Origin of the sequence: Glycomyces arizonensis DSM 44726 (assembly GCF_000482705.1) — a bacterium.
GTDB classification, from domain to species: domain Bacteria; phylum Actinomycetota; class Actinomycetes; order Mycobacteriales; family Micromonosporaceae; genus Glycomyces; species Glycomyces arizonensis.
The window spans coordinates 1-57,671 of record NZ_AXWO01000007.1 but is presented as its reverse complement, the minus strand read 5'-3'; the positions used below and the strand labels follow the sequence as shown (position 1 = coordinate 57,671).

General features: G+C 69.6%; 47 protein-coding genes. 29 read left to right on the top strand and 18 right to left on the bottom strand.

The features are described 5' to 3' along the window. Positions 1-209 precede the first annotated feature (209 nt). From H613_RS0108245 to H613_RS0108225, 5 genes are all read left to right on the top strand, one after another. Positions 210-647: a hypothetical protein gene (locus H613_RS0108245; protein ID WP_051393109.1), complete on the top strand. Its 438-nt coding sequence runs from the start codon at positions 210-212 to the stop codon at positions 645-647. A gap of 5 nt (positions 648-652) precedes the next feature. After that, positions 653-1,255, top strand: a complete 603-nt coding sequence (locus tag H613_RS25315) for a DUF1707 SHOCT-like domain-containing protein (RefSeq protein ID WP_084546465.1) — start codon at positions 653-655, stop codon at positions 1,253-1,255. A gap of 325 nt (positions 1,256-1,580) precedes the next feature. After that, positions 1,581-4,646, top strand: coding sequence for a S8 family serine peptidase (locus H613_RS32880; protein ID WP_084546464.1), 3,066 nt, complete (start codon positions 1,581-1,583; stop codon positions 4,644-4,646). A gap of 255 nt (positions 4,647-4,901) precedes the next feature. Beyond that, complete coding sequence (locus tag H613_RS31670) at positions 4,902-6,392, top strand: RICIN domain-containing protein (protein WP_084546463.1); 1,491 nt, start codon at positions 4,902-4,904, stop codon at positions 6,390-6,392. Positions 6,393-6,616: 224 nt separating this feature from the next. Further along, positions 6,617-8,095: a family 43 glycosylhydrolase gene (locus H613_RS0108225; RefSeq protein WP_211234751.1), complete on the top strand. Its 1,479-nt coding sequence runs from the start codon at positions 6,617-6,619 to the stop codon at positions 8,093-8,095. A 148-nt stretch (positions 8,096-8,243) separates the two neighbouring features. Here H613_RS0108225 and H613_RS0108220 read toward each other — a convergent pair whose 3' ends face one another. Beyond that, the gene (locus tag H613_RS0108220; RefSeq protein ID WP_026923419.1) at positions 8,244-8,966 is read right to left on the bottom strand and encodes a winged helix-turn-helix domain-containing protein; all 723 of its coding nucleotides are present in this window, start codon (positions 8,964-8,966) and stop codon (positions 8,244-8,246) included. Between the two features lie 259 nt (positions 8,967-9,225). Between H613_RS0108220 and H613_RS31335 the strand changes: the two genes are divergently transcribed. From H613_RS31335 to H613_RS0108195, 4 genes are all read left to right on the top strand, one after another. Continuing rightward, positions 9,226-10,380: a hypothetical protein gene (locus H613_RS31335; protein WP_169731967.1), complete on the top strand. Its 1,155-nt coding sequence runs from the start codon at positions 9,226-9,228 to the stop codon at positions 10,378-10,380. Positions 10,381-10,391: 11 nt separating this feature from the next. Beyond that, a complete protein-coding gene (locus tag H613_RS31330; protein ID WP_026923416.1) occupies positions 10,392-11,138 on the top strand; it encodes an LmeA family phospholipid-binding protein in 747 nt (248 codons plus the stop codon). A 412-nt stretch (positions 11,139-11,550) separates the two neighbouring features. Next, positions 11,551-12,402 carry a sulfurtransferase gene (locus H613_RS0108200; protein ID WP_026923415.1) on the top strand — a complete coding sequence of 284 codons (852 nt, stop codon included), beginning with the start codon at positions 11,551-11,553 and terminating at the stop codon, positions 12,400-12,402. A 27-nt stretch (positions 12,403-12,429) separates the two neighbouring features. Beyond that, positions 12,430-12,768 (top strand): DUF1416 domain-containing protein, encoded by a 339-nt coding sequence (locus tag H613_RS0108195; protein ID WP_026923414.1) that lies wholly within the window; start codon positions 12,430-12,432, stop codon positions 12,766-12,768. A 180-nt stretch (positions 12,769-12,948) separates the two neighbouring features. Here the strand turns inward: H613_RS0108195 and H613_RS0108185 are convergent, their stop codons facing one another. The 3 genes from H613_RS0108185 to sigJ all read right to left on the bottom strand — a co-directional run bounded on the left by H613_RS0108185 (position 12,949) and on the right by sigJ (position 14,996). Further along, positions 12,949-13,440, bottom strand: a complete 492-nt coding sequence (locus H613_RS0108185) for a carboxymuconolactone decarboxylase family protein (RefSeq protein WP_026923413.1) — start codon at positions 13,438-13,440, stop codon at positions 12,949-12,951. 117 nt (positions 13,441-13,557) lie between these two features. Next, complete coding sequence (locus H613_RS0108180) at positions 13,558-14,034, bottom strand: carboxymuconolactone decarboxylase family protein (RefSeq protein WP_026923412.1); 477 nt, start codon at positions 14,032-14,034, stop codon at positions 13,558-13,560. A gap of 26 nt (positions 14,035-14,060) precedes the next feature. Then, positions 14,061-14,996 carry an RNA polymerase sigma factor SigJ gene (gene sigJ, locus H613_RS0108175; protein WP_211234750.1) on the bottom strand — a complete coding sequence of 312 codons (936 nt, stop codon included), beginning with the start codon at positions 14,994-14,996 and terminating at the stop codon, positions 14,061-14,063. A 90-nt stretch (positions 14,997-15,086) separates the two neighbouring features. Between sigJ and H613_RS0108170 the strand changes: the two genes are divergently transcribed. Then, a complete protein-coding gene (locus tag H613_RS0108170) occupies positions 15,087-15,725 on the top strand; it encodes a hypothetical protein (RefSeq protein ID WP_026923410.1) in 639 nt (212 codons plus the stop codon). A 95-nt stretch (positions 15,726-15,820) separates the two neighbouring features. On the opposite strand, the gene H613_RS0108165 is transcribed toward H613_RS0108170, so the two are convergent. Continuing rightward, positions 15,821-16,963 (bottom strand): NADH-quinone oxidoreductase subunit D, encoded by a 1,143-nt coding sequence (locus H613_RS0108165; RefSeq protein ID WP_026923409.1) that lies wholly within the window; start codon positions 16,961-16,963, stop codon positions 15,821-15,823. A gap of 104 nt (positions 16,964-17,067) precedes the next feature. Here H613_RS0108165 and H613_RS29075 point away from each other — a divergent pair, with 104 nt between their 5' ends. Continuing rightward, entirely contained in the window at positions 17,068-17,511 is a 444-nt protein-coding gene (locus tag H613_RS29075) for a DUF1707 SHOCT-like domain-containing protein (RefSeq protein WP_051393106.1), read from the top strand. Between the two features lie 350 nt (positions 17,512-17,861). Here H613_RS29075 and H613_RS0108155 read toward each other — a convergent pair whose 3' ends face one another. Together H613_RS0108155 and H613_RS0108150 are read right to left on the bottom strand one after the other, a co-directional pair. Beyond that, positions 17,862-18,380, bottom strand: coding sequence for an SUKH-4 family immunity protein (locus H613_RS0108155; RefSeq protein WP_026923408.1), 519 nt, complete (start codon positions 18,378-18,380; stop codon positions 17,862-17,864). A 253-nt stretch (positions 18,381-18,633) separates the two neighbouring features. Beyond that, positions 18,634-19,593 (bottom strand): glycoside hydrolase family protein, encoded by a 960-nt coding sequence (locus tag H613_RS0108150; protein ID WP_026923407.1) that lies wholly within the window; start codon positions 19,591-19,593, stop codon positions 18,634-18,636. Between the two features lie 281 nt (positions 19,594-19,874). On the opposite strand from H613_RS0108150, the gene H613_RS0108145 reads away from it, so the two are divergent. From H613_RS0108145 to H613_RS0108135, 3 genes are read left to right on the top strand one after another with little or no spacing between them, the layout of a single operon-like run. Continuing rightward, the gene (locus tag H613_RS0108145; protein WP_026923406.1) at positions 19,875-20,618 is read left to right on the top strand and encodes a LamB/YcsF family protein; all 744 of its coding nucleotides are present in this window, start codon (positions 19,875-19,877) and stop codon (positions 20,616-20,618) included. Then, positions 20,615-21,274, top strand: coding sequence for a 5-oxoprolinase subunit B family protein (locus H613_RS0108140; protein ID WP_051393105.1), 660 nt, complete (start codon positions 20,615-20,617; stop codon positions 21,272-21,274). The genes H613_RS0108145 and H613_RS0108140 overlap by 4 nt, the downstream gene beginning before the upstream one ends. Before the next feature lie 37 nt (positions 21,275-21,311). Next, positions 21,312-22,202, top strand: coding sequence for a 5-oxoprolinase subunit C family protein (locus H613_RS0108135; RefSeq protein WP_026923404.1), 891 nt, complete (start codon positions 21,312-21,314; stop codon positions 22,200-22,202). Positions 22,203-22,365: 163 nt separating this feature from the next. Here the strand turns inward: H613_RS0108135 and H613_RS25295 are convergent, their stop codons facing one another. The 4 genes from H613_RS25295 to H613_RS25290 all read right to left on the bottom strand — a co-directional run bounded on the left by H613_RS25295 (position 22,366) and on the right by H613_RS25290 (position 27,118). Then, positions 22,366-23,145 carry a class I SAM-dependent methyltransferase gene (locus H613_RS25295; protein ID WP_051393104.1) on the bottom strand — a complete coding sequence of 260 codons (780 nt, stop codon included), beginning with the start codon at positions 23,143-23,145 and terminating at the stop codon, positions 22,366-22,368. Positions 23,146-23,425: 280 nt separating this feature from the next. Beyond that, on the bottom strand, positions 23,426-24,601 hold the full coding sequence (locus tag H613_RS0108125; RefSeq protein ID WP_026923403.1) for a trans-sulfuration enzyme family protein: 1,176 nt from the start codon (positions 24,599-24,601) through the stop codon (positions 23,426-23,428). Between the two features lie 46 nt (positions 24,602-24,647). Next, positions 24,648-25,055, bottom strand: a complete 408-nt coding sequence (locus H613_RS0108120; protein ID WP_026923402.1) for a YkvA family protein — start codon at positions 25,053-25,055, stop codon at positions 24,648-24,650. Between the two features lie 8 nt (positions 25,056-25,063). Then, positions 25,064-27,118, bottom strand: a complete 2,055-nt coding sequence (locus H613_RS25290; protein WP_156925900.1) for a bifunctional copper resistance protein CopD/cytochrome c oxidase assembly protein — start codon at positions 27,116-27,118, stop codon at positions 25,064-25,066. A 131-nt stretch (positions 27,119-27,249) separates the two neighbouring features. On the opposite strand from H613_RS25290, the gene H613_RS0108110 reads away from it, so the two are divergent. Next, positions 27,250-28,395 (top strand): DUF5925 domain-containing protein, encoded by a 1,146-nt coding sequence (locus tag H613_RS0108110; protein ID WP_084546458.1) that lies wholly within the window; start codon positions 27,250-27,252, stop codon positions 28,393-28,395. A 158-nt stretch (positions 28,396-28,553) separates the two neighbouring features. Here the strand turns inward: H613_RS0108110 and H613_RS0108105 are convergent, their stop codons facing one another. Beyond that, positions 28,554-30,029, bottom strand: coding sequence for an outer membrane protein assembly factor BamB family protein (locus tag H613_RS0108105; RefSeq protein ID WP_026923400.1), 1,476 nt, complete (start codon positions 30,027-30,029; stop codon positions 28,554-28,556). Positions 30,030-30,149: 120 nt separating this feature from the next. On the opposite strand from H613_RS0108105, the gene H613_RS0108100 reads away from it, so the two are divergent. The 4 genes from H613_RS0108100 to H613_RS0108085 all read left to right on the top strand — a co-directional run bounded on the left by H613_RS0108100 (position 30,150) and on the right by H613_RS0108085 (position 34,873). Next, positions 30,150-31,205, top strand: coding sequence for a hypothetical protein (locus tag H613_RS0108100; protein ID WP_026923399.1), 1,056 nt, complete (start codon positions 30,150-30,152; stop codon positions 31,203-31,205). A 17-nt stretch (positions 31,206-31,222) separates the two neighbouring features. Continuing rightward, complete coding sequence (locus H613_RS0108095; protein WP_026923398.1) at positions 31,223-32,272, top strand: hypothetical protein; 1,050 nt, start codon at positions 31,223-31,225, stop codon at positions 32,270-32,272. 207 nt (positions 32,273-32,479) lie between these two features. Continuing rightward, positions 32,480-34,150, top strand: a complete 1,671-nt coding sequence (locus H613_RS25285; protein WP_051393102.1) for a collagen-binding domain-containing protein — start codon at positions 32,480-32,482, stop codon at positions 34,148-34,150. Between the two features lie 60 nt (positions 34,151-34,210). Next, on the top strand, positions 34,211-34,873 hold the full coding sequence (locus tag H613_RS0108085) for a pentapeptide repeat-containing protein (RefSeq protein ID WP_026923397.1): 663 nt from the start codon (positions 34,211-34,213) through the stop codon (positions 34,871-34,873). Positions 34,874-34,879: 6 nt separating this feature from the next. On the opposite strand, the gene H613_RS25280 is transcribed toward H613_RS0108085, so the two are convergent. Next, entirely contained in the window at positions 34,880-36,553 is a 1,674-nt protein-coding gene (locus H613_RS25280) for an ABC transporter permease family protein (protein ID WP_035737064.1), read from the bottom strand. A gap of 873 nt (positions 36,554-37,426) precedes the next feature. Here H613_RS25280 and H613_RS31325 point away from each other — a divergent pair. After that, positions 37,427-37,750 (top strand): DUF3817 domain-containing protein, encoded by a 324-nt coding sequence (locus tag H613_RS31325; RefSeq protein WP_051393101.1) that lies wholly within the window; start codon positions 37,427-37,429, stop codon positions 37,748-37,750. Between the two features lie 40 nt (positions 37,751-37,790). On the opposite strand, the gene H613_RS0108070 is transcribed toward H613_RS31325, so the two are convergent. Beyond that, entirely contained in the window at positions 37,791-38,453 is a 663-nt protein-coding gene (locus H613_RS0108070; RefSeq protein WP_026923396.1) for a hypothetical protein, read from the bottom strand. Between the two features lie 125 nt (positions 38,454-38,578). Next, positions 38,579-38,950, bottom strand: coding sequence for a DUF6069 family protein (locus H613_RS0108065; RefSeq protein WP_035737061.1), 372 nt, complete (start codon positions 38,948-38,950; stop codon positions 38,579-38,581). Between the two features lie 173 nt (positions 38,951-39,123). On the opposite strand from H613_RS0108065, the gene H613_RS0108060 reads away from it, so the two are divergent. From H613_RS0108060 to H613_RS0108050, 3 genes are all read left to right on the top strand, one after another. Next, positions 39,124-40,230 (top strand): sensor histidine kinase, encoded by a 1,107-nt coding sequence (locus H613_RS0108060; RefSeq protein ID WP_026923394.1) that lies wholly within the window; start codon positions 39,124-39,126, stop codon positions 40,228-40,230. After that, positions 40,218-40,871: a response regulator gene (locus H613_RS0108055; RefSeq protein ID WP_026923393.1), complete on the top strand. Its 654-nt coding sequence runs from the start codon at positions 40,218-40,220 to the stop codon at positions 40,869-40,871. Before H613_RS0108060 ends, H613_RS0108055 begins: the two co-directional genes overlap by 13 nt. 284 nt (positions 40,872-41,155) lie before the next feature. Continuing rightward, positions 41,156-43,129: a tetratricopeptide repeat protein gene (locus H613_RS0108050; protein WP_026923392.1), complete on the top strand. Its 1,974-nt coding sequence runs from the start codon at positions 41,156-41,158 to the stop codon at positions 43,127-43,129. Here the strand turns inward: H613_RS0108050 and H613_RS29070 are convergent. Together H613_RS29070 and H613_RS25265 are read right to left on the bottom strand one after the other, a co-directional pair. Next, entirely contained in the window at positions 43,028-44,674 is a 1,647-nt protein-coding gene (locus tag H613_RS29070; protein WP_051393100.1) for a hypothetical protein, read from the bottom strand. The genes H613_RS0108050 and H613_RS29070 overlap by 102 nt on opposite strands. A gap of 192 nt (positions 44,675-44,866) precedes the next feature. Then, on the bottom strand, positions 44,867-48,787 hold the full coding sequence (locus H613_RS25265; RefSeq protein WP_051393099.1) for a glycoside hydrolase domain-containing protein: 3,921 nt from the start codon (positions 48,785-48,787) through the stop codon (positions 44,867-44,869). 419 nt (positions 48,788-49,206) lie between these two features. Here H613_RS25265 and H613_RS0108035 point away from each other — a divergent pair, with 419 nt between their 5' ends. Genes H613_RS0108035 through H613_RS25255 form a run of 6 tightly spaced genes read left to right on the top strand, consistent with a single transcriptional unit; the run spans position 49,207 to position 55,567 of the window. Further along, positions 49,207-50,505 (top strand): ABC transporter substrate-binding protein, encoded by a 1,299-nt coding sequence (locus tag H613_RS0108035; protein ID WP_026923391.1) that lies wholly within the window; start codon positions 49,207-49,209, stop codon positions 50,503-50,505. Next, positions 50,487-51,428 (top strand): carbohydrate ABC transporter permease, encoded by a 942-nt coding sequence (locus H613_RS0108030; protein WP_211234748.1) that lies wholly within the window; start codon positions 50,487-50,489, stop codon positions 51,426-51,428. Before H613_RS0108035 ends, H613_RS0108030 begins: the two co-directional genes overlap by 19 nt. 2 nt (positions 51,429-51,430) lie before the next feature. Next, the gene (locus H613_RS0108025; protein ID WP_026923389.1) at positions 51,431-52,240 is read left to right on the top strand and encodes a carbohydrate ABC transporter permease; all 810 of its coding nucleotides are present in this window, start codon (positions 51,431-51,433) and stop codon (positions 52,238-52,240) included. A gap of 58 nt (positions 52,241-52,298) precedes the next feature. Next, positions 52,299-53,339 carry a LacI family DNA-binding transcriptional regulator gene (locus H613_RS0108020; protein ID WP_035737057.1) on the top strand — a complete coding sequence of 347 codons (1,041 nt, stop codon included), beginning with the start codon at positions 52,299-52,301 and terminating at the stop codon, positions 53,337-53,339. 54 nt (positions 53,340-53,393) lie between these two features. Then, complete coding sequence (locus H613_RS25260; RefSeq protein ID WP_051393098.1) at positions 53,394-54,635, top strand: AGE family epimerase/isomerase; 1,242 nt, start codon at positions 53,394-53,396, stop codon at positions 54,633-54,635. After that, positions 54,632-55,567 (top strand): ROK family protein, encoded by a 936-nt coding sequence (locus H613_RS25255; protein ID WP_084546454.1) that lies wholly within the window; start codon positions 54,632-54,634, stop codon positions 55,565-55,567. The genes H613_RS25260 and H613_RS25255 overlap by 4 nt, the downstream gene beginning before the upstream one ends. 591 nt (positions 55,568-56,158) lie before the next feature. Here H613_RS25255 and H613_RS0108005 read toward each other — a convergent pair. Next, the coding region (locus H613_RS0108005) for an ISL3 family transposase (protein ID WP_026923387.1) at positions 56,159-57,671 on the bottom strand (1,513 nt) is incomplete at its 5' end.

The following is a 57,671-nucleotide window of genomic DNA, read 5'->3' as shown; positions in this document are numbered from 1 at the left end:
TGGGGCGCCTCGCCGTCCGGATCGTCACTCGGCCGTGTCGCACGCCATCGAATACGAGTGAGGAGGTTTTCGCCGGATCACGATACGATCGGGGCGAGCATTGTTCGAGTCCCCGACGCGGCTCTGGTGAAGGCGGCACTGTTGCAGGCGGCGCGGTCGATACCCGATCGCCTCCGCGCCGCGAGTGGGGCAGTCTGGCGGGAGTATACGTGTCGGAAGCGTCTTTCACCGGCTTCGCGCACCCGGCGCTCCCCACCGTGGACGAGATCCGGGCCTGGGCGCTCGACCCCTCCTCCCTCGCCCCCGAGGGCCGCCACTGGGACCTGACGCTGGCCACCGACGAGCTCGCCGACGCCTGGCTGGATCTCGCGGGCGACGCGACCTGCCCGAAGCGCTCCTTCGCCCTGCACGTCCTCTACATCTACTCGGGCGACGCGGTGCGCACGAAGTTCCGCGTCCACTCCCGCAAACGCGTCGACAAGCTGCTCGACAAGGCGCAGGAGAGCCGGGACCAGTATGTTGGACTGTGGGTCGCCAACACCAAGGCGCTCATCCGCCAGCCGGACCTGTTCGACTACGACGAGTGGTGCAACGGCGGACTGGTGCGCAGGCCCCGACGACTCAGCCCCGGTCCGACGAGAAGGTGACGTCCATGTCCACGCCCGATCCGAGTATGCGCGTCTCGAACGCCGAGCGCGAGGCGATCATCGCCAAGCTGCACATCGCCACCGAAGAGGGTCGCCTCGAACTCGACGAGTTCGCCGAGCGCTCCCGCGACGCCTACGCCGCCAAGACCTACGGCGAACTCGAGCGCCTCCTCAACGACCTGCCCGACACCACCGGCGAGCTGGCCGTGCCCCACATCGCCACCTCGGCCGCCCGGAACGCGGCCGACACCCCCGCCGAGCTCAACCTGTCGCCCAAGGCGTCCTCGATGCAGCGCAAGGGCGAATGGCTGGTGCCCCGGCGCATCAAACTCCAACCCAAGGCCGGCTCGGTCAAGCTCGATTTCAGGCACGCGATCATCGGCACGCGCGAGGTCGACATCGCCATCGACGCCGGCGCCTCGTCGGTCGAAATCATCCTCCCGGCGGGCGCCTACGCCGAGGCCGAGATCGACCTCTTCGCCAGCAGCTCCGACAACCGCTGCGAGTACAAAGGAATGAACGGATTGCGGTTCAACGTGACGGGCAAGGCGAAGGCCAGTTCGGTCAAGATCCGCTTCGAGCGCCGCTTCCTGTGGTGGCGCTGGTAATCGCCCGCCGCGCTGCAGGGGGCGCCGAGTTCCGCCCGCCACCGCCTGAGCGCGCCGCTCACCGTGCCGCCCGCGCCGCCGCCGATCCAGCGTTCGTGCCGGACACGAACGTGGCAGCCCGCCGCGTCACCTGCGGCGCCGTTCCCACGCGGCCGCACGCACTGCCGACCGACCATCCAATGTCACGGACATGTAACAGTATCGATCTGGCACCGATTTCTCCTCATACGAGGGTTTACAGCGAGTCACGCTCACAATAGGCTCGCTTCCGTGCGCCGTTCCCAACCCTACGCGGCGCTCACCCCCTTTGAGAGGAGCTCATCGAATGGGATCTTCGTCCCCCCATGCCTCCGGAAGGCGCGCAACGACGCGCGCCAGAACCGGAGCCAGGATCACGCTGGCGGCCGCGTCCGTTCCAGTAGTGGTCGCCGGGCTCGTCACCGCGGCCGCCCCCGCCTCGGCCGAGCCTCCCGCGCTCCCTGAAGTCACTCCCCAGTACTCCAAGGAAGCCCCGGCCCAGGACGTCGAGTACACCGACGGCTACTACATGGTCCAGCTCGCCGAGGAGCCCGTCGCCACCTATGAGGGCGGCCAGGAGGGCCTCGATGCCACCGCGCCCGACGAGGGCGAGACCATCGACTTCGAATCCGCCGAGGTCGAGGAGTACCAGGACTACCTCGACGGCGAGCGCAGCGACGTCCTCGACGAGTTCGGCATCGATCCCGTCGCCGAGTACGACACCGTGTTCTCCGGCTTCGCCGCCGAGCTGACGGCCGAGGAGGCCGAGGAACTCGCCGACAGCGACCAGGTCGTCTCCGTCGTCCCGGACAAGGTCTACCAGCTCGACACCGCCACCACTCCCGAATTCCTGGGCCTCGACGGCCGGTGGGGCGCCTGGAACACCCAGTTCGGCGACCCCGAGCACGCCGGTGAGGGCGTCATCGTCGGCATCCTGGACACGGGCATCTGGCCCGAGAACCCGTCCCTGCAGCCGCTTCCCGAGCCGCGCCCGGACCAGGAGATCATCGACGCCAAGTGGAACGGCGAATGCGTCGAGGGCGAGGACGAGGACCCCTCGAAGAACATCGCCTGCAACAACAAGCTGATCGGCGCCCGCTGGTTCGACGCGCGCGGCATCTCGGCCAACGGTTACGCCTCGCCTCGCGACGAGCACGGCCACGGCACCCACACCGCCACGACCGCCGCGGGCAACTACAACACCGAAGTGATCATGGACGGCGACGAGTTCGGCACGGTCTCGGGCATGGCCCCGGCCGCGCGCATCGCCGCCTACAAGGTCTGCTGGGACGGCTGCGCCGGCGCCGACCTCGTCGCGGGCATCGAAGCGGCCGTGGCCGACGGCGTGGACGTCATCAACTTCTCCATCGGCAGCCTCGGCACCCCGGAGTTCGTCGACGCGGTCTCGATCGCGTTCTTCAACGCCGCCGCCTCGGGCGTCTTCGTCGCCGCCTCGGCGGGCAACGAGGGCCCCGGCTCCACCGTGGACCACCAGGAGCCCTGGGTCACCACCGTCGCCGCCTCGACGCACGACATGACCTACCGCTCGGACTTCACCTTCGGTGACACGACGGTGCAGGTCGGCGCCATCAACGGCTCCGCCGAGTTCCCGGTCAAGCTGGCCGCCGACGCCGCGCTCGCCGATGCCGACCCGGCCGCGGCCGAGGGCTGCGCCCCGGGCACACTCGACCCGGCCGAGGTCGAGGGCTTCGCGATCGTCTGCAAGAGGGGGAACCTGTTCACCGACATGGCGACCGAGGTCGCCGCGGGCGGCGGCGCGGCGCTGATCGTGCGCGACGTCGAGGACCTCGGCGAAGGCTCCGTGGTCACCTCGCAGCCGGTGCCGACCATCCACATCGGCTACAACGCCGGGCTGGAACTGGTCGACTGGGTCAACTCCACCGACGACCCGACCGCCTCGGTCACCGTCTCGGAGCGGCAGCGGCAGGACGCGCCGGAGATGGCCGCGTTCTCCTCGGCCGGACCGGCCCTCTCGGCCGGGCAGAACCTGCTCAAGCCCGACATCACCGCGCCCGGCGTGGAGATCCTCGCGGGCGTGACCCCCGAGCACTACCGCGGCAACGACTACGGCGCCATGCAGGGCACGTCGATGGCGAGTCCGCACATCGCCGGCATGGCGGCGCTGCTGCTGTCGGCCAACCCCGACTGGTCGCCCATGGCCGCCAAGTCGGCCATGATGACCACGGCGTACCAGCGCGACAGCAACTGGGATCCGATCCAGCGCGGCGGCGAGGACGCCACCCCGTTCGACTTCGGGGCCGGTCACGTCGACGGCGCCTCGATGTTCGAGCCCGGCCTGGTCTACGAATCGACTCCCGATCAGTGGATCCAGTACATCTGCGGGACCGCCGAGGCCGCCAAGATCGGCGACTCCTGCGACACCTACGGCTCGATCGAGCCCTCGCAGCTGAACTACCCGTCGATCACGGTCGCCGAACTGACCGGCATCGACACCGTCACCCGCACCGTCACGAACGTGTCGGACGAGTACAGCTTCTACAAGGCCAGCATCGACGCGCCGGAGGGCACGAAGGTCAGGGTCGACAAGAGGTTCCTGTGGCTGGCGCCGGGCGATTCGGCGACCTACACCCTCACGATCGAGCGCACCGACGGCGCGTACGGCGAGTGGGCGTGGGGCGACATCACCTGGAAGGAGCTCGGCTCCTGGTGGCACCGCAGCGAGGTCCGCTCCCCGATCGTGATCAAGCCCGCCCAGGTGGGCGTCGACGACGAGGTGAACCTCTCCGGTGCCTCGGGTGAGACGACCCTGACGGGCACGTCGGGCTTCGACGGGACGCTCGGCACCTCGGTGTCCGGCCTGGTGGCCTCGGAGGTCTCGACGGCCACGCTGACCGACCCCGACAGCTCGGACTTCCCGGCGGACGACCCGGTCGAGAGCTCGCACACCGCTTCGTTCGAGTTCACGACGCCGGCGGACGCGTCCCTGATCCGCTACGCGACCTTCGACGCCGACCACCCGGCCGGGACCGACATCGACCTGTTCGTCTATCTCAAGGGAGACGACGGTTCGCTGACCCTGGTCGACTACTCGGCCTCGGGCGGCACGAACGAGGTCGTGACCCTGCCGGGCGGCTACACCTTCGTGGTGTTCGTCGACCTGTGGGCCGGGGAGGCCAGTGTGGACGTGCAGTTGCACGCCTGGACGGTGCCGAGCACGGACGAGGGCAACCTGACGGTCGACCCGACCGAGCAGACGGTGAGCCTGGGCGGTGAGTTCGACCTGGACCTGGCGTGGTCGGGCCTGACAGCCGGCTCGCGTTACATGGGCACGGTGAACTTCAGCGCCGAAGGCGAACAGATCGACTCGACGATCCTGAACGTCACCGCCTGAACCGACTGATCGACCGAAGCGCCCGCCGCAACGAAGCGGCGGGCGCTTCGCTGTCTCATGGAGAAGCCACCACAGGGAATCTTATACCCTATAATTTATAACCTTTTTTCTATAGGCTATAGAATATAACGAACAGGGGCGAGTTCGCCCCTCCCGACATTCGGCACAATTAAGATTCCGAAAATGTTTCCGCTCACACAATGTTTCCGCTAACATCGAAGTATCTCTATCCCTCACTGAGAAGGTGATCTTCACATGAGAAAACGACGAGCAGGTCTGCTCGCCGGGCTCGCCGCCGCGATCCTCGCGGCCGCCGGCCTGACATTCTTCAACTCGGCCTCCAGTGGCGCCGCCGTCAATCCCGGTACCTGGTACGTCATCACCAGTGCTCATTCGGGTCTGGCGCTTGACATCCAGGATGCTTCCACCGAGCCCGGCGCGATCCTCACGCAGTGGAACCGCACCGACGCCCAGAACCAGCAATTCCGCTTCCTCGACTCCGGAAGCGGCTACTACCGCATCCAAGTCCGGCACTCCGGCATGGTGCTGGACGTATGGGAATGGAACGCCGACGACGGCGCCACCATCGCCCAATACACCGACCTCGGCGGCACCAACCAACAATGGACCGTCGAAGAACACACCGACGGCACCTACAGCTTCATCAACCGCTTCTCCGGCAAAGCCCTCGACCTCTGGGAATGGTCCACCACCGCAGGCGACCGCATCTCGCAGTACACCTACAGCGGCGGCGCCAACCAACGATGGCACCTCAACCCCGTCGACGACAACGGCGGCGGTGACGGCGACGAAGGCGGCGAGGGCGAAGGCTGCGCCACCCCGCCCGGCTCCCTCTCCGGCGATCTCGGCGCACACGACCCGGCACTGTACGCCCCCTGCGGCGACGGCGACTGGTTCGTCTACGCCACCGGCGACTCGCGCGGCGGCGGCACTCCCACCGTCCGGCGCTCCACCGACGGCGGCAACTCCTGGCAGTTCGCCGGCACCATGTGGAACTCGAAGCCCGGCTGGGTCACCGGCGCCGTTCCCGGCGTCTCGAACATGTGGGCCCCCGACATCCATTACGACGCGGGGCAGAACCTCTACTACGCCTATTACTCGGCGTCCACGTTCGGCAGCCAGCGCTCGGTCATCGGCGTGGCGACCAGTCCCACGCTCGACCCGAACGATTCGAACTACGGCTGGACCGACCGCGGGCAGGTATGGGAGTCGAACTCCGGCGACCCGTACAACGCCATCGACCCCAACCTCGTCGTCGACCAGTCGGGCCGCCACTGGATGGTCTTCGGCTCCTGGTGGGACGGCATCTTCATCCTCGAACTCGACTGGCCCTCGGGCAAGGTCGCGTCGGGGGCGAATCCCATCCACCTCGCGAGCCACGGTGGCGGCATCGAGGGCGCGGCGATGACCTACCACGACGGGTATTACTACCTGTTCACCTCGTGGGACCGCTGCTGCGCGGGCACCGACTCGACCTACAAGATCACGGTCGGCCGCTCCACCTCCCCGACCGGTCCGTTCGTCGACCGCAACGGGACGCGCCTGACCGACGGCGGCGGCACCGTGCTGCTGTCGTCCTTCCCCGGATACGTCGCCGCGGGAGGCGAGTCGATCTCGAACGGCCTGATCGCCTACCACGCCTACGACACGGGTGGCGGCTTCGATCTGCGCATCGAGCAGATCGAGTGGAACTCGGCGGGATGGCCACTCCTCAACGGCAGTTGAGGATCGAGAGCACAGCCCCAACGGCAGTTGGGGACCGACAACGCGGCCGTAACAGCGGTTGAGCAGCCGCGGCACGCTCGGCGGCAGCCGAGCGGCGCCGCGACCGCTTCAGCGGCAGTTGAGGGATGAACCCTCAACCCGCACGGCCTCACCCTCAGGGGCGCTCCGAGCTGACCGGGGCGCCCCATCTCGCAACCCGGCAACCACTCCCTCTGGAGTTCAACATGATCACATCCATACCCCGACGCGGGCGCGTCATGATCGCGCTCGCCCTCACCGCCGCCCTGGCCGCCTTCGGGCTCGTCGCCGCCTCACACGCCCCGGCACAGGCCGCGGTGAACACCGGCCAGTGGTACGTCATCACCAGTGCGCATTCGGGTCTGGCGCTCGACATCCAGGATGCCTCCACCGAGCCCGGCGCGATCCTCACGCAGTGGAACCGCACCGACGCCCAGAACCAGCAGTTCCGCTTCCTCGACTCCGGAAGCGGCTACTACCGCATCCAAGTCCGGCACTCCGGCATGGTGCTGGACGTATGGGAATGGAACGCCGACGACGGCGCCACCATCGCCCAATACACCGACCTCGGCGGCACCAACCAACAATGGACCGTCGAAGAACACACCGACGGCACCTACAGCTTCATCAACCGCTTCTCCGGCAAAGCCCTCGACCTCTGGGAATGGTCCACCACCGCGGGAAGCAGAGTCTCCCAATACACCTACAGCGGTGCGGCCGTGCAGAAATGGCGTCTCAACGCCGTCGGCGACGCCGACCAGAGCGGCCTGGCCAACCCCATCCGGGACAACGGCGCCGACCCGTGGCTCGAGTACTGGGACGGCTACTACTACCTGTCCACCACCACCTGGGACTCGACGGTCATCATGCGCCGCGCCACCACCCTGGCCGGGCTGAAGACCGCCTCCGACACCGTCGTGTGGAACGACTCGGGGGCCTCAAACCGCTGCTGCAGCCATTGGGCGCCTGAGTTCCACCGCATCGACGGCACCTGGTACCTGATGTACACCTCGGGGAACTCGCAGACCAACTTCGACGGCCAGAAGCTCCACGTGCTCAGGTCCACCGGATCCACCCCCATGGGACCCTACGAGTTCATGGGCACGCCGCTGCCGAATCAGTGGAACATCGACGGCACGTACCTGGAGCTGAACGGCCGGCTGTATCTGATGTGGAGCGAATGGGTGGGACCGGACCAGTCGATCCGGATCGCCGAGATGTCGAACCCGTGGACGGTGACCGGATCGCATTACACGATCTCGCGGCCCACCTACAGCTGGGAGACCGTCGGCTCCCGCGTCAACGAGGCCCCGGCCGTCCTCCAGCACGACGGGCGGACGTTCGTGACCTTCTCGGCCTCCTCGTGCAACACGCCCGACTACAAGCTGGGGCTGCTGGAGCTCACCGGTTCGAACCCGCTGTCGGCCTCGTCGTGGACCAAGACCTCCACGCCGGTGTTCCAGCAGGGCAACGGCGTCTACGGGACGGGCCACAACGGCTTCTTCACCTCGCCGGACGGCACCGAGCACTGGCTGGTCTACCACGGGAACACGTCCCCGAGCCAGGGATGCGGTTCGACACGGCAGACCCGGGTGCAGCCGTTCACGTTCAACTCGGACGGCACGCCGAACTTCGGCTCGCCGGTCGCGAACGGCGTGACGATCCCGGCTCCGTCGGGGGAATGACCGGCGGCGCCGTGACCATCGCTCGGTCCGGGGTGATTCCCGCTCTGCCTGGGGAATGACCGCCATATAACACGACCGGAGTCGTAAGCTTATAGGCTATAATATCCTTATAGGGTATAGCCTATAAGTTTGCGGCTCCGGTCGCGTGTCACGCGTCGACGCGTTCGGGTTCGGGCTCGTGGTCGCGGAGGCTCTCAGGCGGCGGGGCGACGAACTTGTAGCCCACCTGCCGCACCGTGCCGATCATGGACTCGTACTCACTGCCGAGCTTGGCGCGCAGCCGCCGCACGTGGACGTCGACGGTGCGGGTGCCTCCGAAGTAGTCGTACCCCCACACCTCCCGCAGCAGCTGCTCGCGGGTGAAGACCCGACCGGGGTGCTGGGCGAGGAACCGGAGCAGCTCGAACTCCTTATAGGTGAGGTCCAGGGGGCGGCCCTTGAGCTTGGCGGCGTACGTGTCGGGGTCGACGCTGAGGTCCCCGGCGCGGATGACGGCCGGACCGGCGGCGGTGGCGGCGCTCGGCTTCCCGGTGGCCAGGCGCAGCCGCGCCTCGACCTCGGCGGGCCCCGCCCCCGCGAGCAGGAAGTCGTCGACGCCCCAGTCGGCCTGGAGCGCGGCCAGGGCCGCCTCGGTGACGATGCCGAACAGCGGGACGGTGAGGCCCGTGGCCTGGAGGACACGGCAGGTGGCGCGGGCGTCGGCCAGATCGGCCCGGGCGTCGACCATCACCGCGTCGGGACTGGGTCCGCTCAGCAGCGCCCGGACGTCGCGTCCGGCGTACCGTGCGTGGTGCGGCAGCAGCTCAAGCGAGGGCAGGATCGACTCAGGGGACTCCGGCACCGGGTGAGAAGTGAGGATCAGTATTTCCACAGCAGTCCTCCGCTGTTCTTGAGCACAAGCAGCCTACGCTTCCCGACGTCGACGGCGGGCGGCATTACAGACGGTAGGTGGAGTCTGGGGTAAGTGTAAACGCTCACCTGCCGGAAGGCCAGCTTCACCTGCTCGACACCTCACTATGCGGGACCGCGCCCGTGAGCGGGGAGCGACGCGCCGTTCACCCGATCGACATCCGCCCGGCACGGGTGCGAAGGTGAACGGTGCACAGAGGCATTGCCGTAGGCTGTCCATCGTGTCGTACAGCCGACCAGACGAGACCTGGGGCTACGAGCCCCGCGAGGCCGCTCCGCCCCCCGACGGGCCCGCGTGGGGCGGCCAGGAGCCGCCCGCCGAGCCGCACCGACCGGCGCGCCGTCGCAGGCCGCTCCTTCCCCGTTCCACCCGCAGGCGAGAAGCACCGTCCGAGCCTTCGGACACCGGCCCCTACCCGCAAGCGGACGGCCACGAAGGCGCCCAGCACGACCGGGCCCGTCATGGCCGGGCCCATGACGACCACGCCCGCCACGGCGGCGATCAGGGCCCCGGCCATGACGACGGCGCAGGCCATGAGGTCGGGGACCACACGATGCCCCCGCCCAGCCCCCAGCTCCTCCACCGGCTCCCGCCGCTGGCGGTCACGTTCGTCATCAGCGCGGGCATCATCCTCGGCGCGCAGCTCGAGCGCCCCGCCTACGCCGCCGGCATCGCCGTCCTCCAACTCGCGATGCTGGTCTGCGCCTCCTGGACGCGACGCGTCGACGGCGTCTGGGTGACCCTCGCCGTCGGCACCGCGCTCGCCCTCGGCGCCGACTGGGCCGCCGTCGCCTGGACTCCCGTCTCCCTGCTGCCGGTCACCGTGCTGCTCGCCGTCGCCTTCCAGGCCGGCGCCTTCGCTCAGCTGCTGCGCCGCGACCACGCGGGCATCATCGAGAGCGCCGGGTTCACGATGATCCTGTGCATCGCCGTGTGCGGCTACACCTGCTACATAGCCCTGTCGCGCCTCGGCTCGGCCCCGCCGGCCATGTACTCGGCGGTCGTCGCCGCCGGCACCGCGATCCTCGCCGCCCGCGCCGTCGACCTCGTCATGCCCGACCCGCGCATCAACCGCCAGGTGACGCGCGGCGCCTTCGGCATCGTCATCGGCACCATGTGCGGCACCGCCTCGGCCGCCTACGCAGGGCTCGTCATCGAGGGCCCCGAGCCGAGCCACGCCGCGATCGGCGGCCTGCTCGTCGCCCTCACGGCCGTCCTGACGGACCTGGCCTGCGGCTACCTGTCCGCCTCTCGCCGCATCGACGGCGCGGGCACCGCCCCGCACCCCGTGATCGAGATTGCCGGACCACTCCTCGCGTTCGCCCTAGTGGGGCCGGTCGTGTATCTGTTGAGTGCCTACTACATCATCGACTGAGTGGAGCCCCCGTGGGCAAGATCCTCCGCCGCCTCCTCATCACCCTGGTCATCGTCGTCGCCCTTGTGGCCCTTGGTGACCGCGTGGCCAACGCGGTGGCGGAGAACCGCGTCGCCGACCAGGTCGCCGACACCGCCGCCGAGCACGGGGCCTACTCCGACCAGCACCCCGACGTCACCGTCCACGGCTGGCCGTTCGTCACCCAGGCCTGGTCCGGCGACTTCGAGCGGATCGACATCGAACTGCGCGACGTCGGCGCCGAAGGACTCACCTTCCCCACTCTCGACCTGGTCGCCCGCGACGTCACCGCCGACTGGCGCGACCTCGCCGACGGCTCCTACGACATCACCGCGGGGAAAGTCGACGTCACCGGCACCATCTCGGTCGCCTCGCTCGAGGAGCTGCTGCGCGAGAAGACCGGATACGACCTGACCATCAACGACGACGGCACCGCCTCGATCTCGACGGTCATCGAGGTGCCCGCCATGTTCGGCATGGATGACATGGAGTTCGAAGTCGTCGGCACCGGCGAGATCGAACTCACCGAGGACACGCTGCGGTTCGTGCCCGAGACCGTCGAGTCCCTCACCGGGCAGCTCCCCGAGGGCGCCGAGTCCTACGTCGACGAGATCACCGAGCGGATGAGCACGGTCATCGGTCTTCCCCCGCTGCCGTGGGGCGTCCGGCTCACCGAGATCGCCGTCTCCGGCGAGACCGTGACGATCTCCGGCTCGACCACCGACGTCGCCCTCACCTGAGGGCACCGGCCTGTGGCCCACAGTCCGCATCGCGAGAACAAGTGTGGTCACGGCCCGAGAAGTCTGCTAGCGTTCAGCCCATGCGCAAGCCGATGCTCACCAAGCGGCGTGCGATCGACTTCTGCACGATCGCGAGCACGCTCTGTCGAATGCCCTAGGCGGCTAGTCCGGTCTCGGCGAGTTTACAAGCGGTAAATTCGCACAGGGCAGTCGCCGCTATGCGGCCCAGCGTGCGCAAATCCAGAGCAAGGCTTCAGTCACGTCCGTGACGCCACACCGGCTTCATTCCAAGCCATGATTCCGCCTGGACACCCGCTGCTCACGGCAGCGGTATCGCTCCGCCCGCAGGGCACGCTCCCGAACTCGGTACATCGAAACTCATTCATTCACTTATGTTCAGGAGAGAACGATCATGGCTCGTGAAGACGTGCTGGTAACCGCCGACTGGGCGGAAGCGAACCTCGACACCCCGGGCGTGGTGTTCGTCGAAGTCGACGAGGACACCTCCGCCTACGACACCGGCCACATCAAGGGCGCGGTGAAGATCGACTGGAAGGACGACCTCCAGGACCCGGTCCGCCGCGACTTCGTCAACCAGGAGCAGTTCTCGCAGCTGCTCAGCGAGCGCGGCATCGCCAACGACGACACCGTCGTCCTCTACGGCGGCAACAACAACTGGTTCGCGGCCTACGCGTACTGGTACTTCAAGCTGTACGGCCACGAGAACGTCAAGCTCCTCGACGGCGGCCGCAAGAAGTGGGAGCTCGACGCCCGCGAGGTGGCCACCGAGGTCCCGCAGCGCGAGCGCACCGAGTACGTCGCCAAGCCGCAGGACGCCTCCATCCGCGCGCTGCGCGACGAGGTCACCGCCGCGATCGGCAGCAAGAACCTCATCGACGTCCGCTCCCCCGACGAGTACGCCGGGCGCCTGCTCGCCCCGGCGCACCTGCCGCAGGAGCAGAGCCAGCGCGGCGGCCACGTCCCGACCGCGCTGAGCGTGCCGTGGAGCAAGGCGGCCAACGAGGACGGCACCTTCAAGTCCGACGCCGAACTGCGCGAGATCTACGTCGGCGAGGCCGGCCTGGACGAGGACAAGGCGACGATCGCTTACTGCCGCATCGGCGAGCGCTCGAGCCACACCTGGTTCGCGCTGCGCGAGCTGCTCGGCTACGAGGACGTGAAGAACTACGACGGTTCGTGGACCGAGTACGGCTCGCTCGTGGGCGTGCCGATCGCGCTCGGCGACGAGCCCGGCACGAAGTAATCCGGCGACCCAGAGAGGGGAACACCAATGGCTGCAGACGTCGACACCGCCCTGTCCGGGGCCGGATGCGGCGCGCCCGCGCAGGACGCGGCGCTCCCGGCATCGGTCGACCTGGAGAAGGAGACCGTGCTGACCGGCACGGTCGTCAACGGCGAGGGCGAGTTCGTGCAGGGCGCTTACGTGCGCCTGCTCGACGGTTCCGGCGAGTTCACCGCCGAGGTGGTGACCGGCGAGGGCGGGCAGTTCCGCTTCTTCGCCGCGCCGGGCAGGTGGACGCTGCGGGCGCTGTCGCGCTTCGGCGACGCCACCGGCGAGCTCGACGCCGTCCAAGGCCTCAACGAGACCAAGCTGGCCGTGAGCCGGTAGCGACCGACAGGGACGATTCAGCTCTTATCCCAGTCACCGCAGGGGCGGGGCCGCGTAGCGGTCCCGCCCCTCTCGTACGCGTTATCGACGTTCGGAGTCGATGAAGGCGATGGCCTCCTCGACGGCGACATCGACCGGCTCCCGCTCGGCGATGCGCCTTATCATCTCGGCATCTGCCGACTAATCGTCCCGGTAGCGCTTCGCTTTCACCTCGGGGTCGTAGTCCCCCGCCGGATTGCGCAGCGTGACGTTGATGCGGTTCCAGGCGTTGATCTGCGCGACGGCCGCTACAAGGACGGCGGTCTGCTCGTCGTCGTAGTGCTTGCGCAGCTCGTCCCAGGTCTCGTCGGAGACGCCGTCCGGGCGGTCGGCGAGGCGGCAGGCCTCCTCGGCCAGTGCGAGCGCGGCGCGCTCGGCCTCGGTGTAGTAGGGGGCCTCGCGCCAGGCGGCGACGAGCGCGAGCCGCTCGGGCGTCTCCCCCGCGTAGGCGGCGTCCTTGACGTGCATGTCGGTGCAGAAGCCGCAGCCGTTGATCTGGCTGGCGCGGATCTTCATCAACTCGAGCGTGGCGCCCGGCACCGGGCCGTGGTGCAGCACGCCTTCGTTGGCGAGCATGTTCTTGTAGAACCGCATGCCGAACTCGGTCTCGCGGAACTTCAGGCGGGCTTCCATCGCGGTCTCCTCTCATGTTCGGCGGCGGGGCCGGGCCCGGCCCCGCCGCAGGTGGTGTTCGCAGGATTCACGACGCACGGCGGGACCGCGATGCGGCCCCGCCGGTGGTGGTGTCCGTTAACCCCACTGGCCGGGGGTGTAGTTTCCGGCCGGGTTCTGGAGGATGACGTTGAAGCGGTTCCAGGCGTTGATCATGGCGATCTGCCCGATCAGGATCGCGGCCTGGTTCTCGTCGTAGTGCTTGCGCACCTCGGCCCACACCTCGTCGGAGACGCCGGTGTCGCCGTCGGCGATCCGGGTGGCCTCCTCGGTCAGCAGGAGCGCGGCGCGCTCGGCCTCGTTGAAGTACGGGGCCTCCCGCCAGGCGGCGACCATCGCGATGCGCTGGGGCTCCTCACCGGCGTGGGCCATGTCGATGGTGTGCATGTCGGTGCAGAAGCTGCAGCCGTTGATCTGGCTGGCGCGCAGGTTGACCAGCTCCAGCGTGGACCGCGGGACGATGTCCTGCGACTGCATCGGCTTCCCCGCGCCGGCGAAGGCCTTCCAGATCTTGGGGAGGGTCTCGACCTCTTCGGGGTTGAGTCGGATGGTCATGGTGTTTCCTTCTTTCTCGGTGGTGTTCACTGCTCGGCCGCGCCGGTGGAGCGCAGACCGTGGAATTTGTTCGGGTTGCGGACGTAGTCGACGGTGGTGACGCGCCCGTCCGCGATCCCGAGGGCGATGACGCCCTGGAACCGCCCGCCCTGGAAGACCAGGAGCGCGGGGCTGCCGCTGACGACCGCGGCGCGCAGGTCGGCGTCGTGAGTCCTGGTCATGACGTGCGAGAGGAACCGGGCGACCTTCTCGCCGGAGCGGACCGGCTCCAGCGCGGCCCGGACGACGCCGCCGCCGTCGGCGGTGAGCACCGCGTCGGGGTCGAGCACTCGCAGCAGCGCCTCGAAGTCGCCCGAAGCCGCGGCCGCGGCGAAGGCCTCGACGACCTCGCGGTGGGCCTCGGGGTCGACGTCGAAGCGCGGCCGCCGGGCCTCGACGTGCTCGCGCGCCCGGCTGGCGAGCTTGCGGCAGGCCGACGCATTGCGGCCCAGCGCCTTGCCGACCTCGGTGAACTCGAGCCCGAAGACGTCGTGGAGGACGAACGCGGCGCGCTCGGCGGGGCTGAGGGTCTCCAGGACCACGAGCATCGCCCAGGACATCGAGTCGGCGAGGCTGACCGAGTCGGCCGGGTCCGGCGCGGTCTCGACCGGCTCGGGCAGCCAGGGCCCGACGTAGGTCTCGCGGCGGACGCGGGCCGAGCGCAGGATGTCGAGCGCGATCCGGGAGGTGGTGGTGACCAGCCAGCCGGTGAGGTCCTCGATCGCGTCGAGATCGCTCTGCTGCAAGCGGATCCACGCTTCCTGGACCGCGTCCTCGGCTTCGGCGACGGTGCCGAGGAGCCCGTAGGCGACGCCGATCAGGCGGGGCCTGAGCGCCTCGAACAGCCGTGCCAATTGACGGCTCGCGAGCTTCGCCGAGGGTACCGATTCCTCGGCGAGTCGGTGCGCGTTCGGTTCGTTCATGGAAGGAGGACGAGACACGGTCGCCAAGTGTGACATCAGCGCACCGATTGTGGTCGGCGTCTCAGAAATCGATGAGGCAGACTGTGGGGCGTGTTCGCGAACGTGTCCCCGCTCTGGCGCAAGCGCCTGCGTCTCATCGTGGCAGCGTGGGCGTTGCTGCTGCTGGTGGGCGCGTTCATCGGCTCGGGCGCGTCCGTGCGCGAGCAGGTGGACGCCGCCGAGGCGCGCGTGGACATGGACGCGCTCATCGGGGAGGCGGCCGCGGCGCTGACGGGCTCGTCGCCGCTCGCGGTGGGGCCCTTGGAGGCGGCCGAGTGCACCGTGACGCCGGTGCGGGTCGGGCTGTCGCTGTCGCGCACCCTCCAGATCGCGGAGGCGTCCGTGTGGAGCCTGGAGACGCTGGTCGACCGGTTCGGCCTGCGAAACGACCCCGATTCGCCGGTGTGGGGCGCGACCACCGCCGACTACATCGGGCTGCGGCTCACCGTGCCGGAGGCCGAGCCGGTTGGCGGGAAGTACGCCGAGCCGCTCGAGTTCCGTGCGTCGACCGGTTGCCGCCCCGTCGGCGAAGCGGTGGGGGCGTTCGCGCCGACCGCCGCGGCCGCCCCCGAGACGGGCTGGCGGTACGGGGCGGTGGACTGCCTGGGCGGCGGGCGATTGGAGAGCTGGACGGAACCGGTCGACGCCGCGCCGTTCGCGGTGCGCTCGACCAGCGAGGCGTGCGTCTGACGCCGCTGTGCGTCAGTGCCACCACTGGAGTGTCGTAACTTGTCATACTTGTTATCAATGTCGTCATTTGCCAGCCCTGTTATTTGGCAGTGCCGTTATTTGTCGATGTCGCCGACGACGAAGAACATCGAGCCGAGGATCGCGATCATGTCGGGGATGAGGCAACCGGTCATGAGCGTGGTCAGCGCCTGCACGTTCGAGTACGAGGCCGAGCGGAGCTTGAGCCGGTACGGCGTCTTGTCGCCGGTGCTCACCAGGTAGTAGCCGTTGGCGCCCAACGGGTTCTCGGTCCAGACGTACGTCTCGCCGGCCGGCGGCTTGAAGATCTTGGGGAGCTTGACGTTCACCGGCCCGTCCAGGGTCGCCGCCTTGTCGAGGCAGGCGCGGGCGAGGTCGATCGAGACCTGCACCTGATCGAGCAGGACCATGAAGCGCGCGTAGCAGTCGCCCTCCTCGCGCAGCACGACCGGCACGTCGAGCTCGCCGTAGGCCAGGTACGGCTCGTCGCGGCGCAGGTCGAAGTCCAGGCCCGAACCGCGCGCCACCGGGCCCGAAGCGCCGTAGGCGGCCGCCGTGGCGGCGTCGAGGATCCCGACGCCCTTGGTGCGGGCCGCGAAGATCTCGTTGTGGCGCACGAGCTTGTCGAGGCGCGCCATGCCGTGCTCGACCTCGTCGAGCGCGGTCCTGGCCCGGTCCTCCCAGCCTTCGGGCACATCGGCCTTGAGTCCGCCGACGCAGTTGTACATGTAGTGGATGCGGCCGCCGCTGGCCTCCTCGAACACGGCCTGGAGGCGCTCGCGTTCGGTGAAGGCGTAGAACATCGGGGTGATCGCGCCGATCTCCAGCGGGTACGAGCCCAGGAACATGAGGTGGTTGAGCACCCGGTTCATCTCGGCGAGGGCGGTGCGCAGCCACACGGCGCGCTCGGGCGCCTCGATCCCGGCGAGGCGCTCGGCGGCGAGGGCCACGCCCAGCTCGGAGCAGAAGGCCGAGAGCCAGTCGTGCCGGTTGGCCAGCAGCATGATCTGGCGGTAGTCGCGCACCTCGTAGAGCTTCTCGGCGCCGCGGTGCATGTAGCCGACGATGGGCTCGCATTCGGTGACGCGCTCGCCGTCGAGTCGCAGTCGTAGGCGCAGGACGCCGTGGGTGGAGGGGTGCTGCGGACCGATGTTGAGCACCATGTCGGTGGTCTCGGTGCCCGCCCCGACACCGACGACGACTTCCTCTCGCGCACTCATGGCATCATCGTCGCAGTTTCGCCCCTCATGCGGAAGTCCCTTGGCCGCAAGTGGCGTCCAGCTGGCATCCTTGACACTGCAGCCGACTATGGAGGTGTGGCGAGATGGACCGCGATCAGATGCGTGCGTCGGAGTCCGACCGGCAGCTGGTGCTGGACCAGCTGCGGCAGGCCGTCGAGGAGGGGCGCCTCGACGTGGACGAGTACCAGCAGCGGATCGACACGGCCATGAACGCGAAGGTCTACTCCGAGCTGGACGTGCTGGTCGCCGACCTCCAGCGGCTCGCTCCGCCGGGGTATCAGGACGCGCGGTCGATGCAGCCGACGACGCCGGTCAATCCCAGCCTGTCCAGGGCGAACATGCAGCTGCGCAAGGACATGGAGGCGCGCGGCCGCAAGTGGAAGGTGGCGGGCACGGTCGCGCTGATCGCGGGGGCGATCTCGGTGGTCCTGATCGTGGTCTTCCCGCAGCTGCTGCTGTACATCGCGATCACGGTGCTGGTGGTGCTGGTCCTGTTCGTGTTGGCGGGCGTGCTCGGCCTGTTCTGAGACGCGGCGGCCACGAGCCTGGCGGAAGCTGAGCCCCGCGGGATCCCCGCGAGGCTTCGCTCTACCCGGAGTCATTGTGCCACTTACGTTCTGAGCGATTCACGCGGCCGGACCGGGGAAGGGCGGGAGGCGGCGGGCCACACGCGGCCGTCCATGCCCGACACCGCCTCGACCCTGCACTGCGGGCTGCATTCTCGGCGCTTGACGGACATGAACGAGATCCGCTCAGATCAGCGACCGTGTCCGACATCCTTGATCGTCATCACCGCACGGCCGGATCCGGCAGGGTCTGGAAGTCCTGGCGCGGCGGTCTGACCCAGTCCCGGATCACCTCTCACCGCCGCGGGCGATCACACGGTGAGCTGAGCGAACACCAGCGGCCACCAGGCGTCCTCTTGGAAGGCGTTGGGGTCGAGCCGCTTGAGGGTCCGCCGCAGTTCGACGGCGCGCTCGATCCTGCCTCCCGCCCCCTCGTCGGCGTCGATGAAGCGCGCGAAGTGGTAGAGGGACTCCACGAACAGCCCGAACGTCGAGTTCACGCCGCGGACGTCGTGGCGTTCGAGGTCGAGCTGCAGGATGCCGCCCGTCTCCGGTTCCATGACGTACAGCAGGTTCATGTCGTCTTCGAGCGCGCCGACGACCATGAAGCTGATGTCGAGGTCGGCGTCCTCGGCGGCGAGGCGGATCGTCTCGTACAGCTCGACGTCGCCCTCGACGCGAGCGGTGTAGACGGGGCCGACCGCCGACGGAATCTCGTCGCCTTCGGGGAGGGCGCCTGCGGGAAGGCCCTTCTCGATCCAGAACTCCTTGGGATACGAGAGCGTCTCGTCTTCGCCCCATACTGCGCGATACCGAGCCGGTGCAGTCACAGCGCTTCCTCTTCCCCGGTCGTTCGGCGGCCGCCCCGCATGCCCCAGGCGTGCCGATCCGATACCGGGCCGGCCGGTACCGGGCGGCGGCGCCCAAGCGTACCTTGGCATGTCGTCGCGGTCCGGTCCGAATCCGACCGCGACGCGAGGCCGAGCCGCGGCCGGTCGAAGCACCCGCGGGCGCGTTCCGGGTCGGCCTGGCGCGACGCGAGACCGAGTCGCCGCATCCCGTTGGGGCGCTTGAAGGACGCGTTCAGCGCTCACCGCCGCGGTAGGCGGGCGCGAGGGACGGGTCCGGCGCGTACTCGAACGGATCGTCGCGGTCGCACTGCAGCCAGCCGTCGCGGACGTAGAGGCGCGCGACCTGGACGGTGGAGCCGCGGCCGCCGCCGGGATGTGTGAAGTAGTACAAGTAGGCCTCGTCGTCGCCCTGCGGGAGGGCCATCGCGTGGTGGCCGAGGGCCTCGTCATAGGCGCGCTTGCCGGGGGCCGCGAGCAGCGGCGCGGGCTGACGGTGCCAGGAGCGCAGATCGGTGGAGCGGTAGACGAGCAGGCCGCTCCAGCCGTCGGTCACCATCCAGCAGACGCCGCCGAGTTCGAAGACGGTGGGGCCCTCCTGGCTCTGGTCGGTGGCGGCGGGACCCGCGGTCGTCCAGTGATGGAGGTCGTCGGAGTCGGCGGTGTAGATGTGGGAGTCGCGGCGCTCGTCCTTGTACCACATGCGCCATGTGCCGCCGGGCAGCCGGTGGACGGCGGCGTCGATGGCGCGCTCGGTGCCGAGGTCAAGTGTGGACCGGTACTGCCAGCTTTCGAGGTCCGCGGAGGTGTAGTGGCGGATCTCGGCGGGGCCGGACCAGTCCTCGCGCACGCCTTCGAGGTAGGTGACATACATGTGCCAAGTGCCGTCGTGGCGCATGACCTCCGGCGCCCACCAGGTGTTGCCGCCGGGGCCGTCGCCGATCGCGGTGCCGGTGTAGGTCCATTCGCGGCCATCGGAGCTGACGGCGTGGCCGATGTCGGTGTCGTGGACCCAGGCGACGCCCGCGTCGGGCTGGTTGGCCCGGCGCTGCGTGTAGAACAGGTGCCACAGCGCTCCGGCGGGATCGTAGACGACGGTGGGGTCGGTCGGGCCGTTGAAGACGGGGTCGGTGAACAGCGGTGCGGGCGCCGGGTGCTCGGGGCCGCGGGTGCCTCTGGTCTCGCCGATCGTCATTGATCCTCCCAGGGTCGAGTCTCGCAGACGCGAGCTTTGGATAGCGCTTGCCGAAGGGTTGGGCTCCACATTACTGACCAGATACCGCGACGCCAACTTTTGCGCCGATCGGCCTTCCGCCGCGCGAGCGGAACGGGTGAGCAAGAGCATTCCTCGTGTTCATCGTCATGGCGCATTTCGCACGCAGAGAGACCGATCGCACCGGCATCACTACAGGCGGGGAGATTTCGCCCACTGTTCCTGAAGCGCCCGGATTCCCTGTGTTCCGGTAACGTGAAGACATGGACCTCAACGCGGACCTGGGGGAGGGTTTCGGACGCTGGGAGCTCACCGACGACGTCGCACTGCTGCGCGTCGTCACGAGCGCCAATGTCGCGTGCGGTTTTCACGCCGGGGACCCCCTCACGCTCCAGCGCGTCTGCACGGCCGCCGCCGCGGGCGGCGTCCGGATCGGCGCGCAGGTGTCCTACCGGGACCTCGCCGGGTTCGGTCGTCGCGAGATGGACGTGCCCCCCGTCGAACTGGCCGCGGAGATCGCCTACCAGATCGGTGCGCTCCAAGTCTTCGCGAGAGCCGCGGGCACCGAGGTCCGCTATGTCAAACCCCATGGAGCGCTTTACCATCGAGCGGGACGTGACGCCGCGCAGGCCAGCGCCGTCATCGAGGGCGCGCGCATCGCCGGAGTGGACGTGCTGCTGTGCCAGCTCGAGTCGGAGCTCGACCGGGCCGCGAAGACCGCGGGCCTCCGGGTCGTCGGCGAATGCTTCGCCGATCGGGCCTACCAGAGCGACGGGCGCCTTGTGCCCCGCGGCGGGCCGGGCGCGCTGCTCGACCGCGCGGCGGCTGTGGCGCAGGCGGTCGACCTGGCCGCCCACGGCGAGGTGGCGACGGTCGACGGGGCCCGCATCCGCGTCGAGGCGGCCTCCATCTGCGTCCACGGCGATGGACCTGATTCCGTCGCGACCAGCGAGGCGATTCGTTCCGCATTGGACACCAAAGGCATCAAAGTGGAGGCCTTCCTGTGACTGCTCCGCAAACCAGGACGACGCCGGGCGGGCGGCTCAAGCCGCTCCCGTCGGGCCCGCGCGGCGTCCTCATCGACTGCGGCACCGGCGAAACCGCTCGTGCCTGCTACCGCGCACTGCAGGCCCGGCGCGTCAACGGCTCGCTCGAGGCCACCGACCTGATCCCCGGCGCCACCACCGTCCTGGTGGACGGCGTCGAGGAGCCTGAGCTGCTGGCCGCCGAGATCCCCGGCTGGGTGCTGACCGACGACACCGAGCACGCGGGCGAGACCATCGAGATCCCGGTCTGCTACGACGGACCGGACCTCGATGCCGTCGCCGAGCTGTGGGGCGTCGCGCCCGAGGAGGTGGGCGGCATCCACGCCTCGGCGCAGTATGAGGCGGCGTTCTGCGGCTTCACACCGGGCTTCTCCTACCTCGAAGGGCTGCCTGAGCGGTACCACACGCCCAGGCGGGAGAACCCCCGCACTTCGGTGCCTGCCGGTTCGGTCGCCGTCGGCGGGCCATATACCGGGGTGTATCCGCGGTCGAGCCCGGGCGGCTGGCAGCTCATCGCGACCATGACCAACCCTGGGCGGCTGTGGAACGAGCACCGCGAGCCTGCGGCGCTGCTCGTGCCCGGCACGCGCGTTCGCTTTGCGAAGGTTGACATCTGATGTTCACTCGAGTTCGGCGCCGCGGGCAGGAGAAGGCATGAGCCACATCGAGATCATCCGCTCCGGGGTCTTGACGACCTGCCAGGACGCCGGGCGCTCCGGCTGGGCGCACCTGGCGGTGCCGCCTTCGGGCGCAGCCGACCGCCCTTCATGGCGACTTGCGAACCAACTGGCGGGCAATGCGACCGGAGCCTGCGCTCTGGAGACGACGTTGACCGGGTGCACCGTTCGCGCGCACCGCAACGTCACCGTCGTGGTCGGCGGCGCGCCGTGCGCCGTGACCGTCGACGGGCGCCCCGAGGCGTGGGGGCAGCCGGTGAAACTCGCCGCCGGATCGGTGCTGGACGCCGGTCCGGCCGAGGTCGGCGTGCGCTCTTATCTGGCATTCTCCGGTGGGCTGCATCCGAAGGCGAGTCTCGGCTCGCACTCGACGTGCCTGCTGTCGGGGCTCGGCCCGGCTCCGATCAAGGACGGCGACACGATCCCGCTGGGCCCGAGCCCGGCGCATCCACCGCTGCCGACCCAGTGGCCCGCCCCGTGGGCGGGGGTGAGTGACGAGCTGGTGATGAAGCTGCACCTCGGCCCCCGGCTGGACTGGTTCACCACCGACGCGGCGAACGAGCTGACCAAGGGCGTCTGGACGGTCTCGGAGCACTCCAACCGGATCGGGCTGCGGCTGGAAGGACCCTCGTTGCGGCACAAGGACCCTGGAACGGAACTGCCCAGTGAGGGGATTGTCGCCGGGAGCCTACAGGTGCCCCCGAACGGCCAGCCGATCCTCTTCGGCGCCGACCACCCGACGACCGGCGGCTACCCGGTGATCGGCGTAGTGGGCGCAGCGGCTCAAGCGGCCGCCGCGCAGGCCAGACCGGGAACCCGAATCCGCTTCGCTCCCATCCCCATGCCCCACTGGCAAGAAATGCTATAGGATATAGGGTTCCGCCGTGGACGCCTTCACCCCGACATCCCACTCGTGTGTTTTCCTATAACCTATAACCTCCCATTGTCGTTTGAGTCTTTAGCTTTCTATAGCCTATAAGCCAGTAATTCAGCTTATAGACTATAAATTTCGAGGTTATAGATTATAGATTTTATGCACCGTTGTCGGCTCGGCGCAGGGCGACCGTTCCTCGCTCATGCCTGAGTCGCTGCGACTCGAATTGCGGAAACTGTTCGGTCCACCGCTGCACGATCGCGCGCTCGTCGGCGCGGTTCGCGTCGTCGAGGACGACCAGAGCGCTCTCGGAAAGCCGGTCCGCCAACAACGGCAGCGCCGGGTATCGCGCCTGGGGGCCGGTATCGCCGGGCGGGCCGTCGACCAGCAGCATGTCGATCTCGCCGGACGGGATTGCCTCCACGTCGTACCAGCGCCACGCCTGACCATCGATCACCACATCGGACAGTTCGGCGTCGGCGACCTCGGCCCACTCGGTGAGTCCACGCTCGGACAGCTCGTGACGGGTGAGGGCGGCGTAGTGCGGATTGTGCTCCAGAGCGGTCACCTTGCCCGAGCCGAGTGAGCGCATCGCATAGGCCATGACCACCGTGGTGGTGCCCGAACCGCATTCCAAGACGCCAGTGCGCCGACGCTCCATGATCTCTTCGTAGAGAAAGCGCAGCAGCTCGGGACCGGCCGCCCAGTTGCGCATGCGGGGCAGCGACTGGCCCGGGTCGATGTCCCGGTAGAGCGCGAGGAGATCCTCGAACTGAGCGTATCCGGTGCGGGTCTGGCCCTTCGCCGCCGCGCGATTCTGTTTGAGCTGCTGCTCGAGCGAGTCGAGGCGCCCCATGATCTCCGATTGCGAGTCGCGCAGCTCCTTGATGGCTCCTGCCAGCTCATTCACGCTGTTCGCCAGCTCGATCAGCAGCATACGGTCGGATTGTGGCACCACAGCCTCCTCGGACGACGTCGCGGACGGTCGATCCCGCTGAGGCAACAGTATTGAAGCGGCGCCCTTCTCCGGTCAGCGGGGGCGAAAAGTCACTTTCGGGGCGGAGGAAGGACAATGCCGTAAGGCGACGGTTCGTCGGCAGTGCACCGCTAATGACTCTCTGGCCGGAGCGAAGTCGCGCGCGGGCCCTGGCCCGGATGACCTGTGTGCGGCAATGCCTCCCGGCCTAGGCGATGTCGCGCTGGGCGATGTCGACTACTCACGGGACCTGCTGATGCGCCCCTAATCCCTCCAGAGCCTGGGCGAAGTCGGCTATGAGGTCCTCAGTCGCCTCGATGCCCGCCGAGAAGCGGATGAGGTCCTCGTGGATGCCGTCGGCCTCCACCGTCCCCGGCCCGGTGTGGGCGCCCATCGCCGGTCGCGTCACCAGTGACTCCACCCCACCGAGGCTCGAAGCGGCATAGGGCAGACGCAGCGACTTGATCAGCGCCTCCGCCGCGCTCACGCCGCCGACCGGGCGGAACGACAGCACCGACCCGAAGCCGTCGAACAGCGCCACCGCCCGCTCGTGATCGGGGTGCGAGACCAGGCCGGGATGGCTGACGTGCGCGATCCGCTCATGCGAGGCGAGGAACTCGGCCAGCGCGAGCGCATTGGCGTTCTGCGCGCGCACCCGCAGCGCCAGCGTCTTGAGGCCGCGCGCGAGCAGGAACGCCGCATGCGGGTCGAGACTCCCCCCGTAGGCGCCGAGCACCGAGGCGACCGCCGCGATCCGCCGCGCCGAACCGGTGACGACCCCGGCGGCGATGTCGGAGTGGCCGTTGAGCGCCTTGGTAGCCGAATGGCACACCAGATCGAAACCGACACCGTGCGGTCGAAAGTTCACCGGAGTGGCGAACGTGTTGTCGATGATCGAGGTCAGGCCGTGGCGCCGCGCGAATCGGGCGACTCCGGCCAGGTCCCCGACCCGGATGAGCGGGTTCGTGATGCTCTCGACCAGGAACGCCTTCGTGTTGGGGCGCAGCGCCCCCGCCCAGGCGTCGGCGTCGGCGGGATCGACCAGGTCGAACGTCCAGCCGAGGCGCTCCGCGTACTCGGCGAGGAACCGGTACGTCCCGCCGTAGAACGTGCCGCCGGCGATGAGATGGTCGCCCGCGCTCAAGGCGCTGTGCAGCGCGCCGGTGATGGCGGCCATCCCCGAGGCGGTGGCGACGGCGGCCTCGGCCCCTTCGAGGACGGCGAGCCTGCGATGCAGGTGACGCTGCGTGGGATTGGTGCCGAGCCGGATATACCTGACGTCGTCCACCGAGCTCCCTGGAGCGGACTCGAACACCGTGCCCTGGTAGATCGGGAAGACCACCGAGCCGTCCGCGGCGGGCCGCGGCTCGCCGCCGTGCACCGCCAGGGTCTCGAACCGCGTGCGCTCATCGCTCATCTGACCGACGTTACGGCGGCTTCATAGGCCGAACAACGGATTGTCCTTAATTTCCGCTAACGTCTCGCGGCACTCCGATCAGGAGATCGATCAGCCGTCGCTCGCCCGGCCACGCCGCGAGGATCACGTCCGGAGGCACGCTGCGGGCGGCGTAGCGCAGCGCCAAGGCCACCACGACGACGTCGTCGAGTGGGCCGATGACCGGCAGGAACTCGGGGATGAGGTCGATCGGGCTGGCCAGATAGACCCCGGCGAGCACGACGACGACCTTGGCGCGCCGGGGCACCGCCGGGTGGCCCTTGAGGCGCCTGACGGTGGTGACGCAGTCGGGGATGAACGCGGCCAGGTCGCGCAGCAGCCCGGGCGGGAGCCGCCGCGCCAGCAGCACGAGCAGCGCCCATCCGGCGACGACGAGCAGGAGCAGTGCCGCGGGCCCGATGAGCCATTCGGCCACGGCCGGGCCTACCGCCGTTCCTGGTCGAGACTGGCGAGGTAGGCGTTGTAGACCTCGTGCGGGTCGTCTTCGAGGTGTCCGCTCGCCTTGGCGCGCTCGGCCATCCGGTCGAGGCGGCGTCCCTCGCGCTCCTCGGAGCGCGACCACTGGGCGATGAGGGCGCCGATGATGATCAGGCTCGGGATCTCCCCGAAGCCCCAGGCGATGCCGCCGCCCGCCTTCTGGTCGGCGAGGAGGTCGTTCATCCACGGCAGGGCGAGCCCGGTGTACCAGTCGGCGGCGATGACGCTGGTGCCCATCATGAGGGTGACCCCGAAGATGGCGTGGAAGATGATCGACACGAAGTACAGCAGGACCTTCGCCGGGTAGGTGAGCCGCCGCGGCTTGGGGTCGGGGCCGATGACCACCCAGAAGAACAGGCACCCGGCGAGCAGGAAGTGCGCGGTCATGAACAGGTGCCCGAAGTGGGACCCCATCGCCCACTCGAACATGCCGGTGAAGTACATGACGTACAGGCTGGTGAGGTAGATCAGCAGTGCGGTCAGCGGGTGGGCGACGGCCTTCGAGAAGCGGCTGTGGACGAACGCGAGCAGCCATTCGCGGGGGCCGCCGGCGCGGTTCGGCGGGATCGCGCGCAGTGCGAGCGTGACGGGCGCGGCCAGGACCAAGAGGACCGGCGCGAGCATGTTGAGCGCCATGTGCTGCACCATGTGCGCACTGAACATGACCAGGCCGTACTTGCCGAGCCCCGAGGAGGTGACGAGGACGACGACGGCCCAGCCGCCGATCCACAGCGCGGTCCGGTACCACGGCCAGGCGTCGCCGCGGCGGCGCAGCCGCACGACCCCGGCGACGTAGAAGCCGACGCCCGCGAGGGCGAGGGTGCACAGCAGCACCGACGGGTACCAGTCGAGGACCAGCGAGGAGAACGTCATCGGCCCGGGCGTGGGGAAGCCGAGCGCGGCGGTGTTCGGGTCGGCGAGCTCCTCGGCGGGCGGCGGGGTGACCGACAGGGACGAGGCGAGACCGAAGGCGACGCCCATGAGTGCCAGCTCGACGGCGGCGAGCCGCACGAACGCGCGGCGGTCGCCGGCCTCGACGGCGGGGAGGGTGCGGCGGCGGTGCGTCCAGCCGAGGACGCCGCCGACGGCGAGGACGGCGAGCTTGGCGAGGGCGATGCGCCCGTAGCCCGACTCCCACAGGTCGGTGACGGCCACGTTCGCGACGAAGACGACCAGTCCGGACGCGGCGATGGCCGGATAGGCGAACGCGGCGGCGTTCGAGTAGCGGCGCGCGGCCGTCCCGGGGTTCGAGCGGGCGATGAAGAGGGCGAACAGGCCGCCGACCCAGAAGGCGGCGGCGACGACGTGGATGAGGAGCCCGTCGACGGCGATCTGGTGGTTGCCGTTGGCCGAGGAGTGCCCGGTGAAGACCGGCGGGAGGGTCGCCAGCAGCGCGAACGCGGCGGCGGCCATCGCGCCGAAGACGCGGAACGAGCGCGCCGCGCACAGGGCCGCGACGGCGGCCAGCAGCGCGGCGAGCACGAGGCTCTGACCCGATTCGAACTCGGTGACGTAGAACCAGACGTCCTCGGCCGTGACCTGGTCCAGCGACCGGGCGGCGAGGTTCGCGTACTCGACGGGCAGGCGCACCAGCGCGACCAGCGCCCACAGGCCCGAGGCGATGGCGCCGACGCGCAGCCAGCGCCACGACTGCGCGGTGAGTCGGGCCCGATCGCCCTCGCGTCCGGGGAGGAAGCAGGCGGCGGCGACGGTGCATCCCACGGCGGCGAGCATGGCGAGGTCGTAGACGTACTTGAGCAGGCCGGACGCCCACGTCACGACCGGGTCGACCGCAGAGAGGCCCGGCAGGTCCTCGATCTCGACGGCCCCGCCGAGCTGGAGGGCGATCACCGCGGCGACCGCGCCGACCACCGCGGCCGCGAACACGGCGAGCGCTCGCCACCCGGAGTGCCCGAACAGGCGCGGGCCGGGTCGGTTCGCCGCGCCGTCGACGGGTATGGTGTCGGCGGTGTTTTCGCTGCTCTCGGTCGACGTGGTCACGTAACCCATCCTGACGGATCGTTCCAGTTCACGCCCCACCGGGTGGGGTCGCCAGTCGCCGAGGACTCCCCGGCGGGCCGCTGCGACCGGGGCACCGGCGATGTCGGGGCGATAAGGCATCCTGGTTCGCAATGGGAACCATTGAACGACGCGGCGACATCATGAACCTGCTGCACGGAACGGGCGGTGTCCTCGGCAACATGCACTTCACCCTCGACGGGTCCGACGACCCTTCGAATGTGCTCAACCTCATGAGCTTGGACGCCTATGTCACCGGGGCGCAACCGCACGCCGTGGTGCGCTCCCTCGACGCGGTCGGGGACGACGCCGACCTGATCCCGGAGGGCGGCGAGCTGGTCCGCTCGATCTCGGGCACCTCCTTCCTTCAGCTCGTGCGCGGCGGGGACTGGACGCTGCGCACGCAGCGTTGGCGCGACGGCTCGGGCCAGGCGGTGGTGACGGCCGAGACGCGCGAGCGCGCCGAGGAGATCGCCGGTTTCGTCGTCGACCAGGCCGGCTCGCCGGAGGAGCTGGGCGACGACAAGGTCGACATGGGGTTCTGGTACCGCTCGGCGCGGGGGCCGTTCCGTTCGACGCGGTCGATCGCGGCACCCGAGTGGCCCGAGATCGCGCAGAACTACTCGTCCGGCTCGGCCTCGGCGCTGGGGAAGCTCATGGCGACGCAGTCCTCGGACGTGGCGGGGCGGCTGGTGCTGCTGCACGGCCCGCCCGGGACGGGCAAGACGACGGCGCTGCGGGCGCTGGCGCGCGAGTGGGCGGGCTGGTGCCAGGTGGACACGGTGCTGGACCCCGAGGCGTTCTTCGCCGATCCCTCCTATCTGATGGAGGTGATCATCGGTTCGGAGATGGACTTGAGCCTGGGCGACGACGAGTCGAAGGGCGAGGGCTGGCGGCTGATGATCCTCGAGGACTGCGACGAGCTGATCCGCGGCGAGGCGAAGGAGGCGTCGGGCCAGTCGCTGGCGCGGCTGCTGAACCTGACGGACGGTCTGCTGGGGCAGGGCCGCGAGATCATGGTGGCGATCACGACGAACGAGCGGCTCGACCGGCTGCATCCGGCGGTGGTGCGCCCGGGCCGGTGCCTGGCGCAGATCGAGGTGGGCGAGCTGTCGCCCTCGGAGTCGGCGGACTGGCTGGGCGGCGAGTCGGTGACGCGTCCGATGACGCTGGCGGAGCTGTACTCGCGTCGCAGCGGCACGGACCCGACGGCAACCGAGCCGCGGATCCCGCAGCAGTCCATCGGCCAGTACCTCTAGCGTCTCTGCGGCGAAATCGACACGGCCAACCACAGCAGTGTGAAGGTTATATCCTATAACCATCCTCACTCTATAGGGTATATCCTATAAATCACAAGCGGCTATAGGATATAACGATTGGCTTGTGCGGTGCGGCGGTGCCACTGGACCGGGCCCGTTCAGCTCCAGAGGTCGACCGGCCAGGCCGTGAGCTCCGGTGTCTCGTAGTCGTCATCGGTCATGATGATCTCGCCCGGCGCGAAGGCGGAGACGCTGCCGGGCAGGGCGACGCCTTCACCTGTATCGAGATTATAGGCTATAACGTTATAGTCGCTCCAGCCCCACATGCTCGCGTCGCCGTGGATCCACAGCGTCGACCCGATCACCGTGGCCTGGCTCTGGCTGCCGACATCGGCGGTCGCGCGCCAGCGTTCCTCGCCCGTTCCGATGTCGTACGCGACCAGATTGTCCTCTTCGGATTCCCAATCGGTCGCGATGAGAGTGCCGCCATCCGGGCTGAGCGCGTACGCCTGGCCTTCGGCCGGTGCCGTCCAGACCGCCTCGCCGGTGGCGACGTCGACGACGGCCGGGGTGTTCTCGACCGTCAAGGGCAGCTTGCCGTCATACGCGGTGATCGCGGGCAGGTCGCCGCAGGAGCTGAGGTCGCCGGACTTCCGCGTCGCTACAGCGGCCTCCCAGGCCGGCTCCGATTCGCCGAGGCGGTAGGCGGTGACGGCGGCCGTGCAGCCGTCCGCCGGATTGTCGTCCCAGTCGTCGTAGACGAGCATGGTGTCGCCCGCGAGATCGACACTGGCCTGCGTCGGCACGCTGCCGAGGCTGTCGCCGTTCTCGTAGACGGTGACCGTCCGGCTGTCGTGCCCGGTCGGGAAGGACTCGACGACGAGCCGCTCGGGAGCGGCCTCGCCGGTCCACGAACTCCCCGACACGACCCGCGCGCTCGCGTACGTCGGCGTCGACCAGAGGGTGGACAGGTCGACCGGGTCGCGCGCGTAGAGGGTGCAGTCGCCGATGTGGTCGTCCTGCTCACCAGTGCACTCGGTCATCATCACCGCGTCGGAGAAGACCGTCACGAACGAGGACTCCTCGTCGTGCCAGACCTCCTCGCCGGTGCCGAGGTCGAGCGCGACCGTGTCCTGCCTGCCCGGCCACGGCTCGTCGTCCTCCAGGACGTCCTCCGACCCTTCACCCGAGATGACGACGACCTCCCCGGCGACGCCGATCTCGGGGGCGTAGTCCTCCCACGTGTGCTCCCAGACGGTCTCGTCGTCGGCGATCAACCGCAGCGAGCCGTCCGTGCGGACCAGGGTCCCCTGGTCGACCTGGGTCACCGCGCCGGAGTCGGCGTCGAGCCGGTAGGACCACAGCGGCTCGCCGTCGTAGACGCTCACGCTCTCGGGCGGTTCGGGCTCGGATTCGGTGGAGCCCTCGTCGACCGTGATGGTGTTGTTCACCCCCTTGATCTCCCCGTCCGGCCAATCCGCCTCGCCGGAGCGGCTCGGCCTCATGATGGCGGGAAGGGCGAACGCGAGCACCAGCGAACCGACCGCGACCGCGGCGACGCCGATCTGCACGTACAGCGGCCAGCTTCGCAGCTCGCGCCACATGCCGTGGGGGTCGCGTCGCTCGTCGTACATCGGGTCCTCCCGGGCTCGGAGTCCACTCCTGGTCACTTGGCACCATAACGAGCGGTGGCAAATTTGCGACCGGTCGCTAGCATCGGCCAGATCGAGCCCCGAGCCTTACCGGATGTGCCCATGTCGACGACCGAGCCCCCCGTCTCGCTACCTCGCCGCGAAGCTCTGCGCACCGGCTGGGTCGTCCTGCTGTCGCTGCTGACACTCATCCCGCTCGCCGTGTGGGATGAGACACGCGAACCCGACAGTCCAGTCGAGATCGTCGAGGCCTTCCTGGAGGCGGTGCACGACAAGGACCTCGATCGGGCGTTCGGTTACATCGACGGCAGCATCCCGGTCGGAGAGGAAGCGGCGTTCCTGCATCCCGACGCCATCGACGACGACTGGGAGGTCCTCGACCTCACCGAGTCCGAGGGCCGCTACTCGTCGGAGACGGTGGTGCGGGTGACGATCGGGCATCCTGACGGCACCGCCGAGGGTCGCTTCATCGTCGAGGAGTTCGACGACGAACTGACCATCCAGGACCCGTTCCAACCGGTGACGTTCGCGGCCTCCTCACAGCTCGAACTCCAGGTCAACGACCGCGTGGTGGAGCGAGTTGCGGAGGCGCCGTACCAGGACCTGATCTATGCCCCGAACCAGCGGTACGAACTGCTGCCGGGCATCTACCGCTTCTTCGGCAGTGAACCGGTCGCGCTGCTCGACGCCGACGAGACCGAGGCGATCACCGTCGGCGCCCCCGATGCCGAGCCGACACCCGAGCAGATCGCGGCCGTCCAGGCTGCGGTCAACGAGCGCATCGACGCGTGCGTGGAGTACCGGCTCCCCGATCCGCCAGGGTGCCCGTTCTCGACCGACGGCCAGGTCGACACCGTGGACCACCAGCGGGTGGAGGACATCGAAGACCTGGTGTGGACGGTGTCGGAGTATCCGAAGGTGACGGTGGCCCCCGGCATCGACTTGTACAGCCAGCCGGCGCTCGTCGTCACCTTTGACGAACCGGGTCGGCTCGAACTGCAGGGAACGGGCACGACCGATTTCGACCATTGGAATGCGTTCACCGCCGCCTGCCACTTCGGCGGCGGCGAGCTGGTGGTCCTGCTGCGCGGTGACGACGCCGTCGAGCTCGCGCCGCTGGGCGTGACCGAAACCGACACCTGCCGGGGGACCGAATGAGCAGCACGGAGCACGGAATGCGCGAGCGGGTCCTGGCCTGGGCGAGCCCGCGCCGCTGGTCGATTCTCGTCGAAGCGGTGCTCGCGGTGCTGCTGGCGCTGCTCGCCTGGCCGATCGCGGCAATCGGCGGCGACGATGACGAGCAGGTCCAGGTCGTCACCGACTACCTCGAAGCGCTGCGCGACGGCGATGTCGAGGCCGCGAACGAGTACATCGGCGAGGGCTTGTTCCCTGAGGCCGACAAGTCCTGGCTCACCGAGGAGGCGCTCTCGGGGGACTGGGAGATCGAATCCGTGGCGCACCGGTCCGCTTCCGACCTCTACGTCCACGCCGTGATCAGCTCCGGCGGCCAGACTGCGGAAACCGTCTTCGTCGTGGAGGACGCCGATGAGGGGCCGCGCATCACCAACCCCTACATGTACTTGGCGGTTCCCTCGGGGCCGCTCCAAGCACTCGAGCTGAACGGCCAGTGGAACGTTCCTCAAGTGCTGGAGGAGTACAGCATGGCGCAGGTGGCACTGTTCCCCGGCTCGTACGACCTGTTCGAGGACGTGCAGGGCTTCTCGGGCGAGAACGCGGTGTCGTTCCTCGCCATGCCGCAGGACCTGCCCATAGCGTTGACGAGCCTGGCGGGCGGCGCGATCGCGTCCAACGGCGGGCTTGAAGAACAGCTCAACGCCGATCTGGCCGCCTGGATCGACTTCTGCGCGCAGAGCGAGGAGGCCGCGCCGGAGGGCTGCCCCTTCTCGGCCGAGTCGTCCTCCTACGGTCCCGGCATTGTCGACGACGGCATCACGGAGTTCGAGGAGGTCCAGGACTTGACGTGGACCGTGGACGTGTACCCGCATCTGCGGATCGGTCCCGACATGGTGCTCACCACCGTCGCGCCCGGGTGGGTGACGCTGTCCGGCAGCGGCGTCCCCAAATGGGAGGGCACCGGCACATCGCTCCAAGGCCGGTGCAGGATCAGCCTGTCCTCCGTCGACGTGAACCTGCTCGCCGGCGGCCAGTTCGAATTCACCTCCACTGAGGACCTCTCCTCCACCTGTGGCCGCGGATTGACCTGAGTGTCCTTCACGAACGGACCAGTGCCGAGCACACCGCCACGGTCGCAAACACACCGATCGGTGAACCGATCATCTGCGGCGGCCACCGGAGCTTCAACACGCGATTTCGGACATTCCACGGTTTACCGAGCAGACGACGCCCATTGAATGTAACGTATGCTCTCGACTGCCCCCGGTCGTGGCAATACGGTTCGCATGGGGGAAACAGTGTCCAATTCGCTCGCCTCGGCGCGGTCGAGCGCGCCTTCACGGCGCCAGTCGCTGATCGGCCGCCTCGGCATCGTCGGCGCCGTCGCGGCGGTCGGCCTCGCCGCACTGGCCGTCTCGGGCACCAGGCAGGCGGCGCTCGCCGATGTGGCCTCACTCAACCCGCTCGATCCCGCACTGGACTTCAACGCCTTCATCGAGGGCGACACCGTTCTGACGGAGCACGAGATGGAAGGCCCCCTCGCGACCGGCGGCAACCTCGCCATGCAGGGTCTCTACGAGATCGACATCCAGGACAACGCCACCTTCTTCGATGGGAACGACCCTCTGCCGAGCTCCCTGGTCGTCGGCGGCCGCATGGACTGGGACGGCAGCACAACGGCCGGCATCGCCAAAGTGCTCGGCAACGGGTACGTGAAGGTCGGCGACCTCACCGGCACCGAAGTGTTCACCACCGACAACAACGGCGCGAGCCAGCCGACTCGGCTGGCCCCCATCGGCTCGGTCTACGACGATCCGCCGCCGCGCGTGGAGACTGTCGTGAGGCAGCCCGCCGACACGGTGGCGTCCTCGCCGATCGACTTCGGTACGGCCTTCGCCGATATGCGGTCCTACTCGGACGATCTCGCGGTCTGCGCGAACACCGTGACGATGCTCGACAGCAGAGAGGGCGGTTCGCCGGTCGCGAAGGGCGAAGTCCAGGAGAACCAGCAGATCTACATCGAGCTGACCGATGGCCAGACCAACGTCCTCAACGTCACCGGCGAGGACCTCAACAACATGAGCGATCTGACCTTCGTCAACGCGCCGACGGCCGACAGGCCGCTGCTGATCAACGTCGACGCCTCCGCTACGGGCGGCGTCTTCGACTGGGACGTCGCCACCCAGGCAGGCATCGGCGGTGCGCAGGCGCCCTACATCCTGTGGAACTTCAACGACACCACCGAACTGACGCTCATCGGCGGCGACAGCGTGGAAGGCAGCATCTACGCTCCCGACGCCGACTTCACCGACTTGAGCGCCACCAACGTCGAAGGCCAGATCGTGGCGGCGAACGCCCGGCTCGGAACGGTCGAGTTCAACGGCGGGGAGACGCACTACTTCCCGTTCGACGCCGAGCTCAGCTGCGAGTCGGACGTCGAGCCGAGCCCGTCGGTCACGACCGACGAACCGACCACCGATGAGCCGACCACCGACGAACCCACGACCGACGAACCCACCACGGACGAACCCACCACGGACGAACCCACCACGGACGAACCCACGACCGACGAACCCACGACCGACGAACCCACCACGGACGAACCCACGACCGACGAACCCACGACCGACGAACCCACCACGGACGAACCCACGACGAACATGCCGACCACCGATGTCCCGACCACCGACATGCCCACCACGGACATGCCGACGAGCGACATGCCGAGCTCCGAGGTGCCCAGTTCCGAGGTGCCGACTTCTGAAGCGCCAACGAGCGGCGCCCCGAGCTCGGAGGCACCGTCCTCTGAAGCGCCCGACTCCGAGGCGCCGGTCGTTCCGGACGAACCCGGCGGGATGCTCGCGACCACCGGTTCCACGCTGATCCCGCTGGGCATCGCAGCAGTAGCCCTGCTGGCGGCCGGCACGGCGGTGCTGATACTCAGCAAGCGCCGACGCCGACTCCAGTAACCGAGTGTCATAGGACCCCCGTACCGTTCGATCGAACCGATCGACACGTACGGGGGCCCCATGAAGTTCAGGAAGATCGACGACGACCGCTCGATGCGCCGGCCCGTCGTCGAGGCCGAGAGGCTCGTCGCGCTGACCGACGACCTCGATTTCGACTTCGAGTACAGCGAGCGCCTGCTCAAGGACGCCGACTGGTCGGAGCAGAGCGGCGATGGGATCCTCGAGTCCAGCGCCGTCAAGAACGCCAACCTGGCTGGTGCGGCGCTGTCCCCCTTGGAGATCGTCGACGTGACCGTCGACCGCTCGGTGCTCTCCAACGGGCGCTGGGAGCAGGTGACGGCGCGGCGGGTGGAGATCACCGACAGCCAGCTCGTCGGGTGGCAGGCCCAGTTCTCCATGGCCACCGACGTCTACATAGCCGACTGCCGCGCCGACTTCGCCGGGATATCGATCGGCACCGCGAAGGGCGCGGTGGTCTTCGAGCGGTGCCGCTTCATGAACGCGTCCTTCCTGGGCGACCTGTCGAAGGCGGTGTTCATCGACTGCGCGTTCCCCGGCGCGGACTTCGCGCGCGTGGCGAAGGCGCAGGGGTGCGACATGCGCCGCTCGGACCTGAGCGGCGTGAGCGGCCTGATGAGCCTCAAGGGCGCGCTCATCACGGCCGACCAGGCCGTCGAGATCGCCGGGGAGCTCGCGGTCGCGGCGGGCTTCAAGCTCGCGTAGCCGGATTCAGCGGCGTCCGACGCGGACGCCGACGCGCGGCAGGTAGAGCACTGCGGCCGCCACCATCGCGGCCGCGAAGACCACCAGCAGCACGATCGGGTACCCGATGCCGAGGCCGCCGTCCCGGACGCCGAACGAATTGAGCGAGTCGAACAGCGCGATCATGGCCGTCGGGTTGTCCGGGTCCACGGTGAAGGCCTGCCATACCGTGTCGTTCGCGTTCACCATCCAGACGACCATGCCGACGAGGGCGACGAGCGGCCAGGCCGCGGCGGCGAACGCGCCGTTCGCCTTCGCAGAGGGCGTGCCGAGCGCCGTCGCCGACCGGCGGCGGTCCTCCAGCCCCCAGAACAGGGCGGTGAACACGAACAGCGCGGGGACGGCGATCCAGGCTCGGGGTATGAGCGCGGTGAAGGTGGACAGCGCGTCGGCTTCGACCAGTGCCTCGTAGTTGGCCAGCACCAGCGGGCCCGAGCCAACGAACAGCCACGGGGCGAACAGCAGCAGCAGCCAGCGCGAGCCGTCTCCGAGGGGACGCAGCACACCGATCGCGAAGGCGCCCGCGAGCGCGGCCACCAAGGCGACCCCTGTGGTGATGAGCGGTGGACCCCAGGTGCGGACCATGATGTCGGTGGCGTCGCTCCCCCCGTGCGGACCGCCGGTCATGCGCGTCAGCCACGGCAGCAGGTTGAAGACGACGCCCGCCGCGAACGCGATCAGCAGCAGGATTCCCGGCACGCCCGGCCCGGCCCGGAACGCCCTGGGCTCGCCCGGTCCGGGCGTGACCTCGATGCGGGTCCGGGTCAGGATGAACAGCAGGGCCGCACCGATCCCCAGCACGGCCAGGATGGCGAGCAGCAGCACCGCCTCGGCCGCGCCGTATCCGAAGTCGCCGGTGGTGAACCCGTGAAAGAACACCTGGTACAGCGGGACCATGCCCGGCTCGGTGGGGAAGCCGACGATGTAGGTGAAGGTGAACGTCTGGAGCGCCGCGGCGGTCAGCGCGAAGGCGGTGAGCCCCGCGGCGGTCACGACGGTCGCGGCGGGTCTCGCAGGACCGTCGCCGCCCCTGAAGGCGGCGAGGGCGACGAGGACACCGGATCCGAAGACCACGCCGGAGATGAGTCCCGTCCAGTTGAGCAGGCCCGCGTCCCCGAAGGTGCCTTGGTCGTAGGTGCTGAGGAACCAGGCGACGACCAGAGCGGCCGGAGCGAAGGCGACGACGGCGAGGCCGCAGACGATCCTGGCGGCCATGCGGGCCCCGGTTCCGGCGAGGTGCAGGCACCAGGCGACGAGCGAGGCGACGACGGCGCCCGAGACGACGGTGCTGAGGGCGACGACGGCGACCGGCAGCATCCCGGCGAAGAAGTCGCCGTCGCTGAAGAGGTGTTCGAAATTCGCCCCGCCCACCGATTCGGTCCCGCTCAGGAAATTGCCCGATTCGAAGCTCATGGTGAGCGTGCGCAGGGTGGGGAGAATGTAGGCGAAGAGGGTGGGGACCAGGGTGAGGGCCAGGAGCGCAAGACCGAGGCCGAGTCGCAGCCCGCTGCTCCGCGGCGGCGGTCCCGGCGGCATCTGGCCGGGCGACGTGCGACCGGGTGCCTGATGGCCGGGCGCCGGTTGGATCGGCGGGTACTGGCCCGGCTGGGAGGGTCCGTTCGACTGCTGGCGATCGTTCACGGTGACTCCTCGGGGATGAGTCGGATTCGATCCTCACTGTAATGTGATCACGCCAACACCGGTTCCGGGTCAACGGCGGTCCCATCAGCACCGGCGTTCGGCGGTGGACCGCGTTCCAGAGCACCGGCGTTCGACACGGCCGTACGCCGGCCGCAGCGCCGCCTCGCGGAACGCCTCGCCTCGGGAGGTCAGACCCGCCCGGACGGTGGCGACCTCCGCGAGAGGGCGCAGCCTCCCTCCGGTCGCCCCGCGCGCCTCGGTGCGCACCGCACCCCCGCCTGGAAGTCGCTGTCCGGTAGGACGAACCCACGCGCGTCTCGGTGTACGCCTGGCAAGCGGGTCCGACGCCACCGTCGTCAAGGCGTTGTCGCGGTTCGCGGTGTGCGACCGGCAAACGCGGGGCCGCCGATGCTGACCTGGTCGGACCGGCGCACGCCTCGGTGCGCAGTTCGCGTTGGCGAACTCGCCGCAGACGCGGTCGCCGGACGCACGCGCGCACCCGTCGCCCGCCCCCACGCACGGCGTGAACGTCACCCGGTCCGCAAAACTCCACCCCGCCGCAGGCGCCCGCCTCACGCACGGCGTGAACGTGCGGTGGAGTCGAACCCACGCTCGCACCTGTCGCCTTTCCCATGGCGCGGCCGCGGACCGGGCGGTCGGCGTCGGCCTCACGCACGCACCTGTCACCTCCTCGGCGCACGGCCCCGGCACGCAACCTCGGCACACGACTCCAGTGCACGGCCTCAGCGCACCGCTCCGGCGCACGGCTCGGTGATCCCCGGCATCACCGAGCCGAGCGAGCGGCGTCACCCCGATACGGTGCGCTTACGATGCAGATCAGACCCGGCACGACCACCCGATGCGAGGTACACCGTGTTCGCCAATCCCGTCTTCCGCTACCGCATGCTGACGCTGGCCGAAGGCTGGTCCTTCGTCCTGCTCCTGGTGTTCGGCTCCCTCCTGAGCCGTATCTCGGAGATCGACTTGGTGATGCCGCTGGGCTCGCTCCACGGTCTGCTGTTCGTGCTGCTGGTGGTGGCGACCCTCGTCATTCGCCGCCGCCTGGGATGGGGCCTCGGCATGACGCTGGTGGCCCTCGTGGCGGCGGTGGTCCCGCTGGCGCCGTTCGTGCTCCACCGCTGGAAGCGGGCCGAGCTCCTCGCGGCGGAGCGGGCCGCCGAACCGGTCCGCGCCTGATCACACCCGGCGGCGGCCCCCGCTCACCCGTCCACCGGCCCTATTCGGCCGCCACCTCCTTCCCGCCGACCCCGGCCGACCTGCGGGTGATCTGCGCCCGGAGATAGGCGTCCACGGCTTCCTGCACCGCATCGAGGCGGCGGCGGAAGCCGCCGCCCGAGGCCGATGCGACCTCGTGCAGCGTCGTCCCCCGCCGCTTCAGCGACTTCTGCAGCCACTGCTGCCACTCCGGCGTCGCCTCGGCCTCGGCGACGGTCTCCGGAAGCCAGACCGGCATCGGGTTGCCGTTCTCGGTGAACCGCGGGTTCGGCTTGAACCCTTCGGCGTCGGGGAGGAAGTCGCGGATCGCGGTGTCGGTCCAGCCGCGCGCCTTGAGGATCGGCTTGGTCACCCACACCCGGTCGCGGGTGTTGCGGACGAAGCGCCCCGGCCGCGCCTCGCGGCGCGGGGCCGGTTCGCCCCGCAGCAGATAGGCGTCGCGCTCGTCGGGCCGGGCGCCGGCCCATTCCAGGGCCGCCAGGCCCAGCTCCGAGAGCCGCGAGGCGTCGCCGTCGAAGCGGAGCAGCCACTTCATCGCCTCGAAGGCCACGTCCTTCGCGATGAGCTCGGCCGCCGGGCCCCTCGCCTCGCTCGAACCGGTCGGGGGCCGCGCCTGGCGCTGCCCGTGGTGTCGTGAACTGTCGGTCGGCTTCGGTGCATCCATCGCACTGTCCGTTCGTTCAGTCGCGTATCGACTACGCGGAGTCATTCACCTACCTCATCGAGGCTACGGACGGCACCGACAATTTCTCCGCCCGCGCGAACCGGACAGCGACATCGCCGGTGCGGTCAGCGGCGCGCCAGACCCGGAATGAGCACGGCCGCGACGACCACATGCATCCCGAGCAGCACCGACGTCGCCGCGGCGCCGATCGCGCCGAGCGGACCCAGCGCCGAAATTGCGAGCACCGTCACAGCGATGATCGTCCAGATGCGTCCGGCGCGGGCCGCGGACCGCTCCAAGACGGCCAGGAGCGCCCATCCGGCCAGCCCGGCCGCGAGGCTCGATGCCGCGACCAACCCGGGCCCGACCGCCGTTTCGGTGCCGCCCTGGTCGACGGCCAGGTCGACGCCCGCCACCGGGACCGCGACGGCCCACAGGGCCAGGGCCGCAGCGCAGGCGCCGAGAACAATGAGGAGTCTTCTGATTCGTGTGTTCATGCCGACCAGCCTCGCCCCGGAGGCCGGGCCGCCGCATCGGGCGCGCGGTCGCGCCCCATACTGCCCGAGTGGGAGGCGGCCCCTACTTTCGTAGGTGACGCCGCGGCCGCGCCGGAAGCTAGCATGTGCCGGTGATCGAGCAGCGTCCTCCCAGGGCCCCCAACCTCCCCGAGATGGTCGGCATGGCCGTCGGCGTCGGCCTGCTCACCGCCCTGTCGCTGTGGGGGCGGCAGTCGCCGGGGCCGCTGGACTTCGCGGTCGCCGGGCTGTCCCTCCTCGCGGCGTTCGCGCAGCTGTGGTGGCCGGTGACCGGCGCGCTCGCCGCGACCGTCCTCGCCCTGCTCTCCCCCGTCGCCACACCGGCCGCGACGGTCGGCGCCCTCCAGGTGGCATGGCGCAGGCGGTTCCCCGTGGCCGCCGCCGTGGCTGTCGCCGGCGTAGCGGCGCATATCGTCCAATGGCTCTGGTGGTGGCGGCCCGACACCGTCATCGCGTTCGAATGGTGGCTGCCGCTCGTCTGCGCCACCTACGGCGCGCTGCTCGGCTGGGGCACTCTCGCCCGCTCCCATCGCGAGCTGGTCCTCTCGCTGCGCGAGCGGGCCCGCCGCGCCGAAGCCGAGCAGGGCAGGCGCGTCGCCGAGGCCCGCGCGGCCGAGCGCCGCGGCCTCGCCAGGGAGATGCACGACGTGCTGGCCCACCGGCTCTCCCTGGTGGCCACGCACGCCGGGGCGCTGGAGTACCGCCCCGACGCCTCCCCCGAGCAGGTCGCCCGCGCCGCCGGAGTCGTCCGCGACGGGGTCCACCTGGCGCTGGAGGAGCTGCGGCAGGTGATCGGCCTGCTGCGCGAGGACGGCGAGGCCGACGACTGCGGCCCGCAGCCCACCCTGGCCGACCTGGACGGCCTGCTCGACGAGGCACGCGAGGCCGGTCAGGCCGTGGAGCTGCACGACGGGACTCCCGACGCCGCGCCGCCGTCCGCCATCGGACGGATCGCCTACCGCGTCCTCCAAGAGGGACTGACCAACGCCCGGAAGCACGCCCCCGGCCGCCCGGTCGAGGTGTCCCTGCGCGGCGCTCCGGGCGGCGAGCTGGTCATCGAGATCGGCAACCCGCTGGCCGAGGCGGACGCGACACCGGCCGTGCCCGGCAGCGGCCTCGGCCTGGTGGGCCTCACCGAGCGGGTGCGCCTGGTCGGCGGGCAGCTCGACCATGCTCACTGCAACCATGCCCGCCTCGACCGGCGCTTCCGGCTCACCGCCCGGCTACCATGGCGGGCGTGATCCGCGTGCTCCTGGTCGACGACGACGCCCTCGTCAGGGCCGGACTGTCCATGATGCTCGACGGCGCCGCGGGCATCACCGTGGTCGCCGAGGCGGGCGACGGCAGCGAGGCCGTCGGCGCCGCCGACGCCCACTTCCCCGACGTCGTCCTCATGGACCTGCACATGCCCCGCGTCGACGGCATCACCGCCACGCGCCGACTGCGCGCCCGCCCCCGGGCGCCGGAGGTGATCGTGCTGACCACCTTCGACACCGACGAGAACATCGTCCACGCGCTGCGCGCCGGGGCCAGCGGCTTCCTGCTCAAGGACACGCCGCCGGGCCGGATCGTGGAGGCCGTCACGCGGGTCGCCGCCGGAGACCCCATCCTGTCCCCCGGCATCACGCGGCGGCTGATGGACCGCACCGTCGTCCAGGCCGACACGTACCAGCGCGCCCGCGCTGCCCTGGACGCGCTCACCCCGCGCGAGCGGGAGGTGGCGATCGCGATCGCGCGCGGCCATTCCAACGCCGAGATCGCCGCCGACCTGGCCATGAGCGTCACCACGGCCAAGGCCCACGTCTCGAGCGTCCTCACCAAGCTCGGCCTGGACAACCGCACCCAGATCGCCCTGCTGGTCCACAGCGCCGACCTGGCCTGAGGGGCCGCGCACCCGGCTCCACTGTGACTCGGATCCGCCATGTCGCCGTGCGGCGCAGGAAGGCGGAATCGGCCCGCGCCATAGACATGCGAGCATTACTCGCGTACCTTGATCGTTCGGTACCTCCCACCAATACCCGGCCCCCACAGCCTCCCCGAACAGCCCTCTCCGTGCGGCGCCAACGCCTCCCGGACCGGACACCCCACAGGCGTACGCTGCCGTTTTGATCCGGTCAGGGCTGGAAACCCGTGGGACCATTGGTATGACCGACCAACGGAGCCGCGATGCCTGACGACGAGTCCTACCTGCGAAACGAGTTCCGCGACACGCAGATCCACAACCTCATCCAAGCCCACGTCATCAACATGAGCCCACCGCGGCCGCCCCGGCCGATGGAGGTGCCGCTGCCGCCCCGGCCGTGGAGCGACCGCGAGGCGATCCTGGAGGCGCTGCGGCACTCCCTCGCGGGCGAGGCGCGGTCTCCGGTGGTGGTCACGGGCCCCTCGGGCGCGGGCAAGTCGGCGATCGCCGCGAAGCTCGCCCAGCAGTTGCAGGACCACTACCCCGACGGCCAGCTGTACATCGACCTCGAATACGAGGACCTGTTCTCGGCGACCCGGTCGGCGCTGCTCCGGCTCGGGCAGCCCAAGGACCAGCTCGCCGACACGTTCGGCGGGCTGCTCGCCCACTACCGGTCGGCGACGCGGGGCCGGTCGATGCTCGTCATCGTCGACGGCGCCGACGACGCCGCCGAAGGGCTCCATCTCGTCCCCGCCTCGGCCACTTCGGGATTGATGGTGTTCGCGCTCCGCTCGTCCGCCGGTGCCGCGGGAGTGCACCACGAGATCGGCGGACTGGGGCCGGAGGACGCCGCGCGGCTGCTCGTCGCGATGTCCGAAGGGATCGCGCTCGCACCGGCGACCGATCTGGTGACGCACTACGGCACCAGGCCGGGCACCGTCCGCCGCCTCGCCGGACTGATCCGGGCCCGGCGCCGCGGCGCCGACGCGGGCGGCGACATCGTCCGCGCGCTGGTCGAACACCCCGATCCGGACCTGCTCGAAGCCACCTACCGCACGCTCAGTCCGTCCGCCTCGTGGCTGTACCGGCTGCTCAGCGTCCTGCCGGGCAGCGAGTTCGAGGAATCCGTCCTGGCGGTCTTCGCCACGCCCGGCGGCGACGGCTCGGCCGCCTTCGACGAACTCGTCAACGCGCAGCTCGTGACCCGCGTGCGGCCCGGGTGGTGCCTGATCGAGCCGTCGGTCAGCCGCGACGCCTCCCGGCGGGCCGAGCGGGAGTCACTCCCCATCGAGCTGCTGACCGCGATGCGGACGACGCTGCGGTGGTACTGCAAGCGGGCGCAGCTGGCCGACCGGATCATCATGGGCGAGCGCCTGCGGCGCGCCCCGGTCCCCGACGACGTCGACATGCCGCCGTTCGATTCGAGCACCGAGGCCATGGCGTGGTTCCAGGCCAACCACGCCGCGCTCGCCACCGCGGTCACGATGGCCGCACTCCACGGCTGGAACGAGGAGGCGTGGGCGACGGCGGAGGCCATGTGGGCGTTCTTCATCAACGTCCCCTACCCCGAGGAGGCGGCGCGCTGCTACGAGGTCGCGGTGGCGGCGGCCACCCGGCCCGTGGACCGCGCCCGCATGCTGCTGTTCCTGGGGCGCACGCAGCTGGACCTGGGGCGGTTCGCCGAGGCCGACGGCGCGCTGCGGGAGGCCCGCGCCACCGCCGCGGAGCACGGCGACCGCGAGCTGGTCGAATCGGCGATCGCGCTCCTCGGGCGGGCGCGGTACCGGCAGGGCCGGTACCGGGAGGCCATCGCCTGCTACGAGGAGGCGCTGTCGATCGCCGAGCGGGAGGGGCGGGCCAGGGCCGCGGCGCTCCAGCTGATGGCGATCGGCCGCTCGCATCGCGAACTGGGAGACCCGGAACGGGCCGAGTCCTTTCTGGAGCGGGCCTTGGAGCGGTTCACCGCGATCGAGGACGGCAGGCACGTGCTGCTCGTCTCGGGGGAATTGGCGGTGCTGCGGGCCGCCCGCGGCGAGCCCGGTGCGCTCCAGGAGGCCGACCGGCTGATCGGCTGGATGCGCCAGGCCGGTCTGGCGCGGCACGAAGGGGAGTCGCACGAGCGGCTGGCCGCCGCCCTAGACGGGGAAGAACGTCGGCGGCGGCTCGAAGCGGCGCTGGAAGCCTACGAGCGGGTCAGCAGCGTCGAGGCCCGGCGCCTCCGCCGCATGCTGCGTTAGCCACACGTGCAGGGCCGCCGGGACGATGTCGAGCATCGCCGGGGGGCAGCGGACGCCGGTCGCGGGGAGCCGCTCCGAGGCGAGCAGCAGCGCGTCCGGTCCGATGCGGACGCTCCTGAGGCTGCTTGCCGCCCATTCGAACCGCAGGTCGTCGAGGACGTCGCGGGCCTGGTCGAGCGGCAGGGCCTCATCGTGGCTCAAGACCACGTCCGCCTTCGTCAGCAGGCGCGGGTCGTCGCACTCGGTGCGGGCCACGACGGTGCCCGAGGCCTCATGGGGCTCTGAGACGGGCAGCCGCTTCCAGTGGGCTCCGCCCGCTTCGAAGCGGATCCGGAAGTTCCAGACGGCGGTCGGCCGGCATCGGGGCACGGTCACCGGCGGTGGCAGGTACTTCGGCTTGACCGTCCTCTGCGGAGGTTCGGTGTCGAGCAGTTCGTAGGTCTTGGCGGGCAGCGTCTCGCTGGGGGTCAGGTGGCCGGCCAGCTGCTCGCCGAAGTCGAAGGGCTGGCCGCGCTCGATGGCGTCGAGCAGCTGCGGCGCGAAGGGCTTGTCGAAGTCGAGCCAGGCCGACTCCTTTCCGAACCGGTGCAGCGGGGTGCCCTCGGTCATCTGGTCGAACCCGAAGGCGGCCAGGAGCACCGGCTTGCCGATGGCGGCGGCGTACTGGGTCACCGAGCCGCTGTCGCCGATGACGACGTCGGCCGCGATCAGCGTCGCCCTCCAGCTGTCGTGCAGCGTGGGCATGATCAGCCCGTTCGCCAGCTGCGGCCCCAGGACGCCCTCCAGCGACGCGCCCCGGCCGTGCTCGATGTTCGGGTGGGCGATGACGCCGACGCGGAACCGGTCCATCGGGAGCGAGGCGAGCAGCCGCGGCACCAGGTCGAGGCGTCCGCGCCCGACCAGCGACAGATCGCCCCAGGTCGAGGAGGAGACGACGAGCACCTGGTCGGGCTCGATCCCGAGCGCCTTGCGGTAGCGGCGGCGCTGGGCGGGCCCGCTGCTGAGCAGCATCCGCTCAAGGCACACGTCGCCGATCACCTTGGACACCCGCTCCGCCTCGGGGCAGTGCCGCCGCAGCAGACGCCTCCCGGCCTCGCCCGCCAGTGCGAGGAAGTCGGGGGTCCGCGCCTTCGCCCACGGCAGCAACCGCCTGCGCAGGAGGATCTGCTGCGGGGCGAGCCCGTAGATCCGTCCGTCGAAGTCGGCGCGCCTGCGGTTGTGCCCGGCGCCGTGGGGCAGGATCATGAACTTCGCCCGCGTTCCGAACAGTTTGCGGGAAGGGCTGCACGAGATGATGAGGTGCGGGCGGGCGGACCGGACGTCGGCCCAGTCGATCACGGGCACACCGGCCGTCTCGAGGAAGTCGTGGGCCGCCCGCTCGAACGCCGAGCCGGGGATGACGCTGAACCTGATGCCGAGGCGCGGATCCGGTTCGAGCAGGGGGAAGACGTCCGACAGCAGACGCGAGAGCGCTTGCATGTTCGTGGCGGCGAGGACCACGGGGAGCGGCTCGGGGAACGTCGCGTGGTCCGGCCGGATGCTCATGAACCTCAGCGTCCTCGATTTGAACGGGATTCGCCTTTGCTTGGCTGGGCACCAGATTACGCCACGCGCCGCATCGAACGAAAATCCAGGCCAGAGGCTGAGCCTCTGGCCTGGAACACTGCACGATCCGGCATCGTCCGCGGCGCGCCGCGTCAGTGCCCGCGGCGCCCCCGCATCAGCGTGCGGACAAGGTCAGCTCGTCCCGTGGATGCCGATCGCGTCATAGACCAGCCATGAGCCGTCGGTGTTGGCGATGGTGACGGTGTTCTCGCCCGAGACCAGCTGATCCGCGGGGAGGAGGGCGTCGAGCTGCGACGGCTGGATGCCGTCGGCGGCCCCTTCCCCGTACTCCCAGTGGTAGCCGTCGCCGCCGCCCGCGGGCAGTTCGACCGTCGTCGGCGGGTGGCCGTTGAGGGACACCTCGATCGACGGCGGCAGCGCCTGCTGGGTGTCGAGCAGCCACGCGGTGAGGGCGAGACCGTCCTCGGGCACCTGATCGAGATCGAACCGCAGGGTGAAGTCCGACGACGCGCTCTGCGCCCACGAGTCGCCCGGCCCCGGTTGGATGTAGCTCCAATCCGTCGCCGGATCGTCGGTGCCGACGGTGAAGTCGACGCCATCGGGGAACTGCTCCGGATAGTCGCCGTAGCCGTCCGGCGACAGTGCGAACTCCGTGGACCGGGTGTCGATCGCGCCTATGAGCGCCACCTTCGCGCTGACGGTCGTCTCGATCGGATGGCTGAGGCCGCCCCAGTCCCCGTCGACGGTCAAGGTGAGCTGCTCGGCGCCGGACGCGTCGGCCGGCGGTGTCACCGTGAAGTCGACGCCGACGGTCTCGCCGCCGGACAGGTCGATCTGTCGATGGTCCGGTTCGACGGTCCAGCCTTCGGGGGCCTCCAGGCCGACCTCGGCGCTGTTGGTCCGATCGGTGTCGTTGTTGACCATGGTGGCCCTGATGGTCGCCGGGGTGTCCTGCAGCAGGCCGAACTCGTCGGGCGCCCAGGTGAGCGACACCGCCGGTGCCACCTGCACGTAGGCGACGGTCTCGGGCAGCGGCGTCCCCCGCACGGTGTGCGCGTCGAGTGCGACCCGGTAGGTGCCCTCGGGGGCGTCGGCCGGGGCCTCGATCCTGACCTCCCGCGTGGCCGTCTCGCCGGGCGCCACGCGGACCGCGCCCGCCTTCGGCGTGACCTTGAGCTCCTCGGGCTCCTCCGACAGGTCCCAATGGACCGTGATCGGCTCGTCGCCGTGGTTCGCGACGTTGAGCGCCACCGTCGTGCGGCCTCCCGGGTCGACGCGCGGAGCGTCGTCGTCGAAGGACGCCACGGCCGCCGCGGGCTCGGATTCCGACGGGGGCAGCTCCTCGACGCCCCAGTCCTCGTCGGGTTCGGCGCCCATCCAGAGCTCCAGCGTGCCGCCGTCGGTGAGCTGGTCGTGGTGGAACCACGAGTTGTTCAGCGACTGGCCGTCGAGCTCGGCCCGCTGGATGTACATGTTCTCGTCCGAATTGCCGTGGGTGAGGATCCGGAACCGGCCGCCGTCGTAGTAGTCCGGATGCAGCTCGATCGTGATCTCGTCGAACACCGGCGAGGTGATGTCGTACACGGGCCGCGAGAGCCCGCCGCCGGTCACCTCGAACAGCCCCATCGACATCAGCGCGCTGAGCGCGCCCATCTGGCCCTGGTCCTCATCGTGGTGGCCGTAGCCGTCGTCCGTCGCGATCGAGCCGTAGGTCGTCTCGTTGACCTGCCGCACCCAGTACTGCGTCAGCCACGGCTTGCCGACGTAGTTGAACAGGTGCGCCATCTCCAGGCCCGGCTGGTTGCCGTAGCTGACGTAGCCGCCCTCGTAATCGGAGATGAAGTGCTCGTCCTCGGACTCCTCGAACGCGTAGTTGAGCTTGTCGGCGTACGCCTGCGTGCCGCCGAGCTCATTGGCCAGGCCCATCACGTCGTGCACGGTGAACCAGGTGGACTGCCAGGAGGGCGCCTGGACGAAGCCGTCCTTGGAGAGCGGGTCGAACGGCTCCTTCCAGTTGCCGTCGGCGCCCCGGGGGCGGCTGAAGCCCGTGTCGTGGTCGAAGACGTTGCGCCAGTTGCGTGATCGCTCCATCAGGTAGTCGTGGACGTCGGTGTCGTCCCACACCTCGAACTCGTTCAGGCCGACGTCGGGGCCGCTGCCGCCGGTGGCCTCGAACTTCACCCACTCGACCTGCCTGGGCTCGAATTCGATCGTGCGCTCCTCGCCGTTGTCGGGGATGTCGGTGACCGTCTCCTGTGTGCCGTCGCTGAAGGTGAGGACGCCGCTGTTGGCATTGGAGTCCTCGCTCAATCGATCGCTCAGCACGACCGTGTCGACGTTCCGCGGCTGCTCCCAGGACAGCTCGATCCACGGGTGCTCCTCGCCGTCGGACCGCCATTCGGTCGGCGTCGGCGCCCGGCTCGGGCGGCCGTCGACGGCCCGTTCGCCGGACGCGTCCGACTCGTCGAGCCCGCTGGAGACCGCCACATCGGCGAACTGCGCGGCGTTGACGCCGGTGGCGTCGAGCTCACCGGCCAGCTGCGCCAAGGTCCAGTCCTGGTAGGCGTACTCCAACGTCTCGCCGGCGTTGCCCGGCACGTATCCGAGATCGAGGTACCCGCGAATGCCGTCACCGTCCCAGCTGTCGTAGTCCTGCGACCCCTTGTCGAACAGGCCGCCGACCGACTGCGCGTCCAGCATGGCCTCGTAGGCCAGGTCGATGTCGAAGTCGCGGATGCCCTTGTTGTAGGCGCCCGCGATGAACGACGTCACCGGTGAGCTGGTCATGATCATCGAGTAGTCGCCGGCGACGGGGCCGCGGGGCAGCAGCCCGCCGTCCTCGTACATCTGCAGCTGCGACCGCACCAGGCTGGAGTAGATCTCGGGGTAGGCCATGCCGAGCACCGAGTTCAGGTTCCACTGGGTGAGCCACAGCGCGTCGTAGTTGTACATCGCGAACTCCGGCTCGCCCTCGCCGTCGAGCGGGATCTGTCCGATCCGGTCGTCTCCCCAGGTGGCGTCCAGGTACCGGCCGTCGACGTCGCTGATCGCGCTGCGTCCGGCCAGCACGTGGAACAGGTCGGTGTAGAACTTCACCTGCTGTTCGTGGCTGCCGCCTTGGACGTCGATCCGGCCGAGCATCTCGTTCCACTCCTGCTGCGAGGCCTGCCTGGTGGCGTCGAAGTCCCAGCCGGGCAGCTCGGTCTCGAGGTTCCGGCGCGCGCCCTCGATGCCGGTCAGCGACAGGCCGACCTTCATCTGGACCTGCTCACCGGCGTCGAGGTCGTCGTAGCGGACGTAGACGCCCATGTCCTCGCCCGACACCTCGTCGACCGCGCCGCCGCCGTTCACCAGCGACCCCTCGGCCCATCCGTGCAGGGAGTCGAAGGGGCGGTCGAAGTCGATGGTGAAGAACAGTTTCGTGGAGGGGTGGATCGACCGGTCGCCGTGCTGGACGACGTAGCCCTCGATGGTGTGGTCGCCGACCTTGGTGACGCGGGCGTTCTCCATCTCCGCCTCGCCGAGCTGGCCGCCGAGGTTGACGATGATCTCGCTGGGACCGGCCTCGTTGTACGTGTAGCGGTGCATGCCGACCCGCTCGGTGGCGGTGAGCTCGGCGGTGATGCCGTACCGGTCCAACTCGAGCCGGTGGTAACCGGGCTCGGCGATCTCGCCTTCCTCGTGGTCGACCGGCGACTGCCAGCCGGTGTCGCCCTCGAGCTTGGGGACGTCGGTCCCGGTCGTCGGCATCACCTGGACGCCGGAGAGCTGCCAGTCGTGGATATGGCTGAACCCCTTGACCTCGTTCTCGTTCCAGTGGTAGCCGGTGCCGCGCGAGTGGTGCGTGCTCGTGTCGGGGCGGAGCTTGACGAACCCGAACGGCTGGCTGGCCGACTGGAAGAAGAAGAAGCGGCTGAGATCCGATTCGATCCAGGGATTCACCAGGTCCACGTAGTCGCGCTGCGGCGGATCGGCCGTCGCCGGGCGCGACGCGTCCACGACGAGCAGGACCGACATCAGGCCGGTGAGCGCCAGACCGATCGCGAAGCGCCAGTAGGCGCTCGCGGCCGGTACCGCTGATTCTCTTCGCATGTTTCGAGCCTCATCTCCGGGGGGCTGGCGAGCAAGGTGCGTCGCAGCCGCATTGGTATCGATACCATATTCGGCCGGTCCAGTAAACAGACGGACGATGACCGCCGAAGAAATCCGGGGCGACGATTCGGGCGGCGCCCGGTCCGCCGGCGGCGGCGCCGCGGTCCTCGCAGGACCGGACCGGACGGCATCGTGCCAGGTCCCCGGCTCGCGCCCGGGGTGTTCGATCGGTGCCCGCACGGCGCCGCGGACGCCGCGGAGGCGCGGATCGGCGGTTCGCGATTTTCTCGACCGACGACCTGGCGGGGCCCGTGGGGAAGCTGGTACTGTCGTCGCAACGAGATTGGTAACGATACCAACCGTCCATGCGGCGATCGGCATCCGAACCCCTGACCCCCTCAGATCAAGGAGGATCACACATGTATCGCTCGTACGGCATGAAACGCCGGTCGCTCGTCGCGGCGGCCGTCGGCGGCGTCCCGTTCGCCATCGGCCTCGCCGGCTGCTCCCAAGGCTCGTCCTCGGGCGGCGGCAGCTCGGACGCCGTGACGCTCAACGGCGACCGGGCGGACTTCACCGACGCGTACAAGCTCGCCGGAGCCGAACTCGAGGCGATCACCGGATACGGGATCGAACCGCGCAACGTCCCCTCGACCGAGAACTACCAGCAGGTCGTCCGCTCCTCGCTCCAGACCGAGAGCACCACCGACCTGGTGAAGTGGTGGAACGGCTACCGCCTCCAGGACCTGGCCCGCTCCGGCGGCCTGGCGGACCTCTCGCAGCAGTGGGAATCGGCCGTCGACAAGGGCTGGGTGAACCCCGAGACCAGGGAGAGCTTCAGCTACGACGGCAAGGTCTACGGCATGCCCATGTACAAGAGCTACTGGGTCATGTTCTACAACACGAACGTCTTCGACGAGGTCGGCATCGCACCGCCGACGACCTGGGAGGAGTTCGACCAGAACAACGCCGCGCTCAAGGACGCGGGAGTCACCCCGCTGTTCGCCACCCAGGAGGCCGGCTGGACCTCGTCCATCTGGTTCGCCGAGCTCCTGTCGAAGCTCGACCCGCAGTTCTACGTCGCCCTGATGGCCGGCGAGGCGAAGTACACCGACGAGACCACCCAGGAGGCGATGCGGATCTGGTCCGAGATGTACGCCAAGGGGTACTTCACCGCCGCCGACGTCGCGTGGGACTCCGAGCCCTCGCTGCTGGCGAACGGCGAGGTCGCGCAGGTGCCGATGGGCACCTGGCGCAACGGCACGTTCGCCGAGGCGGGCCTCGGCGAGGGCGACTACTCGGCGTTCCTGCTGCCGATGATCGACCCGAACGCGGCGCCGTCGACGATCGTCGAATCGGGCGTCATCTCGGTGGCCGAGAAGACCCCGAAGCAGGAGGCCGCGCTGGAGACGATGGCGAACTGGCTGGACCCGGCCGTGCAGCAGGTCTGGGTCGAGAACATCAAGGACACCTCCGCCAACCCGCAGGTCACCACCGACGACCCGATCCTGGGGACCGTGCTGGAGGCCGTGAGCGCCCAGACGCCGACCGAACTGGTCCGCTACTGGGAGGCCAGCCCGCCCGCCCTGATCGAGGGCGGCGTGCAGTACCTCGGCGCCTTCATGGCCGATCCGTCCGAAGCCAACATCATGCCCACCCTCGAGAACCTGCAGGCGCTCGCCGACGAGGAGTGGGCGAAGTGGGACGCGGGTTCATAGCGATGGCGCTGCTCGAGAAGCAACGGACCGAGGCGGGGGCGGGCAACCCGCGCCCCCGCCTCTCCCTGCGGACGAAGGACCGCCTTTCGGCCGTCCCCTTCCTGGTCGGCCCCGTGGCGCTGGTCGGGGTCATGCTGCTGGTCCCGTTCGTCGCGACCGCCTACCAGAGCCTCACCGATGACGACGGGTTCACCTCGTCCTTCATCGGCTTCGACAACTACGTCGCGCTGCTGGAGGACCCGACCTTCGTCCGGTCCCTGCTCAATACGCTCCTGTGGACCGTGGGGACGCTGATCCTCCCCGTCGGCATCGGGCTGCTGATCGCGGTCCTCACCAACGCGGTGCCCGGCGGCCGCTGGCTCAAATACGTGTTCGTCCTGCCCTACGCCCTCTCCGGCACCGCCACCGCGGTCATCTGGGGCTTCATCCTCCGCTCCGACGGCGCGCTCAACCAGGCGATCGAGTTCTTCGGCGGCGACGCGGCCGCGAGCGGCTGGCTGCTGACGTGGCCCACCAACACGATCGTGATGATCGTGGCCAGCACCTGGCAGGCCACCGGCGTCACCGTCATCCTCTTCATGATCGGCCTCCAGGCGATCCCCAAGGAGGTCGTGCAGGCCGGCGAACTCGACGGCGCCTCCGGCCTGCGGCTGTTCTGGCACGTCATCCTGCCGCAGCTGCGCCCGGTCACGATCGTCGTCATCGGCATGTCGATCGCCAACAGCCTGCGCGTGTTCGACCTGATCTGGCTGCTCACCAAGGGCGGTCCCGGAGCGGCCTCGGAGACGCTCGCGGTCACGATGTACCGCCAGACCTTCATCCTCAGCGACTACGGGGCGGGAGCCGCCGTGGCCGTGGTCCTCTCCGTCATCGTCGTCGGCGCATCGTGGTTCTACCTGCGACACCAGTACAAGCGAGGCTGACCATGGCTCGAATCATCCGCAACATCCTGTTCTACGCGCTCGCGGTCGTGTGGGCGATCCCGCTGTACCTGCTCGTCGTCAACGCGTTCACCAGCGCCGAGCGCTACGGCGGCGCCCCGTCGTGGCTGCCGATCGGATTCGGCTTCTTCGACAACCTCGCGACCGCTTGGACGGAGTCCCAGCTCGGCTACGGCATGCTCAACAGCCTGCTCTACGCGTCGGTGTCGGCGGGCATCGCCGTGCTCGCGGCGGGCATGGCGGGCTTCGCGGTCGTGGTGATGCCGGTCAAGCGTCCGACCGTGTGGTTCTGGCTGGTCTACCTCGGGACGCTCCTGCCCCTGCAGATCTTCCTCGCGCCGCTGTTCAGCAGCTACGTGTCCATGAGCCTCTACGACACGAACCTCGGCATGATCCTCATCTACTCGGCGATCTGCGTCCCGTTCGCGTTCTTCATCGTGCGCAACTACCTCACCACGATCCCGCCGGAGGTCACCGAAGCGGCCAAGCTCGACGGCGCGGGGTGGGCGCGGCTGTTCCGCTCCATCCACCTCCCCTTGATCCGCTCGTCGCTGTTCGCGGCGTTCATCTTCCAGTTCACCTGGGTGTGGAACGACCTGCTGTTCGGGATCACGCTGACGACCAGCCCCGACCGGCGTCCGGTCATGGCGGCCCTGGCCGAGATCGACGGCGGCTTCTCGACCTTCGGGCCGCCGGTCGTGCTCGCGGCCGCCATCGTGGCGTCGCTGCCGACGGTCGTCCTGTTCCTGACCTGCCAGCGGTTCTTCGTGTCGAGTCTGCGGGCCGCCCGGTGAGGCGTTCGGCGGACGCGGGCGAGGTTCGCACCGGAGAGCGGAAAGGGTGAGCGATCATATGGACGCCCTGGACAACGCCGACACCGCAAGCCCCAAATCGGTTCAGCGCTCCACCGCGCCCACCATCCACGACGTCGCGGCCGCGGCCGGCGTCTCACCGATGACGGTCTCCCGGGCCCTGCGCGGCGGCAAGAACGTCCGACCGGAGAAGGTACTGGCCGTGCTGGAAGCGGTCGCCGCGCTGGGCTACCACAGGAATGAGAACGCACGCAGCATCCGCCCCGGGCAGCGGACCGGCCTGATCGGCGTGATCATCACCAACGTCGCCAACCCCTACTACGCGCAGCTGCAACTCGGCGCCGAGGAGGTGCTCGCCGGCGGCGGCATCCGCATGCTCGCCGGCAACAGCGGCGAGGACGCCGAGCGGGAGAAGACGCTCGTCCACGACTTCGTGGGGCGCCAGGTCGACGGGCTGATCGTCGTCCCTTCGGGGACCGGCTCGGAGCACCTCGAGACCGAGCAGATCGGCGGTGTCCCACTCGTGCTCGCCTCCCGCCAGCTCGAAGGGCTGGCGGCCGACACGGTGCTCATCGACGACGTCGCGGGCGCCTACGAGGGCACGCGGCGGCTCGTCGCCGAGGGCCACGAGCGGATCGCGTACGTCGGCAACATCATGTCCATCTTCACCAGCCGGCGCCGCCTGGACGGGTTCAGGCGCGCGCACACCAGCGCGGGGCTGCCGCTCGATCCGGCGCTCATCCGCGTCGGGCAGAACGACCCCGACGCCGCGCGCCGGGCGATGCTCGAACTGCTCGAGGTGCCCGATCCGCCCACCGCGGTGTTCAGCGAGAACAACCGGAACACCGTCGGCGTGATCCGCGCGCTCTCCGAGCGGCGGGTCCCGACCGACCGCATGCGCGTCATGGGGTTCGACGACTTCGAGCTGTCGGACATGATGCCCTTCCCGCTCACCGTGATCGACCACGACGCGCGCGAGCTGGGGCGCACCGCCGCCCGCATGGTCGTCGAGCGGCTGGACAGCGACGTTCCCGACCCGCCGCCGCGGACGGTCCAACTGCCCACCACGTTGCTCGACTGACTCGGTTCAGGGCCCGAGGACGAACCGAACCGCCATGACAAGGAGGAGACCCCGATGAGCACCGCCGGACCGTCGTGGATGCGCAGTCCCGCGCACCACCAGTGGCTCGCGGACGAGGAGCGCCGACTCCTCGCCTTCTACGAGGCGCACGCGCTCGACGACCGGGTCGGCTACTCGCCCCTGGACGCCGCGGGGCGACCCGAGACCGGCGCCGATCGCGAACTGTGGCTGCACTGCCGGATGATCCACTGCTTCGCGCTCGAACACCTCCGCGGCCGCCCCGGAGCGGCCGACATCGCCTCCCACGGCCTGCGGACCCTCGATGAGTGGTTCGCGGACGGCGAAGACGGCGGATGGTTCGCCGCCCTCACCCCGGACGGCGGCATCGCGGACAGCGCGAAGAGCGCGTACGCGCACGCGTTCGTGATCCTCGCGGGCGCCTCGGCGACGCAGGCCGGACTCCCCGGTGGAGCCGAGACGCTCACCGAGGCCCTGCGGGTCGTCGACGAGCGGTTCTGGCGGGCCGACGACCGGGCCGCCACCGACGCCTGCACCCGCGACTGGGTCCTGGCCGAACCCGGCTACCGGGGGCAGAACGCGAACATGCATCTCGCGGAGGCGTACATGGCCGCGGCCGAGGCGCTCGATGACGACCGGTACGCGGTACGGGCGCTGCACATCGCCGAACGGCTCATCGACGCGGGCGCGCGCCAGTGGCGATGGCGGGTCCCGGAGCATTTCGACGCGGCCTGGAGAGTCGTCCCCGACTACAACGCCGATAGACCCGACGACCGGTTCCGCCCCTTCGGCAGCCTCGTCGGGCACTGGTTCGAGTGGAGCCGCCTCCTCCTGCAGCTCGACGCGCTGCTGCCCGGGCGCGCTCCGTGGGCGGTGGACGCCGCCCGCGAGCTGTTCGCGGCCGGCGTCGCCGACGGCTGGGACCGCACTCGCGGCGGCGTCGGGTACAGCGTCGACTTCGAGGGCCGAGCGGTCAACCCGGCCCGAATGCACTGGGTGCTCGCCGAGGCGATCGGTGCCGCGGTCGCCCTTGCCGGGGCCGCCGGCGAGGGCGAATACGAACGCTGGTACCGGGCGTTCTGGGATTACGTCGCCCGCTTCCACATCGACCGGCGAGGGGGCGGCTGGTGGCACGAGCTGGACGAGGACGGCACGCCGAAGGGGGACACGTGGGCGGGCAAACCCGACCTGTACCACGCGCTGCAGGCGACCCTGTACGCTCGCTCGCAGCCCGGGGTGGGCCTGGTCGCGGCAGCCCGGGAAGGGAGGCAGTCGTGAGCGCACAGCCGTTGCTGGAGATCGGTGGCACCCACGTCACCGCCGCCCTGGTGGACCCGGCGAACTGGACCGTGCTCGAAGAGGCCAGGTTCGGCATCGACGCCGCGGCGTCCGCCGACAGGCTGCTCGACGACTTCGCGGCCGCCGCCCGCACGGTCGGGGCCGGCACCACCTTGCGATGGGGGATCGCGATACCCGGCCCGTTCGACTACGCCCACGGCGTCGGCGACTTCACGGGAGTCGACAAGTTCGGCGCGCTCAAGGGCGTCGACATCGCCGACGGCCTGCGTCGGCGCCTTGAGGGCGTCGCGGCCGAGTTCGTGTTCGTCAACGATGCCGACGCATTCGCCATGGGCGAATGGGTCACTTTGGACTCCCACGTCCAGCGAGCGGTCTTCCTCACCCTCGGCACCGGCGTCGGCTCCAGTTTCCTGTCCACCGGCACGCCGGTGGCCGATGCCCCCGGGCTCCCGCCGGGCGGCTCGGTCCACCTCCTGCACTGGCAGGGCCGCCCGATCGAGGAGACCGTGTCGCGGCGCGCCATCACGCGGGCCTACACCGAACGGACCGGTCGCGTCCTGGACGTCCACGAGATCGCAGGCGAGGCGAAGCGGGGCGACGGCGTCGCCCGCACGATCTTCTACCGCAGCCTGTACGCCCTCGGCGCGTGCATCGCTCCGGCCGTGGAGGCGTTCGATCCCCAGGTCGTCGTCGTGGGCGGCTCCATCGCCAACTCCTGGGATCTGGTCCACGGCCCGCTGCTCGAGGGCCTGACCGAGGCGAGCCCGACCGCGGGGGCCCGAGTACGAGTCCGGCGAGCCCGCTCCACCGACGTCGCCCCGCTGATCGGCACGGCCCGCGCCGCCGGACTCCTGAAGCAGGCCACCGCACCCCGGCAAAACCCCGACGGCGTCCGGTCGACCGGGCAGTAACGAGGCCGTGCTTGAGCATGCGGTACCCGCCGACCAGGCATGAGAAAGGGGACCTCACGGTCCCCTCTGAGCAGTCGACCTAACCATCGCTTATTTGAACACGCCGCCGCAGGTAGACAGCCTGCTCGGACGCCTGTCCGGCCCACTGACGGCGATGACGGGATCTCGGGCCCTTCCTGGCGCTCGGACACGGCAGCCGAATACACCATAGAGGACATCTCAAGCCGGAGACCCCGCCCGCTGCACCAGCGCCTCTCCCCCGAACAACGAGCCGCGCTGGTCACCGCATTCAACTCCGGCGTCTGGCAACGTGACCTCGCAACCCAATACGGCATCAGTGTCCGCAGTGTCAAACGCCTCGTCCACGCCGCCACGAAACCGACACCTCCGAGAACCTTCAGGAACCGCGTCCGTCTCGAACCACCGAGACGATGACTGTGCTCCCGAAGTAGAAGGCCCTCCCTGAACCCCGATCAAGCCCATATCACCTCTCCAAACGAAACGACATCATCGCGGCCGGCAGTGCTCACCGTCGATGTCAATCGAGGGACTGTCAGAAACTTGGCTCTGTCGCAAATCCGGTGGTAGCGGTCAGTGATCGGATCCGAGCAGAATTCGGTGGCGGAGGAGGCGGAAGCTGGCCCTGCCGTACATCTGGCGCATCAGCTGCTTCGTTTTCGTGTTGACGCCCTCGGTGCGGCCATTGTGGAACGGTAGGGTAAAGGCGGCGGTGACCGCGTCCCGGTCCTGGTCGAGCCCGCGCGTGAAGGCGTGCAGGTGGGGCAGGTCCTCTGCCCGGACCTCGTCGATCCACTGCTGCAGCCGCTCGGCGTTGGCCTGCTCGGGGCGCAGCAGCGCGGCGAAGGATCGGGCGTGGCCGGCCAGGGCCTTCATCTGCGGGCAGCGACCGGCGAGCTCGTCGACCAGGGACCGCTGCTTGTCGGACAGGTGGGTGGGATCGGTCATGATCAGGCCGGTCAGGCGGCGCGGGGAGATCGGGCGGCGGTCGGCCTCGACCCGGCCCTGGTTGATGTAGCGGTAGAGCAGGTTCTGGCTGCCGGTATAGCCGCGGGTCTTGATCTCCCGCAGGAGCTGCTGTACCGATACGGCCGGGTCGGCTGCGCGTCGTTCGCGCAGGTAGTCGCGGTAGGGGTCGACCAGGGTGGTGCGATAGAGCGGGGCGGTGCGGATCCGATCGGGCTCGGCGGCGCGGGCGTAGCGTTTGATGGTGTTCAGCGCCAGTTGCAGGCGGCGGGCGCACTCGAGGAGCCCGACACCGGCATCGAGTAGGTCGTGGACGGCGTGCCAGCGCTCCAGTGTGGTCTGGGCGCGTTTGGTCGCCGTCGAGGCCGGGCCGCCCTTGGCCCAGCACGCCGCGTGCGCCGAGGCCTCCTTCCAGGCGGCCTCGCCGAAGTTCTTCCAGATATGCCACCGATCGCCTACCTGCACCGCCGCAGGCAGGGCGTTCGCGACCGCCTGGGCGTAGGTCGCCGAGCCGTCGCGGCAGACGACCTCGACCCCGGGGTGGGCCTCCAGCCAGCCCTGGAGGGTCTCGGCCTTCCGATCGGGCAGGACGTCGATGCGCTCACCGGTGACCGCGTCGATCAGCACCGTCGCGTAGCGCTGACGCTTGCGCAACGCGAAGTCATCGACCCCCAAAACGACCGGGACTCGCTCAGGTGGCAGCGGCAGGCCCAGGAGCATCCGGATCGCGGTGTGCCGGGAGACCTCCATTGACAGCGCCGCTAGCACCCGCTGGCTCGCCCGTCCGGCCAGCTCGCGGGCCACCGCGCCGATCTGGGCGGCCAGTCGCCCCGTGCGCCGCTGGTAGCGTTCGAGCACCCCTGTGACCTGCTCACGGAAGGTCCGACGCGGGCACTCGGCGTTCTCACACCGCAGACGCCGAACCCGCACCTTCGCGACCACCGGCCGCGCGTCGACCGACACATCGGCCACTGTCCGCTCGCAGAAAGCGTGGACCCTCTCAGCGGCGGTCCCGCAATCAGGGCAGCTCACTGGCCGATCCACCGTCATCGCCTGGATCAGAATGTGATCACCCAGGTCAACCACGCGTTTAAGATCCAGATCAGACAGTCCTGAGAAG

Bases quoted from the DNA above. Each gene is read 5' to 3' on its own strand.
- H613_RS25315 (WP_084546465.1), top strand. From the start codon at position 653: ATGTCCACGCCCGATCCGAGTATGCGCGTCTCGAACGCCGAGCGCGAG.
- H613_RS32880 (WP_084546464.1), top strand. From the start codon at position 1,581: ATGGGATCTTCGTCCCCCCATGCCTCCGGAAGGCGCGCAACGACGCGC.
- H613_RS31670 (WP_084546463.1), top strand. From the start codon at position 4,902: ATGAGAAAACGACGAGCAGGTCTGCTCGCCGGGCTCGCCGCCGCGATC.
- H613_RS0108225 (WP_211234751.1), top strand. From the start codon at position 6,617: ATGATCACATCCATACCCCGACGCGGGCGCGTCATGATCGCGCTCGCC.
- H613_RS0108200 (WP_026923415.1), top strand. From the start codon at position 11,551: ATGGCTCGTGAAGACGTGCTGGTAACCGCCGACTGGGCGGAAGCGAAC.
- H613_RS0108195 (WP_026923414.1), top strand. From the start codon at position 12,430: ATGGCTGCAGACGTCGACACCGCCCTGTCCGGGGCCGGATGCGGCGCG.
- H613_RS0108185 (WP_026923413.1), bottom strand. From the start codon at position 13,440: ATGGAAGCCCGCCTGAAGTTCCGCGAGACCGAGTTCGGCATGCGGTTC.
- H613_RS0108180 (WP_026923412.1), bottom strand. From the start codon at position 14,034: ATGACCATCCGACTCAACCCCGAAGAGGTCGAGACCCTCCCCAAGATC.
- sigJ (WP_211234750.1), bottom strand. From the start codon at position 14,996: ATGAACGAACCGAACGCGCACCGACTCGCCGAGGAATCGGTACCCTCG.
- H613_RS0108165 (WP_026923409.1), bottom strand. From the start codon at position 16,963: ATGAGTGCGCGAGAGGAAGTCGTCGTCGGTGTCGGGGCGGGCACCGAG.
- H613_RS29075 (WP_051393106.1), top strand. From the start codon at position 17,068: ATGGACCGCGATCAGATGCGTGCGTCGGAGTCCGACCGGCAGCTGGTG.
- H613_RS0108150 (WP_026923407.1), bottom strand. From the start codon at position 19,593: ATGACGATCGGCGAGACCAGAGGCACCCGCGGCCCCGAGCACCCGGCG.
- H613_RS0108145 (WP_026923406.1), top strand. From the start codon at position 19,875: ATGGACCTCAACGCGGACCTGGGGGAGGGTTTCGGACGCTGGGAGCTC.
- H613_RS0108135 (WP_026923404.1), top strand. From the start codon at position 21,312: ATGAGCCACATCGAGATCATCCGCTCCGGGGTCTTGACGACCTGCCAG.
- H613_RS25295 (WP_051393104.1), bottom strand. From the start codon at position 23,145: ATGCTGCTGATCGAGCTGGCGAACAGCGTGAATGAGCTGGCAGGAGCC.
- H613_RS0108125 (WP_026923403.1), bottom strand. From the start codon at position 24,601: ATGAGCGATGAGCGCACGCGGTTCGAGACCCTGGCGGTGCACGGCGGC.
- H613_RS0108110 (WP_084546458.1), top strand. From the start codon at position 27,250: ATGGGAACCATTGAACGACGCGGCGACATCATGAACCTGCTGCACGGA.
- H613_RS0108105 (WP_026923400.1), bottom strand. From the start codon at position 30,029: ATGTACGACGAGCGACGCGACCCCCACGGCATGTGGCGCGAGCTGCGA.
- H613_RS0108100 (WP_026923399.1), top strand. From the start codon at position 30,150: ATGTCGACGACCGAGCCCCCCGTCTCGCTACCTCGCCGCGAAGCTCTG.
- H613_RS0108095 (WP_026923398.1), top strand. From the start codon at position 31,223: ATGCGCGAGCGGGTCCTGGCCTGGGCGAGCCCGCGCCGCTGGTCGATT.
- H613_RS0108085 (WP_026923397.1), top strand. From the start codon at position 34,211: ATGAAGTTCAGGAAGATCGACGACGACCGCTCGATGCGCCGGCCCGTC.
- H613_RS0108070 (WP_026923396.1), bottom strand. From the start codon at position 38,453: ATGGATGCACCGAAGCCGACCGACAGTTCACGACACCACGGGCAGCGC.
- H613_RS0108065 (WP_035737061.1), bottom strand. From the start codon at position 38,950: ATGAACACACGAATCAGAAGACTCCTCATTGTTCTCGGCGCCTGCGCT.
- H613_RS0108060 (WP_026923394.1), top strand. From the start codon at position 39,124: ATGGTCGGCATGGCCGTCGGCGTCGGCCTGCTCACCGCCCTGTCGCTG.
- H613_RS0108055 (WP_026923393.1), top strand. From the start codon at position 40,218: ATGGCGGGCGTGATCCGCGTGCTCCTGGTCGACGACGACGCCCTCGTC.
- H613_RS0108050 (WP_026923392.1), top strand. From the start codon at position 41,156: ATGCCTGACGACGAGTCCTACCTGCGAAACGAGTTCCGCGACACGCAG.
- H613_RS29070 (WP_051393100.1), bottom strand. From the start codon at position 44,674: ATGAGCATCCGGCCGGACCACGCGACGTTCCCCGAGCCGCTCCCCGTG.
- H613_RS25265 (WP_051393099.1), bottom strand. From the start codon at position 48,787: ATGCGAAGAGAATCAGCGGTACCGGCCGCGAGCGCCTACTGGCGCTTC.
- H613_RS0108035 (WP_026923391.1), top strand. From the start codon at position 49,207: ATGTATCGCTCGTACGGCATGAAACGCCGGTCGCTCGTCGCGGCGGCC.
- H613_RS0108025 (WP_026923389.1), top strand. From the start codon at position 51,431: ATGGCTCGAATCATCCGCAACATCCTGTTCTACGCGCTCGCGGTCGTG.
- H613_RS0108020 (WP_035737057.1), top strand. From the start codon at position 52,299: ATGGACGCCCTGGACAACGCCGACACCGCAAGCCCCAAATCGGTTCAG.
- H613_RS25260 (WP_051393098.1), top strand. From the start codon at position 53,394: ATGAGCACCGCCGGACCGTCGTGGATGCGCAGTCCCGCGCACCACCAG.